The organism is Rhodopseudomonas sp. BR0M22 (assembly GCF_010907035.1).
In the GTDB taxonomy this organism is placed as follows: domain Bacteria; phylum Pseudomonadota; class Alphaproteobacteria; order Rhizobiales; family Xanthobacteraceae; genus Rhodopseudomonas.
The window spans coordinates 1-53,165 of record NZ_QUMK01000037.1 but is presented as its reverse complement, the minus strand read 5'-3'; the positions used below and the strand labels follow the sequence as shown (position 1 = coordinate 53,165).

Genomic DNA, 53,165 nt, shown 5'->3' with positions numbered 1-53,165 from the left:
TGTCCGGGGCCGGGTTTGCGTGGACGGGCTGCAGATACTGCGCGATGAAGTCGATATCGACCATGCCGCCGGCGGCGTATTTCAGGTCCCAGACGTCGTCCTCGCCCTTCTCCTGCGCGATCGCGCGGCGCATTTCGGCGACGTCGTTGGCGATGATCTCCGCATCGCGCGGCCGCGTCAGCACGGCGCGGATCACCTGCTCGATCTTGCTGCGAAACTCCGGCGGCGCCGAGATCACCCGCGCCCGCGTCAGCGCCAGATGCTCCCAGGTCCAGGCTTCCTGGTCCTGATAGGCCGCGAACGCATCGAGCCGCGACGCCACCGGACCGGCGCGGCCCGACGGCCGCAGCCGCATGTCGACGTCGTAAAGCACGCCGTAGTTGGTCCGGGTGGTGAACGCCGAGATCAGCCGCTGGGTGAAGCGCGCGAAGTACTGCGCGCCGTGCAGCGAGCGCTCGCCGTCGCTGTCGGGCGCATCGTCGTCGAAATCGTAGATCAGGATCAGGTCGAGGTCGGACGACGCCGTCATCTCGCGGCTGCCGAGCTTGCCCATCGCCAGGATCGCGGTCTGCTGATTCTTGACCCGGCCGTAGGTCGAAGCGAACTGCTCGCTGACAAGGCCGTGCACCGTGCCGACGATGCCTTCGGCCACATCGGCGAACGCCACCGCGGCCTGCTGGGTCGGCACCGTGCCGGACAGAATCCGCGTCCCGATCAGGAATAGACTCTCCTGCCCGAACAGCCGCATCCGATCGAGAAACTCTTCGTAGGAATCGGCGTCCGCCAGCGTCACCGCCAGCCGCGCCGACAGTTCGGCCTGATCCGGCATCGCGCCGAAGAACCGCGGATCGATCAGCCCGTCGAGGATCTGCGGCTGCTGCGCCAGCATGTCGCCGAGCCGCGGCGCGGCGCCGAGCACCAGCGCCACCAGCGTCAGCAGGTCGCGGTTCTGACTGAGCAGCGAGATCAGCCGGCCGCCGCGATGCAGCGCCTGCAGCAACCGGTCGAACGCGTTGATCGCGTCGTCGGGCTGCTCGGCGCGCGCCAGCTCCTCGATCAGCGCCGGCACGAACTCGCGAAACGCGCGCTGCGTGGTCTCGACCTTGAGCACCCGATAGCCGCCGGTGATCCATTGCTGCAGCGTGGTCGCGACCATCACCGGCTTCTTGTAGCCGAGCGATAGCAGGTGATCGAGCAGGCGCATGTCTTCCGGGCCGGCGCCGTAATCGACCGGCGGCAGCTTCGCGGTGCCGGTCGGATCGCCTTCGAACAACTTGCCGTAATGGCCCTGCACACGTTCGAGATAGCCGAGCAGATCGCGCGCAAAGGCTTCTCGGCTGTCGTAACCGAGGAAGCGGGAGAACCGTTCGATCGCATCGATGCTGTCGGGCAGCGCATGGGTCTGCTCGTCGGCGATCATCTGCACCCGGTGTTCGACCTTGCGCAGGAACAGATACGCCTCGGTCAGCTCGTCGCGCGCCTGATAGGTGATCCAGTTGCGCGCCGCCAGAATATCGAGCGCCTCGAGCGTCGGCCGCACCCGCAGTTCCGGATGGCGGCCGCCGGCGATCAGTTGCTGGGTCTGAGCGAAGAACTCGATCTCGCGGATGCCGCCGCGACCGACCTTGACGTTGTGGCCTTCCACCGCGACCTCGGTCTGGCCGCGATAGGTCTGCATCTGCCGCTTCATGTCGTGGACGTCGGCGAGCGCGGCGAAGTCCAGATGCTTGCGCCAGACGAACGGCGCGATCTCCGACAGCAGCGCCTCGCCCGCGACCAGATCGCCGGCGCAAGGCCGCGCCTTGATCATCGCGGCGCGTTCCCAGGTGCGGCCCTCGCGCTCGTAGTAATCGAGCGCCGACAGCGTCGAAAGTGCCACCGGCGTCGAGGCCGGATCGGGTCGCAGTCGCAGGTCGACCCGGAACACGTAGCCGTCGCCGCGCCGCTGCTGCAGAATCCGGCTGAGCCCCTGAGTGACGCGCACGAAGAACGGCTGCGGTTCGATGTCCGGCGCCAGCGTCGGCGCGTCGAGTTCGTAGAACACGATCAGGTCGATGTCGCTGGAATAGTTCAGTTCGCCGGCGCCCATCTTGCCCATCGCGAGCACGATCAGGCCGGAGCCCTGCTCCGGGCAGTCGGGATTGGGCGGCAAGATCCGGCCGCGGCCGGCCTCCTGGCGCAGCAGGAAGCGCAGCGTCATCTGCACCGAGCGGCCGGCCAGATCGGTGAGCGCCTGCGTCACCTGCATCACCGGCCAGATGCCGCCGATGTCGCACAGCGCGATCAAGAGCGCGGCTTCGGCCTTCATCCGGCGCAGCGCCGCCATCACCTCGTCCTCGGACGACGCAGCGGCGACCGACGTCTCGGCGCCCTCCAGCAGCTTTGCCAGCCCCTGCTCCGGCGCGCCGCGCAGCACGCGCAGCAGCCGGGCCGGATCGGCGCGGATCAGATCGAACAGATAGGGCGAGGCCTCGGCGATCGACTGCAGCGCGGTCTGCACCGCCGGAAACGCGGTGCCGACCGCGGCGATCGCCTTGGCCTGATCCGGCGCCACATCGGCGAGCCAGCCGGACAGCCGCTCGGCCGCCAGCACGGGATCGTACAGGCACGGTCCGGCGCGGAAGCGCGCTGCCAAAGCGTTCTGGTCGAGGTCCGCGTCGATCGCGGAAGAAATCATGCCGGCGCCGGTTCGAGAGTCGTTGCGGAGGCCTGTCCTTCGCCCGTGCGGGCCGGAATTGCAAGCGTGGCACGCAATCCGGGGTCCGCGTCGGCAAGTCGCAGCTCGCCGCCGTGCAGCCGCGCCACCGCCGAGGCGAGGCTGAGGCCGAGCCCGGAGCCCGGCAACGTGCGGCTGGCCTCGAGCCGCACGAACCGCTCGATCGCGTGCTTGCGGTCCGCCTCCGGAATACCGATGCCGTGGTCGGTGACGCTGAGCAGCACCTGGTCGCCGTCGCGCCGCGCTTCGATCCGCACGATGGCCGCGGCGGCGTCCGCGTCACCGTCGGCGGGCGATTGCGGCTTGCCGTATTTGATCGCGTTCTCGACCAGATTGGCGAGCGCCTGGCTGATCAACTCCCGATTGCCGCGCACCGGCGCCGCCACCGCTTCGACCTGCAGGCTGAGCGCGTTGTCCTCGGCGAGCGGCTCGTACAATTCGTGGATGTCGCGCGCGATTTCGGCGGCATCGAAGTCGCTCATGTCGCCGCTGGCGTAGCCGGCTTCGGCACGGGCGATCATCAACAGCGCGTTGAAGGTGCGGATCAGACCGTCGGATTCTTCGATCGTGCGCTCCAGCGCGACCCGATAGTCGGTCTCGCTCGAGGCGCCCGCCAGCGCCTCCTCGGCGCGGTTGCGCAGCCGCGTCAGCGGCGTCTTCAGATCGTGCGCGATGTTGTCGGAGACTTCCTTCATCCCCGACATCAGGGCTTCGATCCGCTCCAGCATCGCGTTGAGATTTTCAGCCAGGCGATCGAGTTCGTCGCCGCTGCGGCCGACCGGCAGCCGCCCCGACAGATCGCCGGCCATGATCCGCTGCGTCGTGCCGGTCATCGCATCGATCCGCCGCAGCACGCGCCGCGCGGCGTATACGCCGCCGCCGAGGCCGAGCACGACGACGATCAGCACCGACCATTGCGCCGCCGAGCGCACCACCTTGTTGAGCCGCCGCCGCTCTTCCAGATCGCGGCCAACCAGGAGGCGAAAGCCGCTGGACAGTTCGGTCACGTGAACCAGCGCGCGGTGATTGGATCGTTCCTGGTCGTCGAGCCGCCGATAGAACGTCTCGCTCCAACCGAGCTTGCTCATCACCCCCGGTGCCAGCGCGCCGACATTGCCCGCGACCGCCTGCCCGGCCGGCGTGGTGACGAGATAGAGATTGGCCCCGGGCCGCAGCGCGCGGTTCTCGATCGTGAACACCACGCCGCGCAAACCGCGGCGGCCGTAGATGTCGTTGATCTCGGCGATTTCGGCGTCGACCGTGGTGGTGATCTGATCGGTGATCAGCTTGCGCGTGGTCCAGGCGAAATACGCCACCAGCGAGGCCGCGAACAGACCGAACAGAAACAGATAGACCAGCGTCAGCCGAAACGCGGTGGTTCGGATCAGTTTACCGAACGCGGTCACGGATCACGTCCCGGCGGCGGCGATGCTGTTGAAGGGGTTTCATCCCGGCAAATTAGACACTTCGGGCCTGAATCCAAAGTGACAAATCGTTCAAGGAACGACACTGCGGATCAGTACGCATCTCTCAAACAAAGACCGGGGCGCCGCCCTTTGCAAGGCGGCGCCCCGGTGCGAGTAATCGCTGGCGCAGCACCGCATCTGGTGCTGCGAGCCGATACGGCCGTGCGCTTACGAAGCGCGCACGGTGCGCAGGAAGCGGCTCACTTCGTCCTCGAGCCGGCCGCTTTCCTGCGACAGCGACTGCGCGGACGACAGCAATTGCGAGGACGACGATCCGGTTTCGACCGCGCCGCGCTTGACGTCCAGAATGGTGGCGGAGACGCGCTCGGTGCCCTGCGCGGTCTGCTGAATGTTGCGCGAGATCTCTTGCGTCGCGGCGCCCTGCTCTTCGACCGCGGAGGCGATGTGCGCCGAGATCTCCGACAGCTTTTCGATGGTGCCGCTGATCTCGCGGATCGCGCCGACCGATTCCTGTGTCGCCGATTGGATCCGGCTGATCTGCTGACCGATCTCGCCGGTGGCCTTCGCGGTCTGCTCCGCGAGCGCCTTCACTTCGGCGGCGACGACCGAGAAGCCGCGGCCGGCTTCACCGGCGCGGGCGGCCTCGATGGTGGCATTCAGCGCCAAAAGATTGGTCTGCCCCGCGATGGAATTGATCAGTTCGACGACATCGCCGATCCGCGTCGCCGCCATCGACAATTCGCTGACGCGATCGGTGGTGTTGCGCGCCTGGCCGACGGCATCGCCGGCGATCCGGGCCGATTCCTGAACCTGCTGGCTGATCTCACGGATCGAGGACGACAACTGATCGGTCGCGCTGGCCACCGATTGCACGTTGCTGGTCGCTTCTTCGGAAGCCGCTGCGACGTGGCTAGCGAGGTTCTGCGAGGTGTCGGCGGTGACCGCCAGCTGCCGCGCCGAAGTTTCGAGCTCGGCGGAGGCCGACGACACCGTCCTGACGATCTTGCCGATGGCGCTTTCGAAGTCGCTGGCGAGCCCGTGAATCTGGTCGCGCTTCTGGACTTCCGCCTTCATCAGATCGTCGATGTCGACCAGCGAACCGCAGGCGCGCCGCGGCTTGCGGTTTTCGTCGAGCACGACGCCGCCGGTGGCGCGGAACCAGCGATAGCTGCCGTCCTTGACCTTGAGGCGATACTTGACGTCGTAGCCGACGCCGGTCTGGCAGGTCTGGGTGAAGGCCGCGAAGGTCGGGGCCACATCGTCGGGATGCAGCCGATCCGACCAGGATTGAACGACGTTGGGAAATTCGGCCTCGGAGCTGTAGCCGCACAGCCGGCGAAACTCGGACGACCAGGTCCAGCGCGCCTTGGGATGCATCGCATCGCCTTCGTAGAGGATCGCGTCCCACAGCCCGATGCCGCAATGCAGCGACAGCGTGTCGAGCCATTCGGCCTTCTGAATCAGTTCCTGCTTCTTCTGGCGTCCCGTAAACATGCGGCGTTCACATCCCTCGTGTGTCGTGTTGGAGGGACGCTCGCATATGAAAATTAAGAAACGATGGCTCCGCCCCATCTAGATACCTGGAGGCGAGATGGAACCGGCCCGGCCGCGGTCAGCGCAGCCCGTCTCTGATCATGTAGCCCGCACCGCGAATGGTGTGCAGCAGCGGCCGGTCGAACCCTTTGTCGATCTTCGAGCGCAGCCGCGAGATGTGCACGTCGATGACGTTGGTCTGCGGATCGAAGTGATAATCCCAGACGTTCTCCAGCAGCATGGTGCGGGTCACCACCTGGCCGGCGTGCTTCATCAGATATTCGAGCAGCCTGAACTCGCGCGGCTGCAGCGTCAGCTCCTCGCTGCCGCGCGTGACGCGATGCGACAGCCGGTCGAGTTCCAGATCGCCGACGCGGTAGCTGGTCTCCTCGGCCGGTCCGCCATGACGCCGCGACAGCACCTCGACGCGCGCCAGCAGTTCGGCGAAGGCGTAAGGCTTCGGCAGATAATCGTCGCCGCCGGCGCGTAGCCCCTTGATCCGGTCATCGACCTGGCCGAGCGCCGACAGGATCAGCACCGGCGTGCGGTTGCCCTTGTCACGCAGGCTTCCGATCACCGACAGGCCGTCGCGCTTCGGCAGCATCCGGTCGACCACGAGGACGTCGTAATCGCCACTCTCCGCCAGCGCCAGTCCCTCTTCGCCGTCGCCGGCCAGATCGGCGACGTGGCCGACCTCGCGAAATGCCTTGACCAGATAGTCGGCGGATTCGCGGTCGTCCTCGATGATCAACAGACGCATATTGCTGTCGGACTTGCTCAAACTCTGCGGGCTCTGCTGCAACATGACGCGGCTTCAGCCTCCTTGCAAGGCGGCACGAACACCCCCGGGACAGGAACGGGCGATGGAGCTGGGGGACTCCACCGCCCGCCTGAGCCTTCCGACGGAGGGGGGCTGAACTCCTAGCGGAAGGTGTAAGGTGGGGACGAGCGGGTTAAGGCCCGTCCCCGGGACAGAGCCGTCGGCTGGGGGCGACGATTGCCGGCGACACTCTCCATTGCTGTCGTCATCGCTGCGCCGATCAGCCCTTGGCGATCGGAACCGCAACGAAGCGAGACGATCCGCCGCTGCGAACCCGCATCAGCACGCTGTTCTTGCTGTCCTTCTTGGCCGACGCGAGCGCGTCGCGAACATCACCCGGGTTCGACACGTTCTTGCCGGCGACTTCGAGGATCACGTCACCCTCCTTGAAGCCGCGATCGGCGGCGGCGCTCTTCGGGTCGACGTCGGTCACCACGACGCCTTCCTTGCCGGCACCGGCGACCGAACCGGCGGGCGCCAGCGTCAGGCCGAGCTTCGGCAGGTCGAGCCCCTGGCTGGAGCCGCTGTCGCCGCGATCGGAGTTGCTGGCCTCGATCTTGTTCGGCAACTCACCGAGCGTCAGCGTCAGTTCGCGGTCCTTGCCCTTGTGGAATACGGTGAGCTTGACCGAATGCCCCGGCGCGAACGCGCCGATGGTGCGTGCCAATTCCCTTGCGTCCTTCACCGGGGTGCCGTCGACGGCCGTGATCACGTCGCCGGATTCGATTCCGGCCTTGGCTGCGGGGCCGTTCGACTGCGGCTCGGCGACCAGCGCGCCTTCCGCCGTCTTCAGGCCGAGGCTGTCGGCGATCTCCGGCGTCACCGGCTGCACCTGCACGCCGATCCAGCCGCGGCTGACCGAGCCCTTGTCCTTGAGCTGCTCGACCACCGCCTGGACGGTGTTGGCCGGGATCGAGAACGCGATGCCGATGCTGCCGCCCGAGGGCGAGTAGATCGCGGTGTTGACGCCGACGACTTCGCCGTTGGTATTGAACGCCGGGCCGCCGGAATTGCCCTTGTTCACCGGCGCGTCGATCTGAATGAAATCGTCGTAAGGCCCGTTGCCGATGTCGCGGCCCATCGCCGAGACGATGCCGGCGGTGACGGTGCCGCCGAGGCCGAACGGATTGCCGACCGCGAGCACCCAGTCACCGATCCGGGGCTTGCCCTCGGCGAGCTTGGCGTAGGGGAAATTCGACCCGCCCTCGACCTTGATCAGCGCCAGATCGGTACGCGGATCGGTGCCGATGACCTTGGCCTTGTGAGTCTTGCCGTCGTCGGTCGTGACTTCGACCTTGTCGGCGCCTTCCACGACGTGGTTGTTGGTCACCGCGTAGCCGTCGGCCGAGATGAAGAAGCCCGAGCCCTGGCCGGTGATCATGCCGCCGCCGCGATGGCCGCGCAGGCCGGGCGGCATCTCGCCGCCGAACCGGCGGAAGAACCGTTCCATCGGCGAGCCGGGCGGAAACGAGAAGTCTTCGCGATCGTCGTTCTTCGCCATCTTGTCGGCGATGTTGACCTTCACCGAAATCACCGACGGCTTCACCTTGTCGACGATGTCGGCAAAGCCGACCGGCTGTTGCGACGGCTGAACTTTGGCGCCGACCTGCTGGGCGTGCGCCGGCGTTGCAATCAGATCGAACGAACCGTTGCCATGACCCAGTCCGTAAGCCCCTGCCCCCAGACCGGCGACCACCGAGGCCATCAGCGCGAATTTGCGCGCCGACAGCAACGACCTGGCGAGCGGCCGGTGCGAAGACTGCGAGGACGGAACGGGGCGACGATCATGCATTGAGAAAATCTCCGAAGACCAGTTGAAACCGAAGGTGCGAAACCGATCAGCACCATTGCTTCGGAAGATGGGCCCTGCAGCCTTACGGCGCTCTGGCGAGGGAATTAAACTTTTGTAATTTTGGCGGTATTCCGCCCCGGTTTGCCGCGACCGATGGTCGCTTCCGGTCCTGCTCCGCGCCCCGGAATTGTCGCCGTTCGTACATTCGTGTCGGGAATCCGATCCGCCTTTGGTCGGACCCGCTCGCCCCGATCTCCACGCAACTAACTGAATTACTTCATGATCAGTGATGGCCTGGATCTTGCCAAGGCGCTGCCGGAGGGCGCCAGCACGGCGTCGATCAGCAACTTGACGACAGGAGAGTGCAACGTGGCGAATATTACCTTCTCGTCCCCGGTCATGGCCAAGGATGTCACCGTCTATGCGGTGGCGGGCGATCGCGGGACCATTCTGGCGGTTGCAAAATCGCACAACATTCCGATCCCGTTCGATTGTCAGGACGGCGAATGCGGCTCCTGCCTGGTGCAGGTCGAGCATTTCAATCCGAAGGCCAAGTCGGCGGTGGCGCTGACCGAGAAGGAAAAGGAAGTCCTCCGTCAGCTCGGCAAGATCACCAAGGACGAGATCGCCAACGCCGAAGTCAACGATATCCCGCCGCGCTATCGCCTCGCCTGCCAGTGCTTCGTCCGTAACGAAGACATCATGGTCCGCTTCGAGGGCGACAAGACCAAGCCGCAGCGCATGGCGGTGACCCCCGCCGCCGCGCACTACAAGGGCGGGATGGAAATCAACACCCTGCCGGAGTTCTTCAGCTACGCGGCCAAGGTCGAGGAAGACGCAGCATTGCACTACGACAACCTCGCCAAGGCGATGGCCGAGGCCGGCAATGCGCCGGTGGCCAAGCTGTTCGCGCAGCTCGCCGAGTTCTCGCGGCTGCATCTGGCGGAAGTGAAGACGCGCGCCGGTTCGATCGACGTCAGCAAGAACGTGCCGCCGGACTACGCCTGGCCCGATCATGCGACGCCGGAACGCGCCGCGGTGTGGGCGTCGGACGTCGGGCTGACCCGTCTCGGAGCGTTGAAGGCGGCGCTGCAGGGCGAGCGCCGCGGCTACGAATTCTATCGCGCGGTCGAAGCCACCACCAAATCCCGCGACGTCGCCGCGGCGGCCAAGGAGTTCGTCGGCGAAGAGGCCGAACACGTCCGTATTCTCGAGGCCTGGATCACCCAGGAGGAATGGTCGCTCAAGCACGCCGCCAAGGCTGCGGAGAACGCCTGACGACAGCGACGGCCGTCGCCACTCCGGCGACGGCCGAACAAGGAGAGACGACGATGGAAACAGTCGAAGAGTTTCTGGCGCATTCGATCAAGCTGGAGCAGGAAGCCGCGCTGCGGTTCGGCCAGCTCGCCGACGCGATGGATAGTTGCGGCAACAAGGAAGTCTCGAAGCTGTTCCGCCAGCTCGCGGACTACTCGCGGATGCATCAGGCGGACGCGCAGGCACGCGCCGGCTTCCGCGACATCCCGCAGATGGAGCCCGGCGACTTCCAATGGCCGGGTCTCGAAAGCCCGGAAGCGGCGGCGATCTGGGGCACCGACCCGTTCATCGGCCGCGACCTGGCGCTACAGATCGCGCTGGAGGCGGAGACCGGGGCGTTCGACTGGTACAAGAACGTGCTCGACACCACCGACAATCCCGAGATCAAGATGCTGGCGAAAGAGTTCGTCGCCGAGGAAAGCGGCCACGTCGCCGAACTGCACCGCTGGATCGCGCTGCACAAGGCCGGCAAGCCGCTGCCGATGGAAATTACCCCGTTCTGAAGCCCAGCGGCTCCGAGCCCCGCCGACTACCCGCCGACCGAACTGCGCGAGGCCGCCGACGGCCTCGCGCCCAATCTGCTGCGACGTGACCGCAACTTCGTCAGGCGGATCAGCGTAGCATCATCCGCCGCGCGGGGCAGACGGAGCAATACGCTTCGCTATTGCGCCCTACTCGCTCGCTGAAGGCAACTACAAGCTTCCCTGGGACAACAAGATTGAGGTCCGCAACGGCTGGAAGTATTATCCGAACGGAGTCAAGCTCGGTCCGGCGCCGAAGCAGATCGCGGCGGAGTAGCTCCCACCGATGTCGTCATCCCAAGGCAGACCCGGCCGCTCCGGCGGGCCGGGTTCTTTGTTTCGAGCAGCGGCCTTCCGGCCTTAGTTAGCAAATTCACCAAGAATGAAACGGAAGACGAATTGGTAAATTGACACATCCAACGGTTGTGCGACGCTAGATACTTCATCTTATGAGGGGCAAAGCATGGCGGAAGGCGAGGATTCCAACGTGAGTAGGCACAAATTTTCAATCGCCTACACCGGGAAATCTCGTGAAAGCGACCATTCGATTGATGTACAGGTGCTGGCACCAGCACTGTTGGCGTTCGGCAAGCTTTTGCGGGAAGCCAATAGCGAGTTCAACAGCAAGAAATCGACCGCAAAGGTATTAGTTGTCTCCGATTTTGAGCACAAGTGCTTCAACATCAATTTTGAACTTGTCGTTAGCCTATATGAGCAACTGAAAACGCTACTTGGAACAGAAACAGCCTCGAGCGCAAAGAACATCCTAGAGTGGATCGGGATTATTGGAGGGCCCGCCGCAACTGGAACATTCACCTATCTACGATATCTGAAATGGCGGCGCGGTAGAAAAGTTACGTCTGCAACGCCCTTGGTAGATTCTGACAAAACTGGGGTCGTGGAAGTCAAGATTGAGGGCGACGGCAATGCCGTGCACGTCCATAATCACGTATATAAACTATCGGAGAATGCAAAAGCGCTTAGGGCAACAAGAGATGCTTTCTTGCCGCTTGGGCATGATGGATTCGAGGCGGTGCAGATTCGAGAAGACGATCTAGTCGTTGATGAAATAAGCGCAGATGAAGTCGGCGATATCGTCGCATCATGCAATATCGGAATAGAGAAATCTAAAGAGACTGAACCCGAGATTGAGGAAACGCCAGCGTGGCTTAGCGTGTATTCACCAGTATATGATCAAAGCGCTCCCAATTGGAGATTCCGTCTTGGGAAGGAAGTGATCTACGCTGATATCTCCGCGACCTCGATAGCTAGAGATGCCCTTGATCGTGGCGGGGCGTTGGTTGATGACGCCTACCAAGTGAGGCTTCAGATCATTACCGACATCGACGCGCAGGGCAATAAGAAGCAGCCTGAATACAAGGTCTTACAAGTAATTAGGTTTGTTCCTGCCAGCCCTGCGCAGCAGCAAACGACGCTTTTCGATAAGCCCTAGTTGAAGTCAGATATCTTGATCGATGAGCAGCCAACGGATTGCAAACATTGTAGAAAAATCGTCGCAGTGAATCCGCTGCGACTGATCATGTTCACACTCATCCCGACCGCCGACGGCGACGATAGCCCTCATTGGCGCTCCCAAAATCACGTCGACACAAGGCGTACAGGCTGATTGAATTGGAATCGATTCCACAACCAGAGAGTTTCACCATGAAGTCTATTCTGATTGCCTTTGCCGCTGTCGCGCTAATTTCAACGGCTGCGCAGGCTCAATATGGCTACGGTTCGAACACCCGCAGCCACACGGTTTCGCCTTATGTGAACAGCCACGGGACCTACGTCCAAGGCTCGCAAGCGACGAATCCGAACAACACTCAAATGGACAATTACAGCACCCGCGGGAACGTCAATCCGTACACCGGGGCAGTTGGGACGCGGGCTCCTCGGTACTGACCGGGAGCCTCCATAGCGCTGTGGTCCGCCCCTCAAACTTGACCACAGCCCCGCGTCTGCTCGCCAAATATGCCAGCTTCGAGTGCACCCGCTTTGCCAGCCCGTAGGCGGATTAGCACAGCGTAGTCTGCCGCGCGGGGCAGAGACGGCGCAATACGCTTCGCCATTGCGCCCTACACGCTACAGATCGCGCTGGAGGCGGAGACCCGTGGCCTTCGGCTGGTACAAGAACGTGCTCGACACCACCGACAATCCCGAGATCAAGATGCTGGCGAAAGAGTTCGTCGCCGAGGAAAGCGGCCACGTCGGCGAACTGCACCGCTGGATCGCGCTGCACAAGGCCGGCAAGCTTGTGCCGATCGAAATTACCCCGTTCTGACGGTCGAGCGGCGCGCAACGGAGGCGGATCGGATCACGTCCGATCCGCGCCCTCGGCCAGCAGCCGATCGAGCCGCGCCTGTTCGTCGGCGCTGAGCGGCTTCGGGGCGTCCGTCGCGCGGGCGGCGTCGCGGCCGCGGCGGCGGATGTGCAGCCACAGCCCGAGGCCGCCGCCGAACAAGACGAACGGCGGCAGCAGCCATAGCAGCAGCGTGTGCAGTTCGAACCGCGGCTTCAGCAGCACGAACTCGCCGTAGCGCGACACCAGATAATCGATCACCTGCTTGTTGCTGTCGCCGGCCGCGATCCGTTCGCGCACCAAGAGGCGCAGATCCTTGGCCAGCGTCGCGTCGGAATCGTCGATCGACTGGTTCTGGCACACCATGCAGCGCAGCTCGCGCGACAGCTCGCGCGCCCGCGCTTCCTTCGCCGGATCGGCCATCACCTCGTCGGGCTGCACCGCATGCGCCAGCGGGGCGGCAACGACGGTTGCGCAAACGATCAACAGAGCGGCAAGCAGTCTCCGCATCGGTCTCTCCACCCTACTCCGCCGGCTGCAGCACGCGCGGTGCTTTGGCGGGTTTCGGCGCGCCGACGCGCAAGCGGCGATCGGACAGCGACAGCAGGCCGCCGAGCGCCATCATGATCGGGCCGAGCCAGATCAGCAGCACCATCGGCTTGTGATAGATCCGCACCGTCACCGCGCCCTGGTCGTTGAGATCGCCGAGCGAGATGTAGAGCTGGCTGAAGCCGCGGCTCAGCAGCGCCGCCTCGGTGGTCGACGAACCGCGGGTGATGAAGCTGCGCTTGGACGGCGCCATTGCGCCGATCAGCCGGCCGTTCTCGGTGACGGTGAACTGCGTCAGCAGTTCGCGATAGTTCGGCCCCTGGCGCTGCGTGGCGCCTTCGAACTTGAACTCGTAGCCGGCCAGCTTGGTGCTGTCGCCCGGCTTCATCGCGGCGATGTACTCGCTGTTCCAGGTGGTCTCGCAGACGATGCCGATCAGCGTGACGCCGAGCGCCGCATGGGCGAACATCGTGCCCCAGGACGAGCGCGGCAGGCCGGAGGCGCGGCGCAGCGAGATCGACAGCGGGCCGCGGAACAGGGCGATGCGCTCGGCGACGTCGACCAGCGCGCCGACGATCACGAAGATCGCCAGCCCGATCGCCAGCGGCGCCAGCACCGCGCCGCCGCGGGTCCAGGCATACACGAACGCGACCGCCAGCAGCGCCACCACGCCGGCGGCGATCAGCCGCTGCGCGGCCCCGACCAGATCGCCGCGCTTCCAGGCCAACAGCGGGCCGAACGGCACCGCGACCAGCAGCGGCACCATCAGCGGGCCGAAGGTGAGATTGAAGAACGGCGCGCCGACCGAGATCTTGTCGCCGGTCAGCACCTCCAGCGCCAATGGATACAGCGTGCCGACGAACACGGTGGCGCAGGCGGTGGTCAGGAACAGATTGTTCAGCACCAGCGAGCCTTCGCGCGAGATCGGCGCGAACAGGCCGCCCTGCTTCAGCGCCGAGGCGCGCCAGGCGAACAGCGCCAGACTGCCGCCGATGAACACGCACAGGATCATCAGGATGAACACGCCGCGCGACGGATCGGTGGCGAAGGCATGGACCGAGGTGAGCACGCCGGAGCGGACCAGGAAGGTGCCGAGCAGTGACAGCGAGAAGGTCAGGATCGACAGCAGGATGGTCCAGACCTTCAGCGCGTTGCGCTTCTCCATCACCAGCGCCGAGTGCAGCAGCGCGGTGCCGGCGAGCCACGGCATCAGCGAGGCGTTCTCGACCGGGTCCCAGAACCACCAGCCGCCCCAGCCGAGTTCGTAGTAGGCCCAATACGACCCCATCGCTATGCCGAGGGTGAGGAAGATCCAGGCGATCAGCGTCCACGGCCGCACCCAGCGCGCCCAGGCGGCGTCGAGCCGGCCTTCGATCAACGCGGCGGCGGCGAACGAAAATGAAATCGAGAACCCGACATAGCCGAGATACAGCATCGGCGGATGCACCGCGAGGCCGATGTCCTGCAGCACCGGGTTGAGATCGCGGCCTTCGGCGGGCGCATTGGCGAGCCGCGCGAACGGGTTCGAGGTGATCAGGATGAACAGATAGAACGCGGTCGCGATCCAGCCCTGCACCGCCAGCACATGGGCGCGCAAGCTCAGCGGCAGGTTGTTGCCGAACGCCGCGACCAGGCCGCCGAACAGCGCCAGGATCGCCACCCACAGCAGCATCGAGCCTTCGTGGTTCCCCCACACGCCGGTGATCTTGTAGAGCAGCGGCTTCATCGAGTGGGAGTTCTCGAAGACGTTCACCACCGAGAAGTCGGAGGTGACGTGCAGCCACACCAGCGCGGTGAACGACAGGCCGGCGAACAACAGCTGCACCAGCGCGGTCGAGCGCGCCACGTTCATCAGCGCGCCGTCGTTGAGCCGGGCGCCGAGCAGCGGCACCGTGGACTGGATCAGCGCCAGAGCCAGCGCCAGGACGAGTGCGTAGTGCCCGGCCTCGGCGATCATTTGCCGCCCTCCGCCGCGCTCGCCGAGGTCTGGCCGGACGTCGTCGGAGCTGCCGGTTTGTTGCCGTAGTCGTCCTTCCAGTGACCGTCCTTCTTCAGGGCGTCGGCGACTTCCTTCGGCATGTACTTCTCGTCGTGCTTGGCCAGCACGGTATCAGCCTCGAACACCCCGGCCTTGTCGAGCGAGCCTTCGGCGATCACGCCCTGCCCTTCGCGGAACAGGTCGGGCAGAATTCCCTTGTAGGCGACCGGCAGCGTGGCGCTGCCGTCGGTGACCTTGAACGACACCCGGAGCTGCTCGCCGCGCTCCAGCGAGCCGGGCTCGACCACGCCGCCGAGCCGGAACCGTTTGCCGGCGGCGATGGGCTGCTCGGCCACCATCTTCGGCGTCGAGAAGAACACGATCGAGTCGCGCATCGCGTTGAGGACCAATCCCACCGCGACGACGAGCACCACGCCCGCGCCCCCGATCATCGCCAGTCGCCGCTGTTTCCGCGTCATGGTCTGTTCGCCTCGGCGTCCTCTACCGGATCCTTGAAACGACGCGTCGCGGCGTCGCTCGAATTCTGTGGCTGACGAAGATGTCGAAAACCCGCATCGTTCGTGCCGCCATCGTCAGCCGTCGAGCCCGAGGCCCTTGAAGCCGTCGTTGAGTTGCTTCAGCCGGTCGGGCTTGTCGGCCATCGCCTGGCGCGCTTCGGACTGCGCGCTCTTGGCCTTGTCGGTTTCGCCGAGCACCATATAGGCGCGCACCAGCCGCAGCCAGCCGTCGACGTCGTCGCCGTTCTGCTTCAGCTTGGCGGCGAGCTTGGCGACCATGCCCTGGATCATCGCAGCGCGGTCGGCCTCGCTCATGGTCTGCGCGGCAGCGGCGGCGCCGTCCGGCAACGCCGGCTGCTTGGCGGTGCCGTCGAGCCGCGCGAGCTCGGCCTGCAGCATCGGCCGCCAAGGCGCGTCGGCCGGCGCCTTCTCGAGCATCGCGCGCCAGATCGTCGCGGCGTCCTTCGGGCGGCCGTCCTGCTCGGCGGCAAGGCCGAGGTAGTAACGCGCCTTGGGTTCGTCGGGATTGAGCGCGGCGGCGCGCTCGAATTCGGTCTTGGCGTCGGCGGTGACGACGCCGCCGGCCGCGGAGGTCAGCACTTCGCCGAGATCGGCGCGGCGATCGGCGGTTTCGCCGGCGTAAGTGATCGAGTTGCGATAGGCCCGTGCCGCATCGTCGAACCGGCCCGACTTGGCCAGCACCGGCGCCAGCACGGTCCAGCCGCGGCCGTCGGTCGGGTTCTTCTCCAGATGCGCCTCGACCTGCGCCACCAGATTGTCGAGCGGCTGCGAGTTCGCCGGCGCCTTGGCGCGGGCCGCCAGCGGCTCGTCGGGCAGCATCGGCGAGCCGAGCGGCAGATACACCGCCAGTGCGAGCACCGGCAGCCCGAGCAGTGCCAGCAACGCCACCGCGCGGCGCGGCCCGCGCTTGGAGCAGGTCGGCGCGCTGCGTTCGGCCTCGGCGCTGGCGAGCAACCGCCGGCCGATCTCGACCTTGGCGGCGGCGGCTTCGGACGCCCCGATCAGTCCGGTCGCGGCATCGCGGTCGACCTCGGCGAGCTGATCCTTGTAGACCGTGGCTTCGCTGCCCTCGCGCTGCGCCTGGACGTTACGTCCGAGCGGCCACAGCACGGCGAACACCGCCACGGCCGTCATCATCGCGAACACAAACCAAAGCGCCATTCGAGCGAGATTCCGGGTGAGGACTAAAGGGCCGCGGCACCGGCCCGGCGGGTCGAAAACCCGGGCGGGTTACACCATGGTCGGACGATAGCCGCAATTGACATTTGCGGCACCGGATAAGGCGCCGCAGGGGATGAAACTTGATTTGAATCAAAGGGCAGGCTAGCCGGCGCGTGCCGCTGGCTTGCGTTCCACCACCACCATGGCGTTTTCGACCGCCCGCCGCATCAGCGAGGCGTAGTCGTGGCCGAACAGCACCTCGCAGAACCGCACCGCGGCCTCGGCCTGCTGGTGACGGAACGGCTTCACCCGCGGATCGGAACCGCGCAGCGACTGCACCAGCGCTTCGGTGGATTTTTCGACATATTGCTGCAGCTCGGAATAGGTCCGCAGCGTCACTTCGTTGATCGCCAGCTCGCTGGCATAGGTCCGGCACACCGCGACGAAATCGATCAGCGCCGCGGCCTCCTCGACCTCGATCTGGTCGAGCTTGGCGCCGGAGGTGATGTCCTTGTCCGGACGCTGGCGCAGCAGCCGGCGGACTCGGCCCGGAACGCTCTCGATCTCGGACTTCACCGCATTGGAAATCTCGACGCGGATCGTCGCCAGCTGCTTGCCCCAGGTCGAATCGCTGCGGATGTCGAGCTCGGTGCGCAGACCGCGGACACCGTCGTGAATCACTTTGAGGTTCTCGGCGACGTTGCCGTAATGGCCGCGGCGGATGTCCTCGCGCATGTCGACCGTGAGCCGGGCCAGATCCTGGATCGCCATGGTCACGGCGACCGCATAGGGCGTGGCGGCCACCTTGATCTCGTCGTCGGAACCCGCGACCTTGATCGCCAGCCGGACGATCTGCCACGGCTGGTTGAGGTGGCCGAGGATCAGCGTCAAGGCGAACGGCAGCAGAATCGGGGTCTGCAGCGCCGGCACATTCAGCGCCGCGATCATCGAATTGACCTGGCTGTCGCCGAACACCCGCAGATTGCTGGAGAGCTTGCCGTTGAAGGTGTCGATGGCCTCGCGATTCTTCAGCACGGCCCCGATCGGCACCAGATCTTCGACCGCCGACGGCGGTCCGACCCGCGACATCGCGCGCTGGCGATCGACGCCCGGCTCAGGATTGGTCAGCTTCTCGATCGCCACGGCCGCGGACTGCTGCAGCTTGCGGACGTGCTGCTCGATCTGCGAGGCGGGCGCGTTGCGCAGGCTGATCAGCGCAGCCTCGAATTCCCGGATCTGATCGGGCATGCCCTCGCGCTCGAGCCACTGCCACACCGAGGCCAGCGACGAACGCCGGATCTGCCCGGGCCGCGGCGTTTCCTTGGCGTCGATCAGGAACGGTTCCAGCATCCGGAACATCAGCCGGGCCGGATCGTCGGTGCGCGGCTGGGTATCGTCGTCGGAGCCGCGGACGATCTTGCGCAACTCTTCGAGCACGAAGCTGGCCACCGCGACATCGTCGCCGCGTTCGAGCGCGCGCTCGAATTCCCGCATGAGCAGCGCTTGGGACTGCGGCGGGAGCTGGGAGAGATAGTCTCTCAGCCGTTCGGTCGATGTCTGGCTCATGCGCCCAAGGGGTTGCAGGCTGCCGCACCCGTGTCGTCGCGCACCGGAATCGATGCGACGCGCACGCTGCGGCGCTACTCCCAGAGATAGCCACGGCGATCTTAAGAAGGGGTTGAGGAGATCGCCGGCGAAGCCGGATCAGGTTCTGCAACAACTGCCAAGCCGGCCGATAACGCGTTGGAAAACTTCGCTTCCAGCGGGCGGCCGGCGCGGCCTCAGCCCTGCGCCGTCCAGGGCGCGGTCTCATGGGCCCGGCAGGCGGTGCCGCGGGAAATTTCGATCTGCTGGCCGACCGTCACCGCATGGGAGAATCCGCGGCAGGTCGAGCCCTGTTTCAGATAGGCCGGCCCCGGCACGATATTGCCATAGCGCCCGGAGGTGGCGTTCTTCCACGCTACGGGGGCGCCCGATTCGCCGCGATCGAGCGCCTCCAGCTCGGCCGCATAGGCCAGCCGGCGGTCCTCGGCATTGAGCAGCGCGCCGATTTTCGGCCCGATCAGGCCGCCCATCGCGGCGGCATCGACCGCGGCGCTGCCGTCGTTGCGGCCGAAATCAGAGGTCGCGGTGCTGGTGAAGGAATCCACCCGGGCCACCAGCCCGGACGTGCGATCGCACCCGCCCAGCGCCAGCGCGCCGGCGAGCAGCAACAGCGGCTTCACCCCCCAAGACGTCATGGTCATCCCCAACGGCTCCCCGAAGGCCAACAGCCTACATCCATAACCGTTAAGGAAAACAAGATGCAAATCTTGGCAGCGCTGTGGCAGCCGCCGGTTCGTTATGCCGCAGGCAGGGTCAGCTCGGCGCGCAGGCCGCCGATCGGGGCGTTGTCGAGCTTCAGTTCGCCGCCGTAAAGCGCTGCAAGATCAACCACAATGGCGAGGCCAAGGCCGGAGCCGGGCTTGCTCTCGTCGAGCCGCTTGCCGCGCCGGGCGACGATCGCGCGCTGCTCGGCAGACAGCCCGATACCGTCGTCGTCGACCACGATCCGCAGCTTCGGCGGACCGCCGGGCTCGTCGGCCTTCTCGCTGGTGACCGCGATGAACACCCGCCCGGCCGCCCATTTGCAGGCATTGTCTACCAGATTGCCGACCATCTCCTCGAGGTCCTGGCGCTCGCCGCGGAACTTGAGCCCGTGGGCAATCTCGGCGCGGACCTGGATGCCACGGTCGCGGTGGATCTTCTCCATGGTCCGGCGCAGCGCCTCGATCACCGGCTCGACCTCGGTGATGGTGCCGACCACGGTGAGCCGCGCGGCGATCCGGGCGCGCTCCAGATGGTGGGTGACTTGGCTGCGCATCAGCTCGGCCTGCTCCATCACCTTCGCCGCCAAGGGATCGCCCGGCCGGGCGCCGGCCTCGTTGACCAGCACCGACAGCGGCGTCTTGATCGCATGCGCCAGATTGCCGACATGGGTGCGGGCGCGCTCGACGATCTCGCGATTGGCCTCGATCAGCGCGTTGGTCTCGCGCGCCAGTGTGGCGATTTCGACCGGGAACTGGCCTTCCAGCCGCTCGGCGCGGCCGGAGCGGACATCGGCGATCGACTCCGAGATCCGCTTCAGCGGCGCGAGGCCGAACCGGACCTGGAAGATCGTGGTCAGCACCAGGCCGATCGACAGCGCCAGGAAGGTGCCGGCCAGATAGTAGTCGAAGGTGCGGGTCTCTTCGAAGATCTCGGTGGCGTCGCCGGCGACGGTGACGAGGAATTTGCCGTCCACACCGAGATCGACCGGGCGTTCGACCATCCGCAGCGTCTGGCCTTCCGGTCCGGCGACATAGCCGTGCCGGACGCCGGACGGGCCGAGCTCGATGCCCTGATCCTCGAGCTTGGGCAGCTTGCGGTCCCACAGCGACCGCGACGCGCGGGTCTCCGGCTTGTCGCCGTCGGTGCGGACCACCTGCCAGTACCAGCCGGACAGCGGCAGATCGAACAGCGGCTCGCCGATCGACTGGAACGATTCCTGGGTGGCGTCCGGGGTCGCGACCTCGGCGATGATGGTGCGCAGATAGAGATTGAGTCGGCGGTCGAACGCGCGTTCGGAGGCGCCGCGATACACCGACGACAGCACGATGCCGGTGATCGCCAGGATCACCACCACCCAGGCGGTCGCCGACAGGAACAGCCGGGTGGCGAGTGAGCTGCCGCGACGGGAGGGTTTGGCGGTCACCGCGACGCCGGCGCGCTAATGCGCGTCCGCCGCCGGCGGCGACAGCAGATAGCCGAGCCCGCGCACGGTCTGGATGATGTCGACGCCGAGCTTCTTGCGGATGCGGCCGACGAACACTTCGATGGTGTTGCTGTCGCGGTCGAAGTCCTGATCGTACAGATGCTCGACCAGCTCGGTGCGCGACACCACCCGGCCGGAGTGGTGCATCAGATAGGCCAGCAGCCGATATTCGTGGCTGGTCAGCTTCACCGGATTGCCGCTGACGCTGACCCGGCCGGTGCGGGTGTCGAGCACCACCGGGCCGCAGGTCAGTTCGGATTGCGCGTGGCCGGCGCTCCGCCGCAGCAGCGCGCGGATCCGCGCCAGCACCTCCTCGAGGTGGAACGGCTTGGCGACGTAGTCGTCGGCGCCGGCATCGAAGCCCTGCACCTTGTCGCTCCAGCGGTCGCGCGCGGTGAGGATCAGCACCGGCATCGCACGGCTGTTGCGCCGCCACGCCTCCAGCACCGAAATGCCGTCCATCTTCGGCAGGCCGATATCCAGCACCACCGCGTCGTAGGGTTCGGTGTCGCCGAGGAAGTGCCCCTCCTCGCCGTCGAAGGCGCGATCGACGACGTAGCCGGCGTCGGTCAGCGCGGTGGTGAGCTGGCGATTGAGATCGGGGTCATCTTCGACGACGAGCAGACGCACCTTCAACTCCGGTCGTTTGATCCACTGGCAGGCGAACGCTGACAGTGTGACGGCATGAAGGCATGAAGATGAGCGGCGGCGGGGTGAATGCGCCGTGAACGATGGCGCACGCGCCGGATTACTTTTTCTTCACGACCGCTTTGGCCAGCCTGTCGATCACGCTCGGGCTGTCCTGCCCGGTGGCAGCGCAGACCTTTTCACGGGTCCGGCCGCTGACGTAGACGCCTAGCACGCCGAATCGGAAACCCCAATAGGCGACCAGGAGCGCGGTGGCGCCGATCAGCGCGTTGATGGTGGCGACGTCCCCGGTCCAGAATTCGTGCACCAGCACCGCCCACAACGCGGCGCATTCGGCGGTCAGCTCGAACGCGTAGGCCGGCCGCCACCAGCGCTGCACCGGATCGCTCGCGGCCAGCTCGGCGCGGATCGTGGCCTGGGTCTCGGAAATGGCGATCCGCTGGGTCTCCGCCTCGGCACGGATCGCCTCGCACCAGAGTCTCTCGGCCTCGGCGATCTGGTCCGGCACGGCTACCGGCAGCGAAGCCTGCACCGCGTCCGGCGTCGGCGACGGCGCTCCCAGCGCCTCGGACAGGATCTTGCCGGCCGCGCCGCCGAGCGGCCCGCCGAGCGCGCTGCCGAGCACCGGAGCGCCGAGCGCAATCACCTGTTTGGCGAGATCGGCCCAATCCATGATCAGTCCCTCCTGAAGGCCGCAACCAGCGCGGCGATGAGTTGGCTCCACCGAGACGATGAAGGCGGTGTCGGTTGCGGTCGCGGCGGCGCGTCCGCGGGCAGGTCGGACGCGAGCGGCGGCGATGCGATCACCGCTGGCGGTGCGGCCAACTCCGCCCGCCATTTGGTCAGCCACGCCTTGCGCTCGGCGAGCCCGATGGTGCCGCCGTTGAGTCGCCGGGTGACGCCGACCACATCGTCGGCCCGCGCGAACGGCAGACAGCCGCAGGCGACGAAATCGCCGACGCCGCCGAGCAGGAAGTAGCGCGGATCGAGCAGCAGATCGGGATCGTTCACCAGATCGAGACCGGTGATCGCAGCCAGCCGCTGATAGCCCTCACGCCCGGTGGTCTGCGCCGCGCCGCGGCCGCGAAATGTCCAGCCGTCGTCGGAGCCGGCGCGATTGCCCATCCGGCCGTTGTAGACCTTGTTGGCGAGCGCCCGCGGATTGTGCGCATACGGCTCCGCACTCGCCCGCGTCGGAAACCGCGACGGCCACACCTGCATCATCCGCGCCGCGGTGTAGTTCATGTTCTCCACCACCTCCTGCCCTGCCCCGCATTCGTGGCTGAGTTGCGCCATCACATGCGCGGCGAGATTCGGCGTATCGATACCGAACCGCGCGAATACGCTCTCGGAGGCCGCGGCGGTGCCGGCAATCAGTCCCGCCACGCGCCGATCGCCCTGCGGCCACATCCGCCGCAGCAAGGATTCGTCGATTTTCATGGGATTGCCTCTACAAGGAACGTCATTGCGAGGAGCGTAGCGACGAAGCAATCCAGCTTCAGTGCTCGGCACCCTGGATTGCTTCGCTTCGCTCGCAATGACGAGGTCGAGTTACTTGATAATTACCCAATCGCCCCGCGCGAGCCGAGCAGTGCCGCCGGCTCGGCGTACATCTGGAACAGCGCGACGTTGACCGACGCGGCGGTGCTGCCGTTGTTCATCCACAGATGCGGGGTGAGGAATTGCGTCGCGGCCGGCAGGTCGCTGGTGACGACGCCGGTCGCGACGTCGCCCGAATTCAGCCGCTCGACACGGTAGCGGATCTCGCTGCCGTTCGGCTCGGCGGATAATAACAACTCGTACAGATCCTGCCCGCCGGTGGTCGGGAAGCCGGCGCCGAGGCTGGTCTTGGTCGCCACACCGCTGCCGTCGTTGCTAAGCAGCGACAGCGTGGTATCGCCGGACTCGAAGCCGACGCCGATCAGGTTGAGCAGCGTGCTCGGAGCGACGTTGCCGATCGGACTCGCCGAGCCATACAGCCCGGCGAACAGCCGGCAGTTGGTCTGAAACCACTCGATGCCGAACCGCATCAGCAGATAGAAACCGCCGAGGCTCGTGGCATTGCCGCGCCACAGCGTCAGCGCCGATCCGCTCACGCCGGCCGACGCGCCGCTGGTCGCGCTGGAGACGAGATCGAGCCGCGGCGACGACAGGAACAGATTGCCGGCCGACGGACTCACCGCAGTCGCGGTGCCGGTGAGCGTGGCGCCGAGACCGACCATATCGAGCGTGGTACTGCCCGGCCGCGGCGACCATTGCATCGGCTGCCGACGCCGCGCGTCCTTGAAATCGAGCCGGCCGTGCAGCGCCGACCAGGCGCGCAAACCAGCGTAGTAGTTGGCCGCATCCGGCGTCAGCTTGACGACGAAGTCGTCGTTGCCGAACAGCCCGAACAACGCGCGTGTGCCCCAATTGTCCTGCAGCACGACACCTGCGTCTTTCGCGGCGGCGCTCTTGTTGATGGTCACCCGCATATGGCCGGAGCCGGGGGTGACATCGTCGTGGGACAACACCGCGCTGTCGGACTTCACCGCGAGGCGACCTCCGGAATCCGCCGTGGTGTTGACGCCGAGCAGCGGCAGGTTCTGAAACGCCGCCAGCGCGTTGACCCAGGCTGTTCCGCTCCAGGCGAGCAGCGTCTGCATCGACAGATCGTAGGCGAGCCAGCCCGGCTTCGGCGCGAGGAATAACCAGTCGCCATCGTAGTACGCGGCGACCTGCCCGCTTTTGCCGGCCCAGGCGCCGCTGGCGCTGGCCGCCACGATCCAGCGCTGCCCCTCGCTTGGCGACGACGGCGGCACGCTCAGCGCCGAAGACAGCACCGCGAGCTGCACCAGGCCGTCGAGGCTGAACAGCGCCTCGTTGTGGGTGACGTGCTTCTGCGCCTGGCTCGCCTCGATCAGAGGCAAGCCGAGATTGGCCGTGGTCATGATCAAGTCCTCACAACGCGAAAGTGGCGGTGGCGGCGAAGCCCGGTCCGACCGCGGCGGAAAGCTGCGCGACGCGGAGCGTGAGCGAGGCTTGCGACGCGCCGAAATCCGCAAGCTCATCGGCGGCGGCGTACAGCGCTTGCGGTGCGGCGGTTTGGATCGACCGCACCACCGCGCCGCCGCTTCCGAGGATGTCGAGCGTATAGGCTTCGCGCTCCTCGCCGAGCGGCACCTCGACGCCCCAGCCGTCGCCATCGATCCGGGTGCGGCGGATCCAGCCTATGCGAATGCCATCGGCAGTGCGGCGCGCGGTCAGATGCACCGGCGCCAGCGGCCGTAGCGCGGTCAGCCCCGGCGCCACGGTCAGGTCGACCGCGCTGGCATCGTCATGGCTGCGCCCGCTTGCGACGACGCGCAGCCGCAGGCTACGGCCGAGCGCCGACAGCCCGCGCGCGATCGGCACCAGATGGGTATCGAGCAGCACGAACCGCGCCCCGGCCGGCACGAGATCGCGCATGGCGGCGTCGCTGCCGGCCTGCCCGCGCAACAGATGCGACAAGCGATAAATGTTGCCGTCGATCAGTTCGGCATGGACGAATTGCAGGATCTCCCAACAGCCGTCGGACGTCTGCACCGCCGCGGCATTGCCGCCGGCCAGCACCCGCAGTTCCGACAGCGACGCCAGCGCGCCGCCGCCGATCCGCACCCGAAACGTCGTGGCGCGGTCCCACCGCGCCAGCGGCCCGCGCGGCAGCGGATCGAGCGTGGTGCCGATGATGGTCCGCGCCGGCGCGCTCGCCAGCGGTTGATAGCTGGCGCCATCCGCCGAAACGTAGATCGTCTCGGCTACCGGCCACGGATTGGCGAACACCGCGAGCCGCGTTAGCACGTCGGGCGCAGCAGTATCGATCACCGGCAGATCGAGCGCGATCACCTCGGCCGGGCCGAGCGCGGCCGGGATCGCCACCGCGGACGGCCGCGGCATCCGCTGCGGCAGCGCGAACACGTCGGGATCGATGCTGCGCGCCGTGATCTGCCGCGTGCTGGTGTCGACCACCTCGTCGATCTCGAACAACCGCCGCCGGCCAGCGAGCGACAGCGCCACGACATCGCCGGGCGCCAGCCGCAGATGCCGCAGGCCGAGCGCGAAGCTTGCGCGCTCGCGGCCGGCCCACAGATCCTGCAGCACGATCTCGGCGCGCCGGGTCGCCGCGGCGTCGTTGGTGACGACCGCCAGATCGGCCTTCACCATCCGCGCCGCACCGCCGACCAGCCGGCGCGAGGCTGCCGCGGCACGACGATAATCGGCCAGCGCGTCGCTGTAGGCGATCGCGGTTTCGCGCGGCAGCTCGGTCTCCTGCGCCCGCGTCAGCTGCCACGGCGCGCCTTTATCGGGCAGCACCAGATCGTCTTCGTTCAGGTCGATCACCGGCGCGCCGCCGCGCTGCACGAAGCGCAGCACGCCGCCGGCCGCCTCCGCCTCGAAGCTGTAGGCCAGCGCCAACGGCTCGATCATCGCCCGCGGCGCCATCGGCCGGTCGACCACATAGCCGTCGCAGCCTTCGCGTAGGTCGCTGCTGTCGACGCCGCTGACACCGGCGTCAGTGAGCAGCGCGGCAATCAGCGCATCGAGCGGCGCGCCGCCGAGCCGGCCGGTCAGCCAGTGCCCGCAGGTCCAGTTCGGCGCGTCGCTCCACACATCCTCCGCGGCCGGAAACACCGGATAGGGCCGCGCGTCCCAGGTCCACAGATGGATCGCCGACAGATCGATCATCGCACCGCCATACAGCGGCGACACCGGATTGCGGGCCTCGGCGCTGAACGCCGTGATCAGGCATTCGAGATAGCGGCGCTGGATCAGATCGTCGCGCTCGCCGCTGGAGAAATACGGCGCGTAGTTCTCGCTCGATTTCGGATCGGGAAACACGCTCGGCTGATTGGCGCCCTTGTCGACCGCCGGGCAGCCGACCTCGGTCAGCCACACCGGCTTGCTCATCGGCACCCAGCCGGTCGGAGACGCTAACTCAGTGCCGCCGACCCGTTCGACATGCGGCTGCGACCAGAAACTGCGGATGTCCTTGACGCGATACATCCACGGCTTGCCGAGCCCGTCGGTGATCGGCACCCGTGCCTGCGCTGCGCGAGCCGCCGCGTCCGGGTAGTACCAGTCGTAGCCCTCCCCGGCCTCGACATTGCCGGCAAGGTAATCGCGATCGTAAGTGGTGGCGGCGAGCGCCGAGTCGAGATGGCCAGCATCGTCCCGCCAATCGGCCAGCGGTGCGTAGTAATCGATTCCGATCGCGCCGATCACCGGCGAGGCCCACAGCGGGTCGAGCGGAAACCGCACCTCCGACGCGTCCGGCGTCACCACGTCGGCGCCGTATTCGGTCCAGTCGGCTCCATACGTGACCAGCGTGCCGCCGCCGACGATCGCCTTGACGTCGGCGGCGAGCGCGACGAGCTGCTGCACCGCCGGGTACACGCCAGGCGCGGAGCGCACCCGAGTCAGCGAGCGCAGCTCCGAGCCGATCAGGAACGCATCGACGCCGCCGGCACTGGCGCAGAGCCGCGCGTAATGCAGGATCATGCGGCGATAATTCCAGACACCGCCCGAAAAGAACTGCGCCATCTGCGCGGCGGCCGTCGCCGTCCCCTGCGGTGAGCCCGGCACGCCGGGCGCCGGATCGCAAGTGATACGGCCGCGCCAGGGATAAGCCGGCTGCGGCGCCGCGCCGGTCCACGGATTGGGCAGGCCGTTGCCGGCCGGCACGTCCATCACCACGAACGGATAGAACGTGACCTTCAGCCCGCGCGCTTTCAGTTCGCCGATCAGATGCGTCACGGTCTCGTCGGACGGCGTGCCGCCATAGGCCGGCCGCCCGCCAAGCTGCGAGATCAGCCGTGCGCTGGCGCGGGTCGCGCCGGCTACCGACCAGGTGCCATGGTCGAGCTTCTTGTCGCGGCGCTCGACGCCGGGCTCCACCGTGCAGGCCTGCGCCCGCAGATCGGTGCCGAACCACGCCACCACCAGCGCGACGCGCTGCAGCCCCGGACAGACGCCCTGCAGATCGTCGAACGAGGCCAGCACATCGGACGCCGCATAGGCGACATGGCGGTTCTCCGGCGCCGCGCTGCCGGCGCCGAGCACCTGCACCCGCGTCGCCGGCTCGTAGCCGAATTCGGTGGTGCCGGGGATCAGCGTTACTCCGCGGGTGAGCTGTTCGAGCAGGCCGATCGGCCGCACGATCTCGAACGATAATTGCGGAATCCGGTTGCCGAAATCGGCGAGCGGCAGCCGTTCGAACACGACGTAAGCCAGCCCGCGATAGGCCGGCGCATTGCCGGCGCCTTCCTTGGCGACGATCAGCCCGTCGGGCGCCTGATCCTCGGTGCCGCGATGGACGCGAACATTCAGCCCGGTCAGATCGAGCGGCTTGCCGTCGGCCCAGATCCGCGCCACCCGACCGATCGGCCCTTCGCACAGCCCGACCGCAAAATTGGCGAAGTAACTGTAGGTCGTGGTGGTAGCCGTGGTCTGCCCGCCTCCGCCGCCGCCAAAGCCCTTGCCGCCGCCTCCGCCGCCGGTGGTGCTCTGCTCGACGCTGATCACCTCCTCGAGCGCGGTCGCCCAGATCACCTGGCCGGCGAGCCGGGCGCGGCCATAGACCCGCGGGATCGGTGCACCTTCGGTCGAGGCCATCACGTCGAGATCAGCGAGCCGCGGCCCTTCGACCGCGCGCGACGTATCGCTGCTGCCGCCGAACAGCGACTGATCCAGCGCATTGCCGATCAGCGCGCCCGCAATCCGCCCGGCGATCGCGCCGACCGGACCGAACAGCGCACCGGCCGCAGCGCCGGCGACGGAAAGAACGAGAGCTGCCATCGGAGCATGCCTTCGGCGGATGATGAGCGCCACGGCGCCGGCCGGACGCGACGGAAGTTCAATGCCGGCGGCGTTGACGGGGTGCACGACATTTGCATCGTACCCGGCTTGGGCGAGGCGGCCGGCAGGATCAGGCGATGGAATTTCTAGCGAGCGTAGTCGTGGCGATCGTCGCCTATGGCGCGGTGTATTTCATCGGCAAGCCGGTGGTGGCGCTGCAGGCCAAGCGGATCGACGTGCTCGACGTCGCCGAGCGCTACTCCGCGGTCGATGCCGGCGCCCCCGAGGACACCCGCGACGCCGCCGTTAAGGCGCTGTTCGAAGCCGGCACCTCGCTGCGTGCCTATGAACGCGGATGGTCGACCGCGGTGCGGCTGTGGTGCTGGGTGTGGGGCTACGATCTCGATCTCGCCGCGCAGGCGCTGTACGGCCTCGCCGAAGGCCCGCGCGCCAAGATGGTGATCCCGCCCGAGGCCCGCCGCAACACGCTGAATGCGCTGTACGTCGCGCTCGGCGCCGCCAAGCACCTGCCGCCCGAAACCGTCGATGCCATCAAGCGGATGATCGCCGAGACCAAGGCGGCCAACGCCAGGGCGTCGGCCTGAGCGTGGTCGTCCAGGCGATTAGTTCGCTTGGTCGATTGATCGAAGCGGCATTGCCCCTCGTCGAGGGCACTGAGTCCTCATCCTGAGGAGCCCGGCAAAGCCGGGCGTCTCGAAGGATGAGGCCGCGCGTGACTCGCGGCGCATGGTTCGAGACGGCGCTTCGCGCCTCCTCACCATGAGGCTTTGCCTGTTGCGAGCACAAGCGAAGTGCGGTCACAGGCCAACTAAGGATAGACGCAGCCCCCTTTCAAAGCGCTCGCCGTCACTCCGACGCGATGAAGCGCAGCGTGCCGGCCCGGCGGGTCGGCTGGCCGGTGTCGTTGGTGTGGTTGACGCCGTCCATCACCGGCACTTCGGTGAAGTCGAACGGGCTGACGCCATCGAGGCAGGCGACATTGACGGCGTAGAGGTTCGTATTGGATCGCCGCTGATGATGGGTGTAGATGCCGCAGCGTGAGCAGAAGAAGTGCTGCGCCGTGCCGGTGTGGAAGCGATAGGTCGTCAGCACGTCCTCGCCCTGCAGGATCTTGATCCCGCCCATCTCGGCCATCGCCACCACCGCGCCGCGCATCCGGCAATACGAACAGGTGCAGCGCCGGATCGAGTCGAAGCCGTCGCTCAGCGTCACTTCGAAGCGCACCGCCCCGCAATGGCATCCACCGGTCCGCACGTTGCTGTCGTGATCCATCCCGCAGACCTCCAGTTCGAAACTACACCGGACCTGACCAGACCACTTCGCCAACGTCAACGCAGCGGATCTGCAACGCCGGGAAACGTGAACGCATAGGCGAGCCGGCGCCGCCACCACGGCGTGATCGCGACCTCGCACACCGCCGCGCCGTCGTGCGCGTGGATCATCATCGTGGCCGAACAGGCGATCGCGGCGTGCTTGGCGACACACCCATCGCGCCAGCGGAACAGCAGCACGTCGCCGCGATCGAACGCATCGCACGGCACCGGCACCAGATGGCGCAGCGCCGCCGCCGCCAGCGTCTCGTCGCCGCCGGCTTCGGCCCAATCCGGCGCGTAAGGCGGCGGCGCTTCCGGCTCGTCGCCGAGACAGGCGCGCCACACCCCGCGCACCAGGCCGAGGCAATCGCAGCCGACGCCCTTCACCGAGGCCTGATGCCGATAGCGCGTGCCGATCCAGCTCCGCGCTTCGGCGACAATCGCGTCGCGCCCCAATGGCTGATCCATCGTGCCCTCGCTCCATTGCGTGATGAGATCGTGACGCGGTCACAGATCGCTGCGCAGCACCGGACCGATCGGCTCGCCGGTGTTGCCGGGCGCGCCGGGCACCGGATAGCTGACGACGAAATCGTTGCCGGGAATCTGCGGGAAGCCGCGGAAATTGTCGCTGTTAGCAAAGCGGTCGCGGCAGGTCGCGAACAGCTTGTCGCAGCCGGCGGTGACGACGAAGCCGTCGCCGGGCGCGATCGGTTCGGCCATCGCCTGCCACAGCGACAACCGCACCTCGCCGCCGACGATGCGATGCTGCTTGATCTCGACCGCCGCGCCTTGGTTGGCGCCGCTGCGCCAGCTCAGCCGGCCGGCGGTGAACAGGCCGGGTGTGAAGCCGTCCAGCCCGGAGACCGTGATAGTGGAGGTCCCTGGCGCCGCGACGACTGTCCCCTCGCCGCGCCGCGCCGGACTGCCGAGATCGACGCGGCAGCGCGCGTCGCCGAGATCGGCGCTACACGCCGCGGCGTAAAGCCGGCCACTCTCCTGCGACAGCAGATCGGCGAGCCCGCGCAGCTCCGCGGTGAACGCAGCGCCCTCGCGCCGCACCTCGCCGAGCGTGCCGCGCGCGGTCAGCACCCGCAGCTCGGGTGCGCTCCAATCCACCAGCCAGCTCTCGATCGCCGCCGCATCGTAGCGCCCGGCGGCGAGATCCGCCTCGCGCAGCAGATCGTCATCGAGCGCGCCGGAAATCTCCGCACCATCGACCGACAGATCGAACCGCTGCGACGCCTCCGACGCCGAGAACCCGGTGCCGGCGCGACAACTCACGCCCTCGATGACGAGATCGCGGTCGTGGTCGGTGAAGCCGAGCACGACACCGTCCCGCCGCCGCACGATCCAACACTGCGCCAGCGTGGTGACGCCGCCGTCGAGTCTGGCCTGCAACGCATCCGGAATGCTGCGCATGACAAGCTCCTCGATGGCGCGCGACGGCGCATCCGCCGGGGCGACGCGATGCCCCGCGGACGATGTCGCATCGACGGCCCGGCGGCGGCGAGCGCCCCGCCGGGACCGGGGATGTGGTTCAGATCAGAGGTTGCGCGCGATCACGATGCGCTGGACGTCGCTGGTGCCTTCGTAGATCTGGCAGACGCGGACGTCGCGATAGATCCGCTCGACCGGGAAGTCCTTCAAGTAACCGTAGCCGCCGAGCGTCTGGATCGCCGAGGAGCACACCGCCTCGGCGGTCTCGGAGGCCAGCAGCTTGGCCATCGAGGCTTCGGTCAGGCACGGCAGCCCGGCTTCGCGCAGGCTGGCGGCATGCAGCACCATCTGTCGCGCCGCGGCGATGCGGGTCGCCATGTCGGCGAGCCGGAACGCCACCGCCTGATGCTCGATGATCGGCTTGCCGAAGGTGACGCGGTCGCGCGCGTAGTCGCGGGCCGCCTCGAACGCGGCGCGCGCCATGCCCACCGCCTGCGAGGCGATGCCGATCCGGCCGCCTTCGAGATTCGACAGCGCGATCTTGAGCCCCTCGCCTTCGGCACCGAGCCGCAGATCAGCGGGAATCCGCATGTCGTTGAAGGCGAGCTGGCAGGTGTCGGACGAATGCTGGCCGAGCTTGTCCTCGACCCGCACCACCTCGTAGCCGGGCGTATCGGTCGGCACGATGAAGGCGGTGATACCCTTCTTGCCGGCCGACGGATCGGTGACGGCGAACAGGATGATCAGCTGGCCGTTCTGCCCCGAGGTGATGAACTGCTTGGCGCCGTTGATCACATAGGCATCGCCGTCGCGGCGCGCGGTGGTGCGCAGGTTCGAAGCGTCGGAGCCGGCCTGCGGTTCGGTCAGCGCGAAGCCGCCGATCCACTCGCCGTTGGCGAGCTTGGGCAGGAAGCGTTGCTTCTGCTCGTCGGTTCCGAATTTCAGGATCGGCATGCAGCCAACGGAGGAGTGCACGCTGACGATGGTCGAGCACGCGCCGTCGCCGGCGGCGATCTCTTCCAGCGCCAGCGTATAGGCCACCATGCCGGTGTCGGAGCCGCCATAGGCTTCCGGCACCAGCATGCCGAGAAAGCCGAGCTGGCCCATCTCGGTCAGTTCGGCGCGCGGAAACGCATGCGCGACGTCACGCGCCGCCGCGGTCGGGGCGAGCCGCTCGCGCGCGAAGTCGCGGGCGGTGTCGCGGATCTGGATCTGTAGTTCGTTGAGAATCATGATGCGCTCACGACAGCCGTTCGACCGCGACGGCGGTGGCTTCGCCGCCGCCGATGCACAGCGAGGCGATGCCGCGCTTGAGGTCGTACTTCTCCAGCGCCGCCAGCAGCGTCACCAGCACGCGCGCACCCGAGGCGCCGATCGGATGGCCGAGCGCGCAGGCGCCGCCATGGACGTTGACCTTGTCGTGCGGCAGGCCGAGATCGTGCATCGCCGCCAGCGCCACCACCGCGAACGCCTCATTGACTTCGAACAGATCGACGTCGGCGAGATTCCAGCCGGTGCGTTCGCTGAGCTTGCGGATCGCACCGATCGGCGCGGTGGCGAACAGCGCCGGCTCGTGCGCGTGGGTGGAATGGCCGACGATCGCCGCGAGCGGCTTCAAGCCGCGCTTGTCGGCTTCGGAACGGCGCATCAGCACCAGCGCCGCAGCGCCGTCGGAAATCGACGACGAGTTCGCCGCCGTCACGGTGCCGCCCTCGCGGAACGCCGGCTTCAGCGTCGGGATCTTGTCGAGCTTGGCCTTCAGCGGCTGCTCGTCGGTGGTGACAGTGATGTCCGACTTGCCGGACTTCAGCGTCACCGGCGTGATCTCGCGCGCGAACGAGCCGTCCTTGATCGCGGCCTGGGCGCGGGTCAGCGAGGTGATGGCGAAGTTGTCCTGGGTCTCGCGAGTGAACTGATAGCTTTGCGCACAGTCCTCGGCGAAGGTTCCCATCAGCCGGCCTTTGTCGTAGGCGTCTTCCAGGCCGTCGAGGAACATGTGGTCGAGCACCCGGCCGTGGCCCATGCGATAGCCGCCGCGGGCGCGGTCGAGCAGATACGGCGCGTTGGTCATGCTCTCCATGCCGCCCGCCACCGCGACGGTGGCACTGCCGGCGATCAACAGATCATGCGCGAGCATCGCCGCCTTCATCCCGGAGCCGCACATCTTGTTGACGGTGGTGCAGCCCGCCGACAGCGGCAGGCCGGCGCCGAGCGAGGCCTGGCGCGCCGGTGCCTGGCCCTGGCCGGCCGGCAGCACGCAGCCGAACACCACTTCGTCGATCGCATCCGGCTTCAGGCCGGCGCGCTCGACCGCGGCCGAGATCGCGGCCGAGCCGAGCTGGGATGCGGTGGCGTCCTTCAGTTCGCCCTGAAAGCCGCCCATCGGGGTGCGGGCGGAGCCGACGATAACGATAGGATCGTGGGTCATGGGAATTCTCCCTGGATTTTGGTTGTTTGATCGAATGAGTAGTAACCGCCGCGCCTCAGCGCGGCGCCATCCGCAGTGCACCGTCGAGGCGGATCACCTCGCCGTTCAGCATCGTATTCTCGCAGATCGCCTTCACCAGCGCGGCGTATTCGGCCGGCCGACCGAGCCGCGGCGGGAACGGCACGCTCTTGCCGAGCGCATCCTGCACCGGCTGCGGCATCCCGGCCATCATCGGGGTCTCGAAGATGCCGGGCGCGATCGTCACGACGCGAATGCCGTGCTGCGCAAGTTCACGCGCAATCGGCAGCGTCATCGCGGCGACGCCGCCCTTGGAGGCCGAGTACGCCGCCTGCCCGATCTGGCCGTCGAACGCCGCGACCGAGGCGGTGTTGATGATCACCCCGCGCTCGCCTTCGGCGTCCGGCTGTTCCTTGCTCATCGCCTCGGCAGCGAGCCGGATCATGTTGAAGCTGCCGATCAGGTTGATGGTGATCGCCCGGGCGAAGCTGTCGAGCTTGTGCGGGCCGTTGCGGCCGAGCACCTTTTCGCCCGGCGCCACGCCGGCGCAGTTCACCAGTCCGTTGACGTGACCGAACACATCCTGGGCGAGCTTCACCGCCGCCTCGGCATCCTCGGCCTTGGTCACGTCGGTGGCGAGAAAGCGGAAGCTCGCACCGAGTTCCTGCTCGAGCTTGGCGCCGGCTTCGGCGTTGAGGTCGAGACCGACCACCTTGGCGCCGCCCGCGACCAGCGTGCGGGCGGTGGCGGCGCCGAGACCGGAGGCGGCGCCGGTGACCAGGAAAACGCGATCAGTAATGTTCATGTCGATTTGATCCGTATCTCAAGCTGCAGAAGAGGTGCCCTGGGCCGTGCCCGCCGGCTCGGTGTCGCGCTTGCGCAGGATGAAGCGCTGCAGCTTGCCGCTCGGCGTCTTCGGGAGTTGCTCCAGGAATTCGATCTCGCGCGGATAGGCATGCGCCGAGAGCCGCTTCTTGACGTATTGGCGCAGCTCCTCGGCCAGCGCCTCGCTCGGCGTCACGTCCTTGGCGAGCACCACATAGGCTTTGACGATCTCGGTGCGCTCGGGATCGGGCTTGCCGATCACCGCCGCCTCGATCACCGCCGCATGCTCGATCAACGCGCTCTCGACGTCGAACGGACCGATGCGATAGCCCGACGAGGTGATGACGTCGTCGGCCCGGCCGACGAAGCTGATCGACCCATCCGGCTCCAGCTCGACGGTGTCGCCGGTGCGGTAGTAACCGCCTTCGATCGCCGGCGTCTCCTGCTGCCAATAGCCGGAGAACCACATCAGCGGCGAGCGCTTCAGGTCAACGCTCAGCACGCCCGGCACGTTCGGCGGCAGTTCGTTGCTCTGCTCGTCGAGCACCGCGACGCGGAAGCCGGGCATTGCCAACCCCGCGGAGCCGGGATGCACGGTGTGGCGCAGCCGGTGGTGATTGTTCACCACCATGCCGAGTTCGGTCTGGCCGTAGTGATCGTGGATCGGCGCGGCGAGATGCTCGGCGAACCAGCGGATCACTTCCGGATTGAGCGGCTCGCCGGCGCTGCTGACGACGCGGAGCTGGCCCTTCACCGGCGCGGCAGCTTCCGGGCCCGCCGCGATCAGCAGCCGATACGCGGTCGGTGCGCCGGCCAGATTGGTGATGCCGCGGCGCTTGATCAGGCCGTAGGTGCTCTCGGCGGTGAACGGACCGTCGTAGAAGGTGGTGGCGTGGCCGTGCAGCAGCGGGCCGGTCACCGCGTAGTACAGGCCATAAGCCCAGCCGGGATCGGCGATGTTCCAGAAGATGTCGCCCGCGCGCAGGTCGACCGCATCGCGGATGTACGAATAGAACGCCGGCAGCGCGTTGATCGGCACCGGCACGCCCTTCGGCAGGCCGGTGGTGCCGGAGGTCGACATCATCAGGAACAGGTCGGTGCCCTTGCGCAGCACCGGCGCGAACTCGGTCGATTGCGCCGCGATCTCGGCATGGAAATCGAGATCGCCGAGCGGCGCGCTCTCGCCGGGGCGGGTCACGATCGCCACAGTCGGGCAATCGGCGACATCGGCGAGCTTGGCGCGATTGGCCACATCGGTGACAACCAGCTTGGCGGCACTCATCTTGACGCGGTGCTCGATCGCCTTGGGACCAAACGCGGTGAACAGCGGCTGATACACCGCGCCGGCGCGCCAGGTGCCGAGGATCAGCGCCAGCAGCTCGGGCGTGCGCGGCAGCATGCCGGCCACCACATCGCCGGGCTTCACGCCCTGCGCGACCAGCAGATTGGCGACGCGGGCCGCATAGTCCTTCATCTGGGCGAAGCTGAAAGATGCGGTGCGGCCGTCCTGGCTCTCCCAATCCAGCGCAACACCGCCGCCCGCGACATGACGATCGCAACATTCGATGCAAACGTTGATGCCGGTCGCGAAGTCGCCGTCGAACAGCGCTTCGAGATCCTCGCGGCGAAACCGCGCAAGAACGTCGGCGTAATCTTCGGTCGCTGCGACTGCAGGATGGGCGTTGCTCATGGTGTTTCTTCCCCTGCCCTCGTTGTTGGCACGAGGGTTTGACGCGAGTGGATTCACGGGGGCGGATTAAGCTGCGGAGCGCTGTGGCTTTCCAGGACCAAACTGACCTAGATTTGTGATCGGTTTTGCCACTTTCGAGAGAGGACCGGACGATTGGAGCGGCGGACGATTGCGCCTTTGTTCGTGGAAGAGGTCGCCGATTGCCTGCGCAGTGCCGGCATCGCGCCCGGGCCGGTGTTCGTTTCGGCCGGCCTGCCGGAGGTGGTGCGCGAGCGCGTCTCGGCCGCTCAATTCGGCGCGCTGTGGCTGGCGGTGGCCGAGACGATGGACGACGAGTTCTTCGGTCTCGGCGGCCGGCCGATGCGCCCTGGATCGTTCACGCTGCTCGGCCACGCGGTGCTCAACGCCGGCACGCTGCGGCAAGCGCTGAACCGTGCGCTGCGGTTCCTGAAGATCGCCCTGGACGATCCCAGCGGCGAACTGCGGATCGAGGGCGGCCTCGCCCGCATCGTGTTGCGGGACAAGACAGCGCCGCGCTCGGCCTTCGCCTACCGCACTTTCTGGATCATGGTGCACGGCATCGCCTGTTGGCTGGTCGGCCGGCGTCTGCCGCTGCGCCGGGTCGATTTCGCCTGCACTCCGCCGGCCTTTGCGGCGGACTATCGATCGTTCTTCGGCGCGCCGGTCAGGTTCGGCCAGCCGGAAAGCGCGCTGGTGTTCGACGCCGCGTTTCTCGAGCTGCGCACCAACCGCACCGAGCGGGCGTTGAAGGAGTTCCTGCGCCGGGCGCCGGCGAACATTCTGGTCCGCTACCGCCACGACGCCACGCTCACCGCGGCGATCCGCACCACGCTGCGGGCGAAGCCGCCGACCGCATGGCCGAACTTCGAGACGCTGGCGAAGCAGATGAAGATCCCCGCCTCGACGCTGCGCCGCCGCCTCAGCGCCGAAGGGCAGACCTATCAATCGATCAAGGACGAGATCCGCCGTGCGCTCGCCATCCGCTGGCTCGCCGAAAACGAAAAGCCGGTCGGCGACATCGCCGCCGACCTCGGCTTCGCCGAGCCCAGCGCGTTTCAGCGCGCGTTCCGGAAATGGATGGCGAAAAGCCCCGGCGCATTTCGCCGCGAGGCGATCGGGGGCTGAGGCATCGCGCGTGAAGCAATCCTGTTTTCGATAGAATCGAACCCGCGCTTCGGACAGCCTGCAACAGGCAGAACCTCATGGTGAGGAGGCGCGTAGCGCCGTCTCGAACCATGCGACGCAGGGAATGCGTTGCCCCATCCTTCGAGACGCCCGGCTTCGCCGTGCTCCTCAGGATGAGGACTCAGTGCCTTCGGAAAGGTCGGATCGTGTCAATCAAACGATGAACCGCTCTAGGCTCCCGATCGAATTCCCAAGGCTTCGCTGTTGCGCATCGCCAGCAGTGCCGCCTGGGTGCGATTGGCGACGTTCAGCTTCTGAATGATGCCCGCCACCTGGGACTTGACCGTGAATACGCTCATGTCCCGCTCCTTGGCGATCTGCCGATTGCTCTTCCCGCTCGCGAGATAGGGCAGCAGTTCCAATTGCGACGGCGTCAGCTCGCTGAAGACGTTCTGCTCTTGCGGCTGAGCTTTGGGGATCGTCAGCGTCGGGCTCCGATCCTGCGAAGCGGCGAGCGCTTCGACGATCGCGCCGCGGACGGCACCGATCATCACCGAGTCGGCCTGCGCCGTCGCGGCGGCTCCCTGCCCGATCATCAATGCGGACAGCTCCTGACGCCCGCCGAGCAGCACCGATAGATCGATGTGCAGCACCACGATCGTGTCGGGATTATCGTCCGACGGTGTCGCGACGATCAGGAAGTGCTTGCGTTCGCCGGCTTCCTCGCGCCAACTCACGGTCGAGAAAAAGTCGATGCTCTTCTCGGCCAGGCTCTTGAAGCCGCGCAGCAGTTCCAGCGAGTGCCGATCGGGTCGAATACAGGCGTCGAAATAGCTGCTGCCCAGCTTGGGTCTGGCTTGAGACGAACCGGACGTTGCCGGCTCGTCGCTGGATTCCAGAATCTTGCCGTTCCGATCGATCACCAGGGCGCTGATTCCCACTCCCCTGACGATCTTCGATAGATTCGCGCGCAGCATGACCGCAAGTGTCTGAAACAGTACGACAAATCGTCCCTACGAAGGACGGGCGAGAAGCCTGACCCCGTAATTGCACGGGACCCTAGTTCGGGTGTCGGAGAGTCGCCACCCCCAAATTTCGGTGGCGGTCCGTGCCGCCCTCAGACGGAGCTGCTGCGAGCGTTGCCCGCGCGATATTTCCGGCGGTCGCGCACGAACTCGACGGACGGCGTCGTTTGACGATCGCCCTGCTTGATCACAGCGGGTTCCGACGTCTGCTCGGACCATCCCGCGTCGGTCTCGTCGAGCAGATCGCGATAGATCTTCAGCGCGGTATAGAGCCGGTCTTCGCCGATCGCCTTGTTGGCGTTGTCGACCGCGGCAGCGGCAGCGGGCATCTCTTCGAGCAGGCGCTCGGTGGCTTCGGTATAGCTTTCGATCGTCGCCCCGTCCCGTCGCAGATACAGCTTCTGCAGACGCAGATAGACCTGGCGCAGGCTGGTGTCGGCGCGATCTTCGAGAATGGTGTTGGCTTGGCGCAGGACCGGCGCGAGCCCTTCGATCGAGAAGGTCGACGCTTCCGTCCAGCCGTTGATCAACGTCAGGGCGCCGATCTCGATCCGCTCGAAAGGCTTCAGCGTGATCTTCAGTCCGGATGACGGCTTTCGGCGCTGCGTCTTGGCGGCGTGCGTGGCGGTCATCTCGGCGAACGGCATTTGTTCTCTCCAGGATCAGGAAGAAAGGGCCGGCGACGTCGCCGCCGCCGGCCCCTTCGGTGTCGTTAACGCAGCAACTGCAGGACGCCCTGCTGAGACTGGTTGGCCAGCGACAGCGCGGACACCGCGATCGACTGGCGGGTGCTCAGCGCCTGGCTGTTCGCCGCTTCCTCGTTGGTGTCGGCCAGCGTCAGGTTCGCCGAACCGGTCTGCAGCACGTTGATCAGGCTCTTCGAGAAGTCCTGACGTGCCTGCACAACCGACAGGTTCGAACCGAACGCCGAGGCCTGCGACCGCAGCGTGGTCGAGGCGGCGCTCAGCTTGTCGAGGACCGCGTTGGTGGCCTTGTTGTCGATGAAGTCGACGCCCGACGACAGGTTCGACAGACCGAGGCCGGTCGGATCGAACGTGACGCCCTGGATCGAGATCGTCGACTTACCGGTTTCGTTGAACACCAGCTTCAGGTTGTCGCCGTTCAGCAGGTTGACGCCGTTGAACGAAGCGTCCTGAGCCGTGGTCTTGATCTGGTTCAGGATGTCGTTGAACTGCTTGACCAGACCCGCGCGGGTGTTCTGGGCATTGACGTCCGCAACCGGCGCCTGGGGCGTGGTGAAGGTCAGGCTCGTCAACGCCGTGCCGCCGAGCTCGCCGCCCTCGTTGCCGCCCAGGGTGTGGGAAGCGTAGTCGTTGGAGGTCGAGATCGTCAGCTTGCCGGTGGCGTTGTCGATCGCCGCCGACATGTTGTTGGCGGCCAGCGCAACGTTGAGCTGGGCCAGCGACTTGACGGTGCCGTTGGTGCCGTCGCCGAAGGTGACATTGACGCCCGCACCGCCGTTGAAGGAGGTGAAGCTCAAGGTCTTGCCGTTGAGGCTGCCGGCGCTCGCACCGCGCGACGCGGAGAACGAGCTGTCGGTGCCGCTCGGGCCGGTGAGGCCCAGCGCCGACATGGCGTTGCCGGTGCCGGTGATGCTGAGATCGGACTGCAGACCGGTCGAGATCTTCAGCATGCCGTTGGTGATCGACGAGTTGGCCGTACCAGTGGCGGTCGAAATCACCGCACCGGCATTGCCGAGAGTCGCCTTGCGGACGCCGGTGGCAAGGTCGATCGCCTTCATCACGTCGTCGAGCGTGCCCTTCTGCAGGTACACCGTCGAGTTGCCGTTGCCGTCAGTCTCGACATTGCCGGAGATGCCGGTGTGCGACGCGGAAGCCGTCGGCACCGCGGCGTTCTTGAAGGTGATGGTCTTGCCGTTCACGTTCAGCGTCGAACCGTCCTGAACCAGGGTGCCCAGCGTCGTACCGCTCGTGGTACGCGGCTTGGTCAAGGTCAGCGGGCCGGCGCCGGTCGCGGTGGTCAGGCCGAGATTCTTCAGCAGATCGGTCGGACCGGTCAGATTCAGGTCGGCACCCGACGAGCTCTGGATGGTCACGATGCCGCCGGCGACGGAGGACTCGGTCTGGCCGGCGCTGGTCGAGATCGTCGCAACGCCGTTCGAGATCGAAGCCGACTTGACACCATTGGCCAGATCGATCGCGGTCAGCACGTCACCGACGGTGGCGTTGGTGAAGTTGCCCTGGTTGCCGAGATAGATCGTCGAGTTGCCGTTGCCGTCGGTGCCGATACGGCCGAGAACACCGGTGCCCGAAGCGATATCGTTGCCCTGCGGCGCGTCCGAGGTCTTGAAGGTGATGGTCTTGCCGTTCACCGACAGGGTGGTGCCATCGGCGATCGCCGTGGTGGAGAGACCACCGTGGGTGTTGAACAACTGGGTCGAGCCCGAGATGTTCGCCGCAGAGCTGGTCGCAGCCGCGGTATCGACCTTGCCCGAGGTGGAATCGAGGCCGAGCTTGGCAAGCACCGCGCCGCCAGCGTTGTCGCTGATGGTCAGCGGGCTGTTGGTGCCCGAGTGCAGCTCAAGCTTACCACCAGTCACCTGCGAGGCGTTCGTGGTGTTGTTGTTGATGGTGTCGACGGTCTTGAGCAGAGCCGTCAGGTTCTGGTCGAGGCCGATCGTATAGTTGCCTTCGGAGTCCGCCTTCGCCGCACCGGCGGTGGTGAAGGTGATGGTCTTGCCGTTGACGGTGATCGCGTCGCCGGCGGCAGGGCCGGTCGCGGTCGTGGTCAGACCATTGGTCAGATCGCTGATCTTGGACGCGCCGGTGGCAGAGCCGCTGGCCGTTCCCACCGTCAGGGCGTTGCCGAGACCGGTGTTGTCGGCGGCGCCGACGACGGTCACGGCCGCAGAAGCCGCGATGCTGACGATCGTGCCACCGAGGGTGTCGGTGCTCGAGGCCGCATTGGTGCCGCCGGCGGTGCCGTCGAACACGACGTTGCTGCTGGCCACGGCGTTGCTGAAGCTCTGGGTGCCGCGCAGGTCGTCCGCAGTGGCGCCGGAGATGGTCGCCGACACGTTCGACTTGGTGGCGTAACCGGCAGTGGTCTGCAGAGCCTGGTTGGCGATCGACTTGGCGCTGTCCACCAGCTTGTTCAGCGAGGTGATGCCGGTGTTGGCGGCCTGCAGGATCTGCACGCCGTTGCCGATGCCGTCGAGCAGGTTGTTGATGTCGCTGGCGCGGCTGTCGAGCGAAGCGGCGGTGAAGAAGTTGGTCGGATTGTCGAGCGCCGAGTTCACCTTCTTGCCGGACGACAGGCGGCTTTGGGTGGTGGCGAGCAAATCAGCCGTAGCCTGGAGCGACGAGAGATTCTGGCGAACGGCGTTGGAAAGAACGATACCGGACATGGACTTTTGCCTTTCTGGGCAATGACGTGTCGTTGAGCCGAACTTTTCTGTCGGCTCGCCATTCTCAATTTCGCCGCGGAAAGGATCGTTGAACCGGCCAACGTCCGATCGGGCGTCGCCTTCACCCAATCGGACGTCCGCCGGGCAAGGTTTCGTTCACGGCCGGCGGGGCGCCGCGACGCGTTTCGTTGCGTGTTTCACACCTTGATTTCGACCAGCGGGATCTTCGGAATGGCGCCGGCCGCAAACGCCGAGAGATCGATTTCGAGGTAGTCGGTATCGAACCGCACCGGCACGTCGAACTGAAATCCGGCAGTCACGGCGGCGCCGGACGGCGGCAGATGGCCGGGCGCGAAGGTGACGAGACCAGTGGCGGAATCGCAGGCGAACGCGGCGGCCGCAGCCTCGACACCGCCGACCGCGACGCGAACGCTGCCGGCGACCGGCTTGGCGATGGTGCGCACATAGGGCGCAAAGCCCGCGCCGTAGGTCTTGACGAGTTGATAGCTGGCGCGCGCTCCGTCCCCGATGCCGATGCCCTGGTCCAGCGGCGAGATCGGCGCACCGGGCGCGGCGGAGCTGCAATCCAGCCGGTCGCGCCAGCGGAAGCCGGTGAGCGGGCCGCGGCGCTCCTCGAAGAACGCCACCACCTGCTGCAGCGCCTCGAACGTCTTGACGCCGTAACCGGCGTCGTAGCGCCGCCGCGAGTCCGCCCAGCGCGCGTTGCGCTGTTCGCGGCCCGACCCGAAGCCGACGATCTCGGTGCGCCGCTCCGGCCCGCCCGCGCTTTTCAGCGCGACGTCGAGCGGAAACAGGATTTCGTGGAAGGAGGTCATGCGATGAGTCCTTCATCGTCATTACGAGGAGCACCCGGATCGGCGCGACGCGCCGTCCGGCCACGGGCTCCGCGACGAAGCAATCCAGGCTCAGCACATCAAGGAACTGGATTGCTTCGCTGTGCTCGCAATGGCGTGGATGGAAGGCCGCGGGCTCAAAGCCCGCGCTGGCCGCGCGCGACGGCGCGGGCGATCTGGCCGGTGAGGTAAGTCTCGGAGCGGCGGAAGCTGTCGGCGTCGGGCGTCGCGATCTGGATGTTCACCGTGGTGGCGCCGCCGCTGGAGGCGACGCCGAGCCGGCCGTCGGCGCCGCGTGACAGCGGCAGGATCGCCTCGGGGCCCGCCTCGCCGGCAAGACCGACGCCGCCGCCGAGCATCGGGAAGTAGGTCGGCGTGCCGATCACGCCGCCCGATGCGAACGGCTTGATCGCACCGTCGGCGTTCTTGGCGGTGGTGCCGCCGAACAATCCCGAGAACAGGCTGTCGAAGCCGCTGGCGAGACTGGTGGTCAGCGGCTTCAGCGCCGCCTTGACCGCCAGATCCGAGACCTTCAGCGCCAGCGACTTCAGCACGTCCTCGAACTGCTTGCCGCCGGTGATCGACTGCGAGAACGCCGAGGTCATCGCCCGCGCGAAGCCCTTGGCTTCGCTGCTGAGCGCCTGGGTCTTGGTGGTGAGTTGCTCCACCTTCTGCGTCGTCTCCTCGACGCAGCCGCAGTCGCAGCTCTCGCTGGTGCCATCGCTCGTCATCGCATCAGCTCCTGGTGATCCGGATAGCGCCGCATCAGCTCGTCGAGCGCGGCGCGGCCGAGCGGCGCCGTTGCGCCGCCGCGCAGGCCGGCGATCGCGGCGGCGAGTTCGCGCGGCGTCATCCGCCAGAACTGATCGGGCGGCAGCCGCAGCACGCCGAGGCCGAACTGCATCGCCTCCGCCCACGGAAACGGCGTCACGCCGCGGCCTCGCCGAAGGTCGCTGCCAGCAACTCGGCCGCGATGCCGGCATAGCCGGCGGCGCCGCCGCTCACCTTCATCGCCGCGACCTCGTCGTCGCGCACCGCCTCGCCGGCGCCGCGCAGGCCCGCGGCGATGATCCGGACCAGATCGCGCGCCGACAGATGCCCGCTGCCGAAGCGCTGCGCCAGTGCGACGAGATCAGTGGCAGCGAACGCGGCTTCGAGTTCGGCGAGCGCGCCGAGCGTCAGCACCAGCGTGCGGGTGCGGCCGCCGAGTTCGGCTTCGATCTCGCCGCGATGTCTGTTGGCCATCGTGTCCTCCTAGATGGCGACGAAGCCGAGCGCGCCGGCGCTCTCCAGCGTCAGGTCGAAGGTGACTTCGCCGTTGTGTTCGCCGGCGAATTCGAGGCTGGCGATCTGGAACGGCCCGGCGATGCTGCCGAAATCCGGCACCACCACCTGGCAGTCGCTGATCAGCCCGCTGAAGAACGCACTGCGCACCAGCGCGTCGGAGCTGGAATCCTTGAACAGGCCGCGGCCGGAGATCGAGGCGCGGCGCACCCCGGCGCCGGCCAGCAGCTCGCGCCAGCGGTCGGCGGATTCGGCGTGGGTGATATCGACCAGTTCGGCGTTGAACGCGATCTTGCGGCTGCGCAAGCCGGCGACGGTGACGTAGTTGGTGCCGTCGTGGATCTTGAGCAGCAGATCCTTGCCCTTCTGTGCGCCCATGCGCGGCTCCTGCTAACTAACTGGTTCGGTGACGGCGCGAAATCGCACCAAGGCGTGATAGGTGCGGCCGTCGGGCTCGCGGCGGATGTCGGCGAGCGCGAACCGCAGATTGACGAGGCGATGGCCGGACGGGGCCAGCGGCGCATCATCCAGCGCCTGCAGCAGCGCGCCGGTGATGAGGTGCGCCTCCTTGTGGCCGCCCTGCCGCGACCAGGCGTGCAGCGTCAGTTGATGCTCCTGGGTCGGCGCGTCGTCGGCGGAGACGTCGCTGATCCGCGCTTCGCCGAGGGTGACGAACGGAAACGCCGCCTCGCGCGGCGGCTCGTCGTAGATCCGCGGCCCGCCGAGCGCGGCGAGCAGCGCGGTGTCGGTGATCAGCGCGCGGTGGATCGCCGCGCGCAGCGCAACGCTGGCAGGGGTCATGTCTGCTCCGTCTCGGCGTCGATCTCGAGCAGCGCGCCGCGCTCGCGGCTGCGCCAGGCGATGATGCGGTACACGCTGTCGCCGTCCGCGAGCCGGTGCGCGCGTGACAGCGCCACGCCGGCGCGCAGCGTGATCTTGGCGCGCAGCGCGGCAAGATCTTGATCGGCCGCGACGCCCTCGCGCGCGGCGAGCGGCGTCACGCTGGCCCACACCACCGCCTGCGCCGCGTAACTCCGCGCCACGCCGCCCTGCCCGTCGTCGGTCTCGACCGGCGCCAGCAGTGTCAGCCGGCGGTTCAAGCGGCCGGGATCGATCACAGCGTCACCGTGCGATAGCCCGCGATCATCGCAGCGACGCCGCCAGGCAGCACCGCGGAGCCGGCTCCGGACGCAGCGTCGCCGCGGTTGTCGTACCACTGCGCCGCCAGCAGGCGCACCGCGTGGCGCAGCGGCGGCGGGACATCGTCCGGCGCGGTGCCGTAGCCGAGTTCGAGGTCGAGCTCGATGCCGGCGACCGGGCGCCCCGGCTCCGGCAGCGCCCAGCGCGGCGCCGCGATCACGTCGGCGGCGAGATCGAGCACGAAGCCGGCGGGATCGACATCGTGCGCGGCGCCGTGCGCGTCGTAGGTCCGCACCGCGATCAGCGCCCGCAGCGGGCCGCCACGCAGCACGATGCGGCCGTCGCGCGGCCAGGCATCCAGCACCAGCCGCCAGCGCTGCGCCAGCAGCATCTTGCCGGTCCAGGCTTCGATCTGGGCCCGCGCCGCGGTCAGCAGCGAGGCGATCACCGCGTCGTCGGCGTCGTGCTCGACGCGCAGGAAGCTCTTCAGATCCGTGATGGTCCACGGCTCGGCGGCCGGCCCGGCCAGCAGCAGCATCGGCATGGTGGTTCCTCATGGTTGGTGATCGGCGATTGACAGCGCCGCGGCGGCGGGCGAAACGCGCCGGCATGATCCGCTCGCTCACATTCGGCTGTCTGCTCGTCGCCGCGCTGGCCTCACCGGCCGCCGCAATGGTCGGCGGCGCGCCCGAGGCGACCGGCGCGCTTTCCCGCGCCCTGGTCACCATCGTCGGCTCGCGCGGCAATTTCTGTTCGGGAACGCTGATCGCGCCCGATCTGGTGCTGAGCGCCGCGCACTGCGTCGGCCCCGGCGCGGACTACAAGGTGGTGCATTACGACGCGCAGCGGCAGCCCAGCCTGCGCGATGTCGCCCGCGTCGCGGCGCATCCGGAATTCGACATGGGCGCGATCCTCGGCCACCGCGCCAGCGCCGACGTCGCGCTGCTCAAGCTCGCCGCGCCGCTGCCCGGCAAGGCGCCGCTGCCGATCGCGGCGCCGGAGGATCCGCTCGCCGCCGGCCAGGACTTCACCGTCGCCGGCATCGGCGTCACCCGGCGCGGCGACGGCAAGAGCGGCGGCACTGCCCGCAGCGCGACGCTGACCGCGACCGGCCGCCCCGGCCGGCTGCAGATCCGCCTCACCGATCCCGCCGCCACCGGCGGCAGCGCGGGCTTAGGCGCCTTCACCGGCGATTCCGGCGGCCCGGCGCTGCAGGCGCAGAACGACCGGCTGGTGGTGATCGGCGTGGTGTCGTGGTCGACCGGCCCCGGCAACAGCGCCGGCTGCGGCGGCCTCACCGGCGTCACCCCGCTGACGCTGTACCGCGACTGGATCGCCCGCACCGCGCAAAGCTGGGGCTCGGCGCTCAGCCGATAGCTCGTCATCGCGAGGCGGCGCAGCCGACGACGCGATCCAGAGGCTCGGTGCACGGCGCCTGGATTGCTTCGCTGCGCTCGCAATGACGGGGAAAACGCCGATGGTTAATCTTTATTAACCATAATCGCCCACCCTCGCGGCATCTCACTCCGGAGTGCCGCCATGTTGCGTGTCGTGCTGCTACTGCTGATCGCGTTGCCGCTGGCCTGGCCCGCGCGGGCGGCCGATCTGCCAATGCACAGCAAGATCGGCAAGATCTTCGCCGAGCCGCAACCGAAGCCGCGCGGCGTGCGGCAATCGCTGGAGATGGAAAGCGGCACGCCGGTGTATGCGCCGGAGGTCGACGTGCCGCCGATCGTGCACGGCTACTACGGCAAGCCGCGCTCGTATCTGTACCGCAGCTATTACGGCACCGATCCGAACCTGATCTTCGGCCGCCTGCCCTACGCCTGCGGCTGGTACGGCTACTGCTGAGCGCTGCTTCGCCTTCTGGTAGGATGGGTTGAGCGTCAGCGAAACCCATCATCCACCCCAAGCAGGTCTGGTAGGATGGGTTGAGCGCAGCGAAACCCATCGGCCCCCCGCAATCGCGTGATGGGTTTCGCTGCGCGCGGGCCCATCCTACACGCGACACCCTCGCCGCCTTCACAGCAGCCGCACCCGCGGGCCGCCGGCATTGGCGCCTTTCACCAGCGCGGTGACGGCCCAGACAAGTGCGTCGAGCCGGTCGGGCGAGCGGCTATTCGACAGGCCGCCGGGGCCGAAGTCGCACATCTCGTCTTCGAGCAGCGGGAAGCTGCCGACGTGCTTGACCTTGGCCTGTTCGTACAGCGCCGCCACCGGCTCGGCGCGGACGTATTTGCCGCGGCTCGCCCGCACCTCGCGGATCGGCACCACCGAATCCGTCTCGCGGATCACCGCCCGCACCATCTCGCCGCCCATGTTGATTTCGGCGACGATCGCATCGGCCTCGAGCCGGTGATACAGCCCCACCGCCTTGGCGGCCCAGCCGGCCGGCGTCAGCCCCTGCGCCGAAGCGTCTTCCAGCACGAAATACACGCCGTCGCCGCTGCGCCCCACCGCGACGATGCCGCAGCTGTCCGCGCCCGGCTTCGACGACGCCGGCGGGTCGATCGCCACCACGATGCGCTGCAGCGGCGGCGCCTCGGCGACGCGGCTGCGCTCGATCAGCGCCCGCGACCACAGCGCGTCGGGGCGGTCCTCGATCAGATCGCCGTCCAGCTCCTGCCGGCCGAGCCGCGTGCCGGCATAGCGCGCCACCACATTGTCGAGAAACGCCGGCGACAGATGCTCGGCATTGGCGCGGGTCGGCGCCCGCGTCACCCGCGTCCGCGGATCGACCAGGAGCCGCTTGATCAGCGGCAACGGCCGCGGCGTCGTGGTGATCAGTTGCCGCGGCCGGGAGCCCAGCCGCAGCCCGAATTGCAGCATGTCGAAGCTGGCTTCGGCGTAGCGCCACTTCGCCAGCTCGTCGCACCACGCCGCCTCGAATTGCGGACCGCGCAAAGAGTCCGGATCGTCGGCGGAGAACACCTGGCCGACCGCGCCGTTCGGCCATTCCAGCCGCTTGCGGGTGGCGATCCATTCCGGCCGCTCGGCGCGCGGCGAGATCCGTAAGAGGCCGGATTCGCCCTCGACCATCACCTCGCGGGCGTCGTGCCAGCTCTCGCCGATCAGCGCGATCCGGCCATAAGGCCGCGCCGCATAAGGCGGCGTGCCGGCGACCAGCGCCCGCACCCATTCGGCGCCGGCCCGCGTCTTGCCGGCGCCGCGGCCGCCGAGCATCAGCCAGGTGGTCCACGGCGCGCCGTTATTGCCGGCCTCTTCATGCTCCTGATGCGGATGCGCGAACACCGCAAAATCATGCCCCAGCGTCGCCAGCGTCCGCAGCCCGGTCGCGCGCAGAAAGCTCTCGGTCAGTCCCGCCGCGGACAAACGCCTCAATGCGGCGCGCAAGCTCCAGACGGAATCCATCGGCATCGGCGGGCATCTCGTCATCGGCGGCGCTGAGCGCGCGCTCGGGATCGCGAAGCTGGCGGACCTTGAACAGCGTCTGCGTCAGCGCCGCCAGCGTGCGGGCGATCCGCTCGGCCTCGACCGCGCGGCTGGCCGGGTCGGCCCCGGCGTCCTCGCGCAAGTCTTCGACCTTACGAAGCTGGGTCTCGACCGCGCGCTCCAGCCGAAGCGCCAGCGACAGCACCGCTTCGGGTGCAGCAGGCGCGGCCGGATCGGCCGGCTGCGGCGCCCCCGTCTCGGTCGCTGCCGTGTCTGTCACAGCGCTTGCCTCCGCTTCGCACGCCACGGCCTGCGCCGGCGGCGGCAACGCCGCCACCGCCTCGCCGGCCTCCGCGGCGCGCGCCTGCAGCAGGGTCGCGGCGGCATCGAGCTGCATCTGCAAGGTCTCCGGCAGGTCGCGCGGCGGCCGGTGCTTGCGCAACCGCCAGCCCTGCTGTTCGGCGAGCCGCTCGATCGTGCTGCGATCGGCGTCGACACTCGCGGCGATGCTCTCGACGGTGTCGTCGCTGTCCTCGTAGCGACGCCGGATATGCGCAATAGCCGCGTCGGAAAACCGGACCGCCCGCGGCACAGGCGTCAACCGCTGTCGGCTCCACCGCGATGCCCAGCCCTCGCTCTCCGCCAGCTTGCCCAGGCAGCGCCGATTGGTGCCGAACCGCGCCGCCACGTCGGCCAGCGGCACGTCAGTCTCTTCATAAAGCCGCCTCGCCTCCGCCAGCCCCTCAGGCGGAAAACCGCGCGGCAGATAGCGGCGCGGCGGAGGATTGTCGGACATGGCAGCTCCCTTACCAGCGCGTCTCGGGTCACGCCGTAGCACCAGCGTCCATGCGGCCCGGCAATCACCGGCTCCGCCGTCATGCCCGACCCTGTGCCGGGCATCCACGCCTTGCAGCGCCGACCGGCGGATCAGCGAGCGCGCCGTTGCGGCGGCACGACAGCGCTGCCATGCTGCAGCCAGCCGCACCGCCACCCAGGCGACCGCAGCGGCGCAGACGAACTCGGCGCCAGCCATGACCACGATGACCTACAAGGGCTACACCGCCACAGCCGAATACGACCCCGACGTCGGGATCTTCCACGGCGAGGTCGCCGGTACGCAGGACGTCATCACCTTTCAGGGCAAATCCGTCGCTGAACTGAAGAAGGCGCTGGCTGGCTTGATCGAGGACTACCTGGTGTTCTGCAAGGAGCGCGGCGAGGATGTCAACAAACCGTTTTCAGGCTGACGCGCAAACTAACATCGATCCGGCGCTGTCAGCTGGTTCCCTCTGGCCTGCCCGAGCCACCATCGCACTCGAACTTCAAGTGCCGAGAAAACCGTCAGCAGGCGCAACACCGATAGTCCTGCATCACATCGAATCTTGCGAACCATCATTTGATTGCACCGTCCGATTGGGTCGATGGATTCGATCAGTCAAATAGAATAGGCCAAGCAGCGTATTAGCGAGCACGTTAGCTAATGAAAACGAGTACACAATCCAGAATGCTACGAAAACCGGGACGTGGAGAGAAGTACCCGAAAGAGCATACTTATCGAGCACCATGTAGACGTAGCCAAGCACGTACAACGCGAGCGTAACCAGCGCCATATAACCAAAAAGAAACGACAGGAATCTTCGCCGCGACAATTTCTCCATGTAAATCTCAGTATTCACTCGATGCTCCAGCCGCACTCCCGGCTCGCCAGGCATCGGGTCGTCCATCTCCGCTTTACCAAAGGTCGCAACTGCCGCTAGCGCAGCTATATAGAACCCTGTCAGAACGCCCAGAAAGCTACTGATTTTCTCAACGATATTTAGTCCCGCGGCGCCCTCGGCCCTAAACTCGCTTGACAACAATGGACTAGCGAAGAAGACCGCGAAAACAAGCGGGATTCCCCAGTCGAATTTCCATTTTTCTGGATGATCGATTTTCAGGTACTGGAGTGGAACAAAGATGCGCCACATCGGCCTAATCCAGAAGGTTTTTCATCTTCGAGACTAATTCGTCGCTAATACTCTCAGAGATATCCGGCAGCGGAAGATCGAGCTCAATCTCGGACGACTTCACAAAGACCGCCTCACCAGCATCCTGCCTGGCCACATCTACCCTGGCGGATTGAGGGCGAGTTAATTCTGGATCACGCCAGCGGACCCTCATTGAAGCATACCCCTTTCGTCGCGCATACAGCTTGAGCTTCTCAATTAGTTTCAGACCTTCTCCATCGGGCAATGATCTCGAAATTGAGAGGCTCAAATCTCGCCGCGCCGTCTTGATAAACTTTCCTTCGTCAAACCCAAAATCCTCTTCGATGTAATCGACCAGATCAACGTGGAGCAATCGCCCCTCGGTAAGCGAGTCCCGAAGACGATCGGATGCGTGCCCCGCCAACTCAACCATCGGACGCGTCTTGATCTCGCTTCCCCCTTCTCTGCGAAACGTAAGATGCCTTTCTTCGCTGATCACCTTGAACTCCGATCGAATAAAGCTCTGAATTAGAGTTCGGCCAAAGCCACTAACATCCTCATAGACCATGCGATAGAGATGTCCGCCATTTTGGGTTGGGCGGGTGCAAAGGACAGCATGCACCGACAGTCCACCTGCCTCGTCCGCATGGCGCTTTGGAATTCTAACTTTACCAGTGGCGAAATTTGTGAAGCCAGGATCAGCCTTGTCTCGATCTCCCAGGTTCAGCAACAAGGCAATCGCCGGCTTACCGCCCTTGGTGCGCACCTGCTTGATCGCAGATAGACGGATCACACGTCGCTCGTTATCGATTACTTGGCATGCACTCCCCGTCTCCGATCGCCTTTGTAAGTACGGTATAAATTCCTGGAGCGGGAGGGCCGGTGCATCGCTTGGATGCGGCGCCATCGCCAAGTCAAAATACAGGATATAGCGAGATGTCGCCTTCAGCATCAAAGCCCCCAAGAGAGTTGTGGAGGCAGAAGTTCCACAACCAAGCGCAGGCAATCAACCGGTATTTCGTCTTTATCCCAGGGTTCTGTGGTCGCTCAAAATGCCAATTTCCAAAATCCTTCAGAGACATACGGCTCGATAGGCAGACTCTTGCTCGTCGCTACAGCCCGAGCGAAATGTCACAAGCTTGACGGCATCGAAATCCTACACGCCGCCACCGCGCGCTTAGCGACGCTGAAGAGGATGGACGGCTTGACCGAAATGCGGACCCACGCAGCTCGCCCTGCCTGTCAACGATTGGAGTGCTGCGGCGGAAGCGCCTCAGCATCCGACTGTTCGGCCAGTTTCTCGGCGCATCAGCAGCGTCTGTGACTCCTTCATCCACGGCAGAGAAGCTGCACGGCCGGCCCTTGTCCGGGAAGCTCCTGTCTTGCAGCCAAGCCGATCGTCCCGGAAGGATGCCGTTCCTCTGCAGCCGCACCGACCGGATCGGTCTTATGCTGGTAGATGTCAAAACCCTGACGGGCAATTGGGACGCGGGTTACGCGCTGCATCAGCACGTTCTGTCGAGCACCTATCTCGGTGATGACGAGCACGGGCACCCGCGGTTTGACACCGTTCGATCAGAACCGGGCGAGGCGCTGTACAAGCTGAAATATCGTTCGGATTGGACACAAGCGGGTCCGCTCGCGGACCAGCTAAGGCAGTCGTTGCTGCCGCGGTTTAGAGAGGTCGGCCTGATCGTGCCGATGCCCCCAACCCTGCACCGGGTGCGGCAGCCGGTCGCCGAAATTGCCACTCAGCTCGGGCGCTTGGCGGAACTTCCCGTTTTCACCGATTTGCTGAGCAAAACAGCGCGCGTCGGGGCCCCACAACTGAAGAGCTTGACCGGGAAGGACGAGAAAGCCGCTGCCCTTGCAGGCTGTTTTGCGGTAAAAGACGCTATCGGTGGCAACGGGCGGTGGAACGCCCTGCTGCTGGACGATTTGTTCGATACAGGAGCGTCGATGGAGGCCGCCAGTACGGCGCTTCGGGCCTATCCCAAGATCGGCAAGATCTACGCTGCAACGATTACAAAGACGTAGCTCATGACCACGGTGTTCATCGCAGGCTCGATCTCGATCAGTCGTCTCGACAAGCAGGTCGAGCAGCGGATCGCCACGATCGCCGGTTCGGACCTCGACGTCGTGGTCGGTGACGCCGATGGAGCAGACACGTCGATTCAAAACTGCCTGGCGGAGCATGGCGCCGTAAGAGTGACGGTGTATTGCAGTGGCGAGACGCCGCGCAACAACGTCGGTAATTGGCCGGTGCAGACCGTATCGACGACCGCCGCAGCCGGCAGCCGGGCGTTCTTCACCGCCAAAGACCGCGAGATGGCGCGCGTCAGTGACGTCGGCCTGATGGTGTGGGACTGCAAGAGTACCGGCACGCTGTCCAACATCATCGAGCTTTTGGCGCGCGGCCGGAAGACCGTCGTGTTCATCAACAAGAGCAAGACATTCGTAACGGTGGCGGATGCCGGCGGGCTGCAATCGCTGGTCTCGGCGATGTCGGACCATGCCCGCGCCAAAGCCGACGACAAGATCAAGCTCAACGCCCGCATGCAGTCGCTGACGCCGAACCAGCTTTCGCTGGCGGTTTAGTCGTTTCCTTCCTGTTGACACCGAGTCGCTGAGCGCTGCGAGACGCAGGAGCGCGCGGCAACTACTGCAGCGTCGCATCATTTCGGCTTGAACGTCCCATCATCCAGAAAGTCCAGGCACATGCCGGCGTCACCGGCTTGCGGAAACCATTTCGAGGATACGATCGCTTCGAGCTGCTCACGCGCCTTCACTGGTGCGACGGCGAGCGTGAGCTTTGCGGCCTGAAGCCGCACCTGCATATTGGGGTATTCGAAAAGGCTCAGAAGCGCGGTGCGCTGGTCGCCGTCGCGCGCTTTTAATTCGTCCGCAATCTCCGCCATCACGCCGAACAGCCGATTGAACCTGGCGATCTGGTTGCCGAGCAAGGCGTCGTCCTGTTCGACCGTGACTTTGGCGAATAGAGCCACGAGATCTTGCGTCGTCATCCGGTACAGATCCAGCTTACTCATGGCTCCGACCTCCGGCGGCGGCCCGCCTCCATGGGCTGTGCGTATGTGCGCTTCGACTGCGGGCGAATTCGCGACCGAGTTATCAGCGCTCGACCTCCGCTCGAAATACCGCAGATAGAGCAGACCTGTTGTTCAACTCCGAACGCTGCCAGGACTACTCGCCGACATCAAGTCCCGCTCGTGATCGAGCGCTCAAGGACATCGGCTGCGATGCTTTGGCACTCGGTATACAGGTGGTCGGTGGGTTACGGCGCTACGCGCCTAACCCTGTCCCTTA

At 66.6% G+C, this 53,165-nt stretch carries 51 protein-coding genes and 1 pseudogene; 12 read left to right on the top strand and 40 right to left on the bottom strand.

The window, feature by feature from the left end:
• From DY468_RS13785 to DY468_RS13765, 5 genes are all read right to left on the bottom strand, one after another.
• On the bottom strand, positions 1-2,677 hold a 2,677-nt coding region (locus DY468_RS13785), incomplete at its 3' end, for a bifunctional [glutamine synthetase] adenylyltransferase/[glutamine synthetase]-adenylyl-L-tyrosine phosphorylase (RefSeq protein WP_164605372.1).
• On the bottom strand, positions 2,674-4,122 hold the full coding sequence (locus DY468_RS13780; RefSeq protein WP_164605371.1) for a sensor histidine kinase: 1,449 nt from the start codon (positions 4,120-4,122) through the stop codon (positions 2,674-2,676). The genes DY468_RS13785 and DY468_RS13780, both read right to left, overlap by 4 nt.
• A 228-nt stretch (positions 4,123-4,350) precedes the next feature.
• Positions 4,351-5,520, bottom strand: coding sequence for a methyl-accepting chemotaxis protein (locus DY468_RS13775; RefSeq protein ID WP_502706226.1), 1,170 nt, complete (start codon positions 5,518-5,520; stop codon positions 4,351-4,353).
• 235 nt (positions 5,521-5,755) lie between these two features.
• Positions 5,756-6,436 (bottom strand): response regulator transcription factor, encoded by a 681-nt coding sequence (locus DY468_RS13770; protein ID WP_164605380.1) that lies wholly within the window; start codon positions 6,434-6,436, stop codon positions 5,756-5,758.
• A gap of 280 nt (positions 6,437-6,716) precedes the next feature.
• Entirely contained in the window at positions 6,717-8,288 is a 1,572-nt protein-coding gene (locus DY468_RS13765; RefSeq protein ID WP_164605366.1) for a Do family serine endopeptidase, read from the bottom strand.
• A gap of 369 nt (positions 8,289-8,657) precedes the next feature.
• Here DY468_RS13765 and DY468_RS13760 point away from each other — a divergent pair, with 369 nt between their 5' ends.
• From DY468_RS13760 to DY468_RS13735, 5 genes and pseudogenes are all read left to right on the top strand, one after another.
• A complete protein-coding gene (locus tag DY468_RS13760; protein ID WP_164605379.1) occupies positions 8,658-9,566 on the top strand; it encodes a 2Fe-2S iron-sulfur cluster-binding protein in 909 nt (302 codons plus the stop codon).
• Positions 9,567-9,619: 53 nt separating this feature from the next.
• Entirely contained in the window at positions 9,620-10,108 is a 489-nt protein-coding gene (locus DY468_RS13755; protein WP_107355121.1) for a ferritin-like domain-containing protein, read from the top strand.
• 481 nt (positions 10,109-10,589) lie between these two features.
• A complete protein-coding gene (locus DY468_RS13745; protein ID WP_164605364.1) occupies positions 10,590-11,579 on the top strand; it encodes an LAPAL motif-containing putative phage structural protein in 990 nt (329 codons plus the stop codon).
• Positions 11,580-11,791: 212 nt separating this feature from the next.
• Positions 11,792-12,034 (top strand): hypothetical protein, encoded by a 243-nt coding sequence (locus DY468_RS13740; RefSeq protein ID WP_164605362.1) that lies wholly within the window; start codon positions 11,792-11,794, stop codon positions 12,032-12,034.
• A 180-nt stretch (positions 12,035-12,214) separates the two neighbouring features.
• Positions 12,215-12,413: pseudogene (locus DY468_RS13735) on the top strand (rubrerythrin); the annotation flags it as partial.
• Between the two features lie 33 nt (positions 12,414-12,446).
• Here the strand turns inward: DY468_RS13735 and DY468_RS13730 are convergent.
• The 12 genes from DY468_RS13730 to DY468_RS13675 all read right to left on the bottom strand — a co-directional run bounded on the left by DY468_RS13730 (position 12,447) and on the right by DY468_RS13675 (position 27,912).
• Positions 12,447-12,941: a cytochrome c-type biogenesis protein gene (locus DY468_RS13730; protein WP_164605361.1), complete on the bottom strand. Its 495-nt coding sequence runs from the start codon at positions 12,939-12,941 to the stop codon at positions 12,447-12,449.
• 13 nt (positions 12,942-12,954) lie between these two features.
• Positions 12,955-14,937, bottom strand: a complete 1,983-nt coding sequence (locus tag DY468_RS13725) for a heme lyase CcmF/NrfE family subunit (protein ID WP_164605359.1) — start codon at positions 14,935-14,937, stop codon at positions 12,955-12,957.
• Complete coding sequence (gene ccmE, locus DY468_RS13720) at positions 14,934-15,437, bottom strand: cytochrome c maturation protein CcmE (RefSeq protein ID WP_164605358.1); 504 nt, start codon at positions 15,435-15,437, stop codon at positions 14,934-14,936. Before ccmE ends, DY468_RS13725 begins: the two co-directional genes overlap by 4 nt.
• 114 nt (positions 15,438-15,551) lie before the next feature.
• Complete coding sequence (ccmI, locus tag DY468_RS13715) at positions 15,552-16,658, bottom strand: c-type cytochrome biogenesis protein CcmI (protein ID WP_164605357.1); 1,107 nt, start codon at positions 16,656-16,658, stop codon at positions 15,552-15,554.
• A 162-nt stretch (positions 16,659-16,820) separates the two neighbouring features.
• The gene (locus DY468_RS13710) at positions 16,821-18,224 is read right to left on the bottom strand and encodes a hypothetical protein (protein ID WP_164605356.1); all 1,404 of its coding nucleotides are present in this window, start codon (positions 18,222-18,224) and stop codon (positions 16,821-16,823) included.
• A gap of 215 nt (positions 18,225-18,439) precedes the next feature.
• Positions 18,440-18,904 (bottom strand): RT0821/Lpp0805 family surface protein, encoded by a 465-nt coding sequence (locus DY468_RS13705; protein WP_164605355.1) that lies wholly within the window; start codon positions 18,902-18,904, stop codon positions 18,440-18,442.
• A 95-nt stretch (positions 18,905-18,999) separates the two neighbouring features.
• Positions 19,000-20,391 (bottom strand): sensor histidine kinase, encoded by a 1,392-nt coding sequence (locus DY468_RS13700; RefSeq protein ID WP_164605353.1) that lies wholly within the window; start codon positions 20,389-20,391, stop codon positions 19,000-19,002.
• A 15-nt stretch (positions 20,392-20,406) separates the two neighbouring features.
• A complete protein-coding gene (locus DY468_RS13695) occupies positions 20,407-21,081 on the bottom strand; it encodes a response regulator transcription factor (RefSeq protein WP_011157420.1) in 675 nt (224 codons plus the stop codon).
• A gap of 118 nt (positions 21,082-21,199) precedes the next feature.
• Positions 21,200-21,772 (bottom strand): 3TM-type holin, encoded by a 573-nt coding sequence (locus tag DY468_RS13690; RefSeq protein WP_164605351.1) that lies wholly within the window; start codon positions 21,770-21,772, stop codon positions 21,200-21,202.
• Between the two features lie 2 nt (positions 21,773-21,774).
• Positions 21,775-22,539, bottom strand: a complete 765-nt coding sequence (locus DY468_RS13685) for a glycoside hydrolase family 19 protein (RefSeq protein ID WP_164605350.1) — start codon at positions 22,537-22,539, stop codon at positions 21,775-21,777.
• A 122-nt stretch (positions 22,540-22,661) separates the two neighbouring features.
• A complete protein-coding gene (locus DY468_RS13680; protein ID WP_164605349.1) occupies positions 22,662-24,029 on the bottom strand; it encodes a DUF2793 domain-containing protein in 1,368 nt (455 codons plus the stop codon).
• A 10-nt stretch (positions 24,030-24,039) separates the two neighbouring features.
• Complete coding sequence (locus tag DY468_RS13675) at positions 24,040-27,912, bottom strand: baseplate multidomain protein megatron (RefSeq protein ID WP_164605348.1); 3,873 nt, start codon at positions 27,910-27,912, stop codon at positions 24,040-24,042.
• A 137-nt stretch (positions 27,913-28,049) separates the two neighbouring features.
• On the opposite strand from DY468_RS13675, the gene DY468_RS13670 reads away from it, so the two are divergent.
• Positions 28,050-28,517, top strand: coding sequence for a hypothetical protein (locus tag DY468_RS13670; RefSeq protein ID WP_164605347.1), 468 nt, complete (start codon positions 28,050-28,052; stop codon positions 28,515-28,517).
• Between the two features lie 262 nt (positions 28,518-28,779).
• On the opposite strand, the gene DY468_RS13665 is transcribed toward DY468_RS13670, so the two are convergent.
• The 7 genes from DY468_RS13665 to DY468_RS13635 form a co-directional block, all read right to left on the bottom strand.
• Positions 28,780-29,205 (bottom strand): GFA family protein, encoded by a 426-nt coding sequence (locus DY468_RS13665; RefSeq protein WP_107357462.1) that lies wholly within the window; start codon positions 29,203-29,205, stop codon positions 28,780-28,782.
• Positions 29,206-29,261: 56 nt separating this feature from the next.
• Positions 29,262-29,714 (bottom strand): NlpC/P60 family protein, encoded by a 453-nt coding sequence (locus DY468_RS13660; protein ID WP_164605346.1) that lies wholly within the window; start codon positions 29,712-29,714, stop codon positions 29,262-29,264.
• 39 nt (positions 29,715-29,753) lie between these two features.
• Complete coding sequence (locus DY468_RS13655) at positions 29,754-30,665, bottom strand: phage/gene transfer agent baseplate hub protein (RefSeq protein WP_164605345.1); 912 nt, start codon at positions 30,663-30,665, stop codon at positions 29,754-29,756.
• A gap of 123 nt (positions 30,666-30,788) precedes the next feature.
• Positions 30,789-31,916, bottom strand: coding sequence for an acyl-CoA dehydrogenase family protein (locus DY468_RS13650; protein ID WP_164605344.1), 1,128 nt, complete (start codon positions 31,914-31,916; stop codon positions 30,789-30,791).
• 7 nt (positions 31,917-31,923) lie between these two features.
• Positions 31,924-33,111 carry an acetyl-CoA C-acetyltransferase gene (locus DY468_RS13645; protein WP_164605343.1) on the bottom strand — a complete coding sequence of 396 codons (1,188 nt, stop codon included), beginning with the start codon at positions 33,109-33,111 and terminating at the stop codon, positions 31,924-31,926.
• A 55-nt stretch (positions 33,112-33,166) separates the two neighbouring features.
• Complete coding sequence (locus DY468_RS13640; RefSeq protein WP_011157856.1) at positions 33,167-33,934, bottom strand: 3-hydroxyacyl-CoA dehydrogenase; 768 nt, start codon at positions 33,932-33,934, stop codon at positions 33,167-33,169.
• An 18-nt stretch (positions 33,935-33,952) separates the two neighbouring features.
• Positions 33,953-35,644 (bottom strand): AMP-binding protein, encoded by a 1,692-nt coding sequence (locus DY468_RS13635; RefSeq protein WP_164605342.1) that lies wholly within the window; start codon positions 35,642-35,644, stop codon positions 33,953-33,955.
• Positions 35,645-35,797: 153 nt separating this feature from the next.
• On the opposite strand from DY468_RS13635, the gene DY468_RS13630 reads away from it, so the two are divergent.
• Positions 35,798-36,790 carry an AraC family transcriptional regulator gene (locus DY468_RS13630; protein ID WP_164605341.1) on the top strand — a complete coding sequence of 331 codons (993 nt, stop codon included), beginning with the start codon at positions 35,798-35,800 and terminating at the stop codon, positions 36,788-36,790.
• Between the two features lie 230 nt (positions 36,791-37,020).
• Here DY468_RS13630 and DY468_RS13625 read toward each other — a convergent pair whose 3' ends face one another.
• From DY468_RS13625 to DY468_RS13575, 11 genes are all read right to left on the bottom strand, one after another.
• Positions 37,021-37,731, bottom strand: a complete 711-nt coding sequence (locus DY468_RS13625) for a helix-turn-helix transcriptional regulator (protein WP_349644277.1) — start codon at positions 37,729-37,731, stop codon at positions 37,021-37,023.
• Between the two features lie 176 nt (positions 37,732-37,907).
• Positions 37,908-38,462 carry a flagellar biosynthesis repressor FlbT gene (locus DY468_RS13620; protein WP_164605339.1) on the bottom strand — a complete coding sequence of 185 codons (555 nt, stop codon included), beginning with the start codon at positions 38,460-38,462 and terminating at the stop codon, positions 37,908-37,910.
• A gap of 65 nt (positions 38,463-38,527) precedes the next feature.
• The gene (locus tag DY468_RS13615; protein WP_164605338.1) at positions 38,528-41,203 is read right to left on the bottom strand and encodes a DUF1522 domain-containing protein; all 2,676 of its coding nucleotides are present in this window, start codon (positions 41,201-41,203) and stop codon (positions 38,528-38,530) included.
• A 197-nt stretch (positions 41,204-41,400) separates the two neighbouring features.
• Entirely contained in the window at positions 41,401-42,039 is a 639-nt protein-coding gene (locus tag DY468_RS13610) for a TIGR02217 family protein (protein WP_164605337.1), read from the bottom strand.
• A gap of 155 nt (positions 42,040-42,194) precedes the next feature.
• On the bottom strand, positions 42,195-42,788 hold the full coding sequence (locus DY468_RS13605) for a phage tail tape measure protein (RefSeq protein WP_164605336.1): 594 nt from the start codon (positions 42,786-42,788) through the stop codon (positions 42,195-42,197).
• Positions 42,785-42,988: a rcc01693 family protein gene (locus DY468_RS13600; protein ID WP_164605335.1), complete on the bottom strand. Its 204-nt coding sequence runs from the start codon at positions 42,986-42,988 to the stop codon at positions 42,785-42,787. The genes DY468_RS13605 and DY468_RS13600 overlap by 4 nt, the downstream gene beginning before the upstream one ends.
• Positions 42,985-43,302: a gene transfer agent family protein gene (locus tag DY468_RS13595; protein ID WP_164605334.1), complete on the bottom strand. Its 318-nt coding sequence runs from the start codon at positions 43,300-43,302 to the stop codon at positions 42,985-42,987. The genes DY468_RS13600 and DY468_RS13595 overlap by 4 nt, the downstream gene beginning before the upstream one ends.
• Before the next feature lie 9 nt (positions 43,303-43,311).
• The gene (locus DY468_RS13590) at positions 43,312-43,719 is read right to left on the bottom strand and encodes a phage major tail protein, TP901-1 family (protein ID WP_164605333.1); all 408 of its coding nucleotides are present in this window, start codon (positions 43,717-43,719) and stop codon (positions 43,312-43,314) included.
• 12 nt (positions 43,720-43,731) lie between these two features.
• Positions 43,732-44,142, bottom strand: a complete 411-nt coding sequence (locus tag DY468_RS13585; protein ID WP_142882332.1) for a DUF3168 domain-containing protein — start codon at positions 44,140-44,142, stop codon at positions 43,732-43,734.
• Positions 44,139-44,459: a head-tail adaptor protein gene (locus tag DY468_RS13580; protein WP_164605332.1), complete on the bottom strand. Its 321-nt coding sequence runs from the start codon at positions 44,457-44,459 to the stop codon at positions 44,139-44,141. Before DY468_RS13580 ends, DY468_RS13585 begins: the two co-directional genes overlap by 4 nt.
• Positions 44,456-45,025 carry a head-tail connector protein gene (locus DY468_RS13575; protein WP_164605331.1) on the bottom strand — a complete coding sequence of 190 codons (570 nt, stop codon included), beginning with the start codon at positions 45,023-45,025 and terminating at the stop codon, positions 44,456-44,458. The genes DY468_RS13580 and DY468_RS13575 overlap by 4 nt, the downstream gene beginning before the upstream one ends.
• A gap of 65 nt (positions 45,026-45,090) precedes the next feature.
• On the opposite strand from DY468_RS13575, the gene DY468_RS13570 reads away from it, so the two are divergent.
• Positions 45,091-45,858, top strand: a complete 768-nt coding sequence (locus DY468_RS13570) for a S1 family peptidase (protein ID WP_164605330.1) — start codon at positions 45,091-45,093, stop codon at positions 45,856-45,858.
• A gap of 162 nt (positions 45,859-46,020) precedes the next feature.
• Positions 46,021-46,332: a hypothetical protein gene (locus DY468_RS13565; protein WP_142882328.1), complete on the top strand. Its 312-nt coding sequence runs from the start codon at positions 46,021-46,023 to the stop codon at positions 46,330-46,332.
• A 171-nt stretch (positions 46,333-46,503) separates the two neighbouring features.
• Here DY468_RS13565 and DY468_RS13560 read toward each other — a convergent pair whose 3' ends face one another.
• Both DY468_RS13560 and DY468_RS13555 read right to left on the bottom strand, forming a co-directional pair.
• Positions 46,504-47,853: a DNA-packaging protein gene (locus DY468_RS13560; protein WP_502706225.1), complete on the bottom strand. Its 1,350-nt coding sequence runs from the start codon at positions 47,851-47,853 to the stop codon at positions 46,504-46,506.
• A complete protein-coding gene (locus tag DY468_RS13555; protein ID WP_246700974.1) occupies positions 47,741-48,907 on the bottom strand; it encodes a hypothetical protein in 1,167 nt (388 codons plus the stop codon). The genes DY468_RS13560 and DY468_RS13555 overlap by 113 nt, the downstream gene beginning before the upstream one ends.
• On the opposite strand from DY468_RS13555, the gene DY468_RS13550 reads away from it, so the two are divergent.
• Entirely contained in the window at positions 48,906-49,121 is a 216-nt protein-coding gene (locus tag DY468_RS13550) for a type II toxin-antitoxin system HicB family antitoxin (protein WP_205512299.1), read from the top strand. The two genes, DY468_RS13555 and DY468_RS13550, sit on opposite strands and share 2 nt — an antisense overlap.
• A 123-nt stretch (positions 49,122-49,244) precedes the next feature.
• Here DY468_RS13550 and DY468_RS13545 read toward each other — a convergent pair whose 3' ends face one another.
• Together DY468_RS13545 and DY468_RS13540 are read right to left on the bottom strand one after the other, a co-directional pair.
• On the bottom strand, positions 49,245-49,841 hold the full coding sequence (locus tag DY468_RS13545) for a hypothetical protein (RefSeq protein WP_164605329.1): 597 nt from the start codon (positions 49,839-49,841) through the stop codon (positions 49,245-49,247).
• Positions 49,842-49,845: 4 nt separating this feature from the next.
• The gene (locus DY468_RS13540) at positions 49,846-50,634 is read right to left on the bottom strand and encodes a hypothetical protein (protein WP_164605328.1); all 789 of its coding nucleotides are present in this window, start codon (positions 50,632-50,634) and stop codon (positions 49,846-49,848) included.
• A 656-nt stretch (positions 50,635-51,290) separates the two neighbouring features.
• Between DY468_RS13540 and DY468_RS13535 the strand changes: the two genes are divergently transcribed.
• The gene (locus DY468_RS13535; RefSeq protein WP_164605327.1) at positions 51,291-51,878 is read left to right on the top strand and encodes a ComF family protein; all 588 of its coding nucleotides are present in this window, start codon (positions 51,291-51,293) and stop codon (positions 51,876-51,878) included.
• Positions 51,879-51,881: 3 nt separating this feature from the next.
• The gene (locus tag DY468_RS13530) at positions 51,882-52,439 is read left to right on the top strand and encodes a hypothetical protein (protein ID WP_164605326.1); all 558 of its coding nucleotides are present in this window, start codon (positions 51,882-51,884) and stop codon (positions 52,437-52,439) included.
• A 77-nt stretch (positions 52,440-52,516) separates the two neighbouring features.
• On the opposite strand, the gene DY468_RS13525 is transcribed toward DY468_RS13530, so the two are convergent.
• Positions 52,517-52,888 (bottom strand): DUF2019 domain-containing protein, encoded by a 372-nt coding sequence (locus DY468_RS13525; RefSeq protein ID WP_164605325.1) that lies wholly within the window; start codon positions 52,886-52,888, stop codon positions 52,517-52,519.
• Positions 52,889-53,165 lie beyond the last annotated feature (277 nt).

Excerpts from the sequence above, each read along its gene's own strand:
- DY468_RS13755 (WP_107355121.1), top strand. The coding sequence starts at position 9,620 with ATGGAAACAGTCGAAGAGTTTCTGGCGCATTCGATCAAGCTGGAGCAG.
- DY468_RS13745 (WP_164605364.1), top strand. The coding sequence starts at position 10,590 with ATGGCGGAAGGCGAGGATTCCAACGTGAGTAGGCACAAATTTTCAATC.
- ccmE (WP_164605358.1), bottom strand. The coding sequence starts at position 15,437 with ATGACGCGGAAACAGCGGCGACTGGCGATGATCGGGGGCGCGGGCGTG.
- DY468_RS13670 (WP_164605347.1), top strand. The coding sequence starts at position 28,050 with ATGGAATTTCTAGCGAGCGTAGTCGTGGCGATCGTCGCCTATGGCGCG.
- DY468_RS13675 (WP_164605348.1), bottom strand. The coding sequence starts at position 27,912 with ATGGCAGCTCTCGTTCTTTCCGTCGCCGGCGCTGCGGCCGGTGCGCTG.
- DY468_RS13525 (WP_164605325.1), bottom strand. The coding sequence starts at position 52,888 with ATGAGTAAGCTGGATCTGTACCGGATGACGACGCAAGATCTCGTGGCT.
- DY468_RS13635 (WP_164605342.1), bottom strand. The coding sequence starts at position 35,644 with ATGAGCAACGCCCATCCTGCAGTCGCAGCGACCGAAGATTACGCCGAC.
- DY468_RS13555 (WP_246700974.1), bottom strand. The coding sequence starts at position 48,907 with ATGGCTGGCGCCGAGTTCGTCTGCGCCGCTGCGGTCGCCTGGGTGGCG.
- DY468_RS13530 (WP_164605326.1), top strand. The coding sequence starts at position 51,882 with ATGACCACGGTGTTCATCGCAGGCTCGATCTCGATCAGTCGTCTCGAC.
- DY468_RS13640 (WP_011157856.1), bottom strand. The coding sequence starts at position 33,934 with ATGAACATTACTGATCGCGTTTTCCTGGTCACCGGCGCCGCCTCCGGT.
- DY468_RS13710 (WP_164605356.1), bottom strand. The coding sequence starts at position 18,224 with ATGAGCCAGACATCGACCGAACGGCTGAGAGACTATCTCTCCCAGCTC.
- DY468_RS13605 (WP_164605336.1), bottom strand. The coding sequence starts at position 42,788 with ATGACGAGCGATGGCACCAGCGAGAGCTGCGACTGCGGCTGCGTCGAG.
- ccmI (WP_164605357.1), bottom strand. The coding sequence starts at position 16,658 with ATGGCGCTTTGGTTTGTGTTCGCGATGATGACGGCCGTGGCGGTGTTC.
- DY468_RS13665 (WP_107357462.1), bottom strand. The coding sequence starts at position 29,205 with ATGGATCACGACAGCAACGTGCGGACCGGTGGATGCCATTGCGGGGCG.
- DY468_RS13570 (WP_164605330.1), top strand. The coding sequence starts at position 45,091 with ATGATCCGCTCGCTCACATTCGGCTGTCTGCTCGTCGCCGCGCTGGCC.
- DY468_RS13650 (WP_164605344.1), bottom strand. The coding sequence starts at position 31,916 with ATGATTCTCAACGAACTACAGATCCAGATCCGCGACACCGCCCGCGAC.
- DY468_RS13655 (WP_164605345.1), bottom strand. The coding sequence starts at position 30,665 with ATGCGCAGCATTCCGGATGCGTTGCAGGCCAGACTCGACGGCGGCGTC.
- DY468_RS13765 (WP_164605366.1), bottom strand. The coding sequence starts at position 8,288 with ATGCATGATCGTCGCCCCGTTCCGTCCTCGCAGTCTTCGCACCGGCCG.
- DY468_RS13565 (WP_142882328.1), top strand. The coding sequence starts at position 46,021 with ATGTTGCGTGTCGTGCTGCTACTGCTGATCGCGTTGCCGCTGGCCTGG.
- DY468_RS13595 (WP_164605334.1), bottom strand. The coding sequence starts at position 43,302 with ATGGCCAACAGACATCGCGGCGAGATCGAAGCCGAACTCGGCGGCCGC.
- DY468_RS13585 (WP_142882332.1), bottom strand. The coding sequence starts at position 44,142 with ATGACCCCTGCCAGCGTTGCGCTGCGCGCGGCGATCCACCGCGCGCTG.
- DY468_RS13610 (WP_164605337.1), bottom strand. The coding sequence starts at position 42,039 with ATGACCTCCTTCCACGAAATCCTGTTTCCGCTCGACGTCGCGCTGAAA.
- DY468_RS13560 (WP_502706225.1), bottom strand. The coding sequence starts at position 47,853 with ATGGATTCCGTCTGGAGCTTGCGCGCCGCATTGAGGCGTTTGTCCGCG.
- DY468_RS13660 (WP_164605346.1), bottom strand. The coding sequence starts at position 29,714 with ATGGATCAGCCATTGGGGCGCGACGCGATTGTCGCCGAAGCGCGGAGC.
- DY468_RS13535 (WP_164605327.1), top strand. The coding sequence starts at position 51,291 with ATGCTGGTAGATGTCAAAACCCTGACGGGCAATTGGGACGCGGGTTAC.
- DY468_RS13680 (WP_164605349.1), bottom strand. The coding sequence starts at position 24,029 with ATGACCACGGCCAATCTCGGCTTGCCTCTGATCGAGGCGAGCCAGGCG.
- DY468_RS13730 (WP_164605361.1), bottom strand. The coding sequence starts at position 12,941 with ATGCGGAGACTGCTTGCCGCTCTGTTGATCGTTTGCGCAACCGTCGTT.
- DY468_RS13590 (WP_164605333.1), bottom strand. The coding sequence starts at position 43,719 with ATGGGCGCACAGAAGGGCAAGGATCTGCTGCTCAAGATCCACGACGGC.
- DY468_RS13685 (WP_164605350.1), bottom strand. The coding sequence starts at position 22,539 with ATGAAAATCGACGAATCCTTGCTGCGGCGGATGTGGCCGCAGGGCGAT.
- DY468_RS13575 (WP_164605331.1), bottom strand. The coding sequence starts at position 45,025 with ATGCCGATGCTGCTGCTGGCCGGGCCGGCCGCCGAGCCGTGGACCATC.
- DY468_RS13645 (WP_164605343.1), bottom strand. The coding sequence starts at position 33,111 with ATGACCCACGATCCTATCGTTATCGTCGGCTCCGCCCGCACCCCGATG.
- DY468_RS13615 (WP_164605338.1), bottom strand. The coding sequence starts at position 41,203 with ATGTCCGGTATCGTTCTTTCCAACGCCGTTCGCCAGAATCTCTCGTCG.
- DY468_RS13775 (WP_502706226.1), bottom strand. The coding sequence starts at position 5,520 with ATGCATCCCAAGGCGCGCTGGACCTGGTCGTCCGAGTTTCGCCGGCTG.
- DY468_RS13545 (WP_164605329.1), bottom strand. The coding sequence starts at position 49,841 with ATGTGGCGCATCTTTGTTCCACTCCAGTACCTGAAAATCGATCATCCA.
- DY468_RS13705 (WP_164605355.1), bottom strand. The coding sequence starts at position 18,904 with ATGACCATGACGTCTTGGGGGGTGAAGCCGCTGTTGCTGCTCGCCGGC.
- DY468_RS13690 (WP_164605351.1), bottom strand. The coding sequence starts at position 21,772 with ATGGATTGGGCCGATCTCGCCAAACAGGTGATTGCGCTCGGCGCTCCG.
- DY468_RS13550 (WP_205512299.1), top strand. The coding sequence starts at position 48,906 with ATGACCACGATGACCTACAAGGGCTACACCGCCACAGCCGAATACGAC.
- DY468_RS13725 (WP_164605359.1), bottom strand. The coding sequence starts at position 14,937 with ATGATCGCCGAGGCCGGGCACTACGCACTCGTCCTGGCGCTGGCTCTG.
- DY468_RS13620 (WP_164605339.1), bottom strand. The coding sequence starts at position 38,462 with ATGCCGTTCGCCGAGATGACCGCCACGCACGCCGCCAAGACGCAGCGC.
- DY468_RS13770 (WP_164605380.1), bottom strand. The coding sequence starts at position 6,436 with ATGCGTCTGTTGATCATCGAGGACGACCGCGAATCCGCCGACTATCTG.
- DY468_RS13740 (WP_164605362.1), top strand. The coding sequence starts at position 11,792 with ATGAAGTCTATTCTGATTGCCTTTGCCGCTGTCGCGCTAATTTCAACG.